We start from the raw sequence: 57671 nt of genomic DNA on the forward strand, positions 1-57671 counted from the left end.
GGAGGCCCTCGACAAGGCCGCCGCCGCGGCCGGGCTCGCCCGCACCGCGCTGAACCGGGCCGTCATCGGCATCCAGGGCGCGATCGACCCGTCCACCGGACGGCTCGGCTACGCCGCGCACATCCCCGGCTGGCACATCCCCGACCTCGTCGACACCCTCGCCGGCGGCCTCGGCGTCCGGATCGCCATCGAGAACGACGTCAACCTCGCCGCGCTCGCCGAGCGCGCCGGCGGGCAGGCCGCCGGGACCCGCGACTTCGTGCTGCTGTGGGTCGCCGACGGCGTCGGCATGGCCGTCGTGCTGGACGGCGCGCTCCACCGCGGCGCGACCGGCGGCGCCGGCGAGATCGGCTACGCGCCCGCGGTCGGCGCCCCGCTGATGCGCGACGTGCGCCGCACCCACACCGGCGGCGTGCACAGCCTCACCGGCGGCGCGGCCGTGCTGAAGCTGATGCGCGAGCACGGGTTCCGCGGCCGGGACGCGGCCACCGCGCTCGGCCGCGCCGCCGCCGAGGTCGGCGACGGCCGCGCGGGAACGCGCACCGCAGCCGACGCCGGGGCCCGCGCCGAACGCGCGCTGACCGAGCTGGCGACCCGGCTCGGCGCCACCCTCGCCACCGTCGTCGCCGTCCTCGACCCGGCCCTGGTCGTGCTCACCGGCGACGTCCTGCGCGCCGGCGGCGAGCCGCTGCGCGCCCGCGTCCGGCAGCACCTGCACAGCCTGACGATCCCGCGCCCCGAGGTCCGGCTCAGCTCCCTGCGGGGCAACCCGGTCGTCGCCGGCGCGCTGCAACTGGCCCTCCAGGAGACCCGCGACGAGGTGTTCTCCACCACCGTCCCCGACACGCCCCGTCCCTGAACCGCCCCGTTCCTCAAACCCCCTCTCCGAACCGCCCCGTCCCCCGGACCGACCGCACCCATCCCACCCCACTCCCCCACAGCGGACGGCGGCACCGGCCGTCCCTCCCCCGAAGGAGAACCGGAGTGCGCACATCGACAACGCGCCGGCTCGCCGCGGCTTTGGCCGCCGCCGGGCTCGGCCTCACGGCCTGTACGGCCGGCGGCAACGGCGGCCAGTCCGGCGGCCCGAAGATCGGGGACAAGCAGACCATCGAGGTCTGGCACGGCTGGAGCGCCCCGCACGAGGTAAAGGCGTTCCAGGACGCCGTCGCGGGCTTCCACAAGCTGCACCCGAACGTCACCGTCAAGCTCGTCAAGGACCAGACCGACGACCGCATCACCAACGCCATCCGCGGCGGCAACCCGCCCGACGTCGTGTCGTCGTTCACCACCGACAGCGTCGGGCAGTGGTGCCAGAGCGGCGCCTGGCAGGACCTGTCCGGCGACATCGCCGGGTCCAGGCTCGACATGAACCAGTTCCCCAAGCCGGTCCAGCAGTACACGCAGTACAAGGGCCGCCGGTGCGCGATGCCGCTGCTCGCCGACGCCTACGGGCTCTACTACAACAAGGCCCTGATGAAGGGCGAGCAGCCGCCGCGCACGTTCTCCGAGCTGACCGCGCTGGCCAAGAAGCTCACCGTCCGCAACCCCGACGGGAGCATCAAGGTCGCCGGGTTCATGCCGTCGGCGCAGTACTACGAGCACCAGGTGCAGCACCTCGCCACCCAGTTCGGCGCGAAGTGGCTCACCCCCGACGGGCGCGCCGCCTTCGCCGCCGACCCCGCCGTCAAGGCGTACCTGCAGTGGGACAAGAGCCTCATCGACTGGTACGGCTACGACGACGTCAAGAAGTTCCTGCACTCGATGGGCCAGGAGTTCGAGTCGTCCAACCCCTTCGAGAAGGGCAAGGTCGCCATGGCCGTCGACGGCGAGTGGCGCACCAAGTTCATGCAGGAGGAGGCGCCGAAGGTCGACTACGGGACGGCGCCCGCGCCCGTCCCCGACGGGCAGGACGCCCGCTACGGCAGCGGATTCGTCACCGGCACCGTCATCGGCATCCCGCGCGGCGCCAAGCACCGCGCCGCCGCGTGGGAGTTCATCCGGTACCTGACGACCGACACCGGCGCGCTCGTCACCTTCGCCAACGCGCTCGGCAACGTCCCCACCACGATCGCCTCGCTGTCCTCGCCGGACCTGAGCCTGCCGCCGCAGTTCAGGACGTTCCTCGACATCTTCAAGAACCCCGCGAGCGCCACGACGCCGCCCACCCCGAACGGCAACGACTACGTCGTGAAGTTCCAGCAGTTCGTCCAGGACCAGTGGGAGCCCGGCAAGGCCGGCGACCTCGGCAGGGCGCTCACCGGCCTCGACGGGAAGGTCGACGCGTCGCTGAAGCTGGCCGGGGGCTGACGCCGTGGCCTCCGGCTCGCTGCGCCTGCCCCTGCGGCGCGGCCGGCTCGGGACGGCGTCCCGGGCCGGCCGCCGGCGGCGGCTGCGGGTGCTGGCGTTCCTGTCGCCGTGGCTGGCCGGGTTCGGGCTGTTCTTCGCCTACCCGCTCGCCGCGACCGTCTACTTCTCCTTCACCCGCTACAACCTGTTCACCCTGAAGTACGTCGGGCTGGACAACTACCGCTACCTGCTGCACGACGGCGACGCCTGGGCGGCGATGCGCAACACGCTGTGGCTGGTGGCGGTACTCGTCCCGCTCCGGGTGCTGTTCGGGCTCGGCGTCGCGCAGCTCCTCACCCGGATCAAGCGGGGCGGCAACCTGCTGCGGGCGGTGTTCTACGTCCCGTACCTGATCCCGCCGGTGTCGGCGACCGTGGCGTTCGTGTTCGTGCTGAACCCCGGCACCGGCCCGTTCCCGGTGATCGCCCGCCATCTCGGGTTCTCGCTGCCGGACTTCTTCAACGACTCCGCGTGGGCCAAGCCCGGCCTGTCGCTGCTCGGGCTGTGGGCGGTCGGCGACGTCATGATCATCCTGCTGGCGGCGCTGCTGAACGTGCCCCGGTCGCTGTACGAGGCGGCCGCCATCGACGGCGCCGGCGCCTGGGCGCGGTTCCGGCACATCACGCTGCCGACGGTCTCGCCCGTCCTGGCGTTCGCCGCCGTCACCGGCGTGATCGAGACGCTGCAGTACTTCACGCAGGCCATGGTCGCCGGGAAGGTCGCGGCCGGGCAGGCCGACCTGCCCGGCACCCAGTTCGCGCCCGGCTACCCCGGCGGGTCGACGCTGACGTTCCCGCAGTGGCTCTACGACGAGGGGTTCCGGCAGTTCAACATGGGCTACGCGTGCGTGCTCGCACTGGTCATGTTCGTCATCGCGATGGCGTTCACGCTCCTCCTGCTGCGGCAGTTCCGCGCGTTCGCCGGAGAGGAGGCGCAGTGACCGCCACGACGGGAGCCGTCCCGGCCCACGGGGGGCGGGGCCGCCGCACGCTGATGTGGATCGCCACGCACGCCGCCGCGATCGTCCTCGCGGTGATGTTCCTGGCGCCGCTGGCGTTCATGTTCCTCACCGCCGTGATGAGCGACTCGCAGGCGCTCAGCACCTCGCTGTGGCCGAGGGAATGGCACTTCGAGAACTTCCGCCGCGCCTTCAGCGGCGACATGGTGCGGTGGACGGTCAACAGCACCGTGTACGCGGCGCTGTCGACCGCGCTGATGCTGGTGTCCAGCGTCCCGGTCGCCTACGCGCTGGCGCGCTTCCGGTTCCGCGGCCGCAACCTCGCGCTCGTCGTGGTCATCTCGGCGATGATGCTGCCGCCGCAGGTGACGATGGTGCCGCTGTACATCGTCTGGTCCCGCTTCCACCTCACCGGGACGCTCTGGCCGCTGATCATCCCGCAGGCGTTCGGCGACGCGTTCTCCATCTTCCTGCTGCGCCAGTTCCTGGTGACGATCCCGCGCGAGTACGCCGACGCCGCGCGGGTCGACGGCTGCGGGGAGCTGCGCACCATGCTGCGGGTCGTGCTGCCGATGGCCAAGCCCGCGCTCGCGGCCGTCGCGCTGTTCCAGTTCTTCTACTGCTGGAACGACTACTACGGGCCGCTGGTGTACGCCAAGCCGGAGAACTGGACCCTCGCGATCGGCGTGGCGACGTTCCGCGCCGCGCACCACGTCGAGTGGAACCTCACGATGGCGGCGACGCTGCTGACCATCATGCCGGTGCTGGTGGTGTTCTTCCTCGCCCAGCGCGTGTTCATCCAGGGTGTGACGTTGACGGGAGTGAAGGGTTGAAGCTGACGGTCATCGGGGGCGGGTCCACCTACACCCCGGAGCTGGTCGACGGGATCGCCCGCGAGCGGGCGGCGCTGCCGGTGTCGGAGCTGGTCCTCGCCGACCCGGACGCGCGGCGGCTGGATCTCGTGGGCGGGCTCGCCGCGCGGATGCTGGCCCGCGCCGGCCACCCCGCGAAGGTCGTCACGACCGGCGACCTCGACGCGGCCGTGGACGGCGCCGCGGTCGTGCTGGTCCAGCTCCGGGTCGGCGGGCAGGCGGCCCGGCGGATCGACGAGACGCTGCCGCTGGAGTGCGGCTGCGTCGGGCAGGAGACCACCGGGGCGGGCGGGCTCGCCAAGGCGCTGCGCACCGTCCCGGTCGTGCTGGACATCGCCGAGCGCGTCGCCGCACGCGCCCCGGACGCGTGGATCATCGACTTCACCAACCCGGTCGGCATCGTCACCCGCGCGCTGCTGGACGCCGGGCACCGCGCCGTCGGGCTGTGCAACGTGGCCATCGGCGTGCAGCGCCGCGCCGCCGCGCTGCTCGACGCGGCGCCCGAGCGGATCGCGCTCGGCCACGCGGGCCTCAACCACCTGACCTGGGTGCGCTCGATCGCGCTGGACGGGCGCGACGTCCTGCCCGAGCTGCTCGACGGCCACGCCGAGGACCTGGCCGGAATGTCCGGGCTGCCCGCGCCGTTCGTGCGCCGGCTCGGCGCCGTCCCGTCCTACTACCTGCGCTACTTCTACGAGCACGACCGCGTCGTGCGCGAGCAGCGCGGCGCCCCGACGCGCGCGGAGGAGGTCGCCGCGCTGGAGCGCGACCTGCTCGCCATGTACGCCGACCCCGCCCTGGACACCAAGCCCGCGCGGCTGGAGGAGCGCGGCGGCGCCTACTACTCCGAAGCCGCCGTGCAGCTCGCCGTGTCGCTGCTCACCGGGCGCGGCGACGCGCAGGTCGTCAACGTCCGCAACGGCGGCACGCTCCCGTTCCTGGACGACCGGGCCGTGATCGAGGTGCCCGCGCGGATCACCGCGTCCGGGCCGGTCCCGCTGCCCGTCCCGCCGCTCGAGCCGCTGTTCTCCGGGCTGGTCGCGCACGTGTCCGGCTACGAGGAGCTGGCGCTGGACGCGGCGCTGCGCGGCGGCGTCGAGCGGGTCGCGGACGCGCTGCTGGCCCACCCGCTGGTCGGGCAGCTCGCGTTCGCCGACCGGCTCGCCCGCGACCTGGTCGCCGCGAACCGCGCCCACCTGCCGTGGGCCGCCTGATGGCCGCAGCGCCGGCGCGGCGCCGGGACGGGGTGCTCGTCGCGGTGGACGGCGGCAACAGCAAGATCGACGCGGCCGTGGCGGGGACCGGCGGGGAACTGCTGGCGACCGCGCGCGGCGCCGGGTTCCGGCCGCAGGCCACCGGGCTCGACGGCGCCGTGGACGCGCTCGCCGCGGTCATCGGCGCCGCGCTCGCCGAGGCCGGCGTACCGCCCGGCGACGTCGTCCACCTCGCCGCCTACATGGCCAACGTCGACCTGCCGGGCGAGGAGGAGCGGCTGGAGGGGCTGCTGCTGGAGCGGGGGCTCGCGCCCACCGCGGTGGTCGGCAACGACACGTTCGCGCTGCTGCGCAGCGCGGTCACCGAGGGCTGGGGCGTCGCGGTCGTCTGCGGCGCCGGCATCAACTGCGCCGGCGTCGCCCCCGACGGCCGCACCGCCCGCTTCCCCTCGCTCGGCGAGCACACCGGCGACTGGGGCGGCGGCGGCGCGCTCGGCCGCGCCGCGCTATGGCACGCCATCCGCGGCGAGGACGGCCGCGGCCCGCGCACCGCGCTGACCGGCGCGGTCGCCGCCCACTTCGGCGTGGACCGTGCCATCGACGTCGGGCTCGGCATCCACCTCGGCGAGTTCGACGAGGGGCGGCTCACCGCCCTCGCGCCGGTGCTGATCGACACCGCCGAGGCCGGCGACGCGGTGGCGCGCGGGGTCGTGCTGCGCCTGGCCGAGGAGATCGCCGTCCTCGGCTCGGTCGCGCTGAGCCGCCTCGGCCTGCTGGACTCCCCGGCCGACGTGGTGCTCGGCGGCGGCGTGCTCGCCGCCCGCCGCCCGCTGCTGATGGACGCGGTCGCCGAGCGCTACGCGGCCCTCGCGCCGCGCGCCCGGCTGATCGTCCCGGACGACCCGCCGCTGCTCGGCGCCGCGCTGCTCGCGCTGGACCATCTGGCCGCCCCGCCCGTCGCGCACGCGGCGTTGCGGGAGGCGTTCCGGCGACCGCGAGTCCGGTAGATTCGGCGCTTCGACCACGCCGCACCGGGCTCCGCCCTTGACGCTGTAAGGTGCGGCCCGACGAGGAGGAGGAGCGCCGTGCAGATCGGGTTCGCAGTACCGGTGGCGGGGGCGTGGTCCACCCCGGCCAACCAGGTGCTGATCGCACAGCGGGCCGAGGAGCTCGGCTACCACTCCCTGTGGACGCTCCAGCGCGTCGTCAACCCGGCCGGCTCGGCCGACCAGACCTACCGCAACGTGCCCGACCCGCTCGTCACGCTGGCCTACCTCGCGGGCTACACCAGCCGGGTGCGGCTGGGCGTCGCCGTGGCGAACATGCCGTTCTACTCCCCCGCCATGCTCGCCAAGCAGGCGATCACCCTGGACCACGTCACCGGCGGCCGGCTGGACCTCGGGCTCGGCAACGGCTGGATGCCGGAGGAGTTCGCCGCGGTCGGCGCGTCGATGGAGCGGCGCGGCGCCCGCGCCGAGGAGTTCCTCGCCGCGCTGCGCGCGATGTGGACGGGCAAGCCCGGCGAGGTCAGCGAGTTCCACGGCGAGTTCTACGACGTCCCGCCCGTCACCATGGACCCCCGTCCGCTGCAGGAGCCCGAGCCGCCGGTCCTGCTCGGCGGCGCCTCGGAGGGCGCGCTGCGCCGCGCCGGGCGGCTCGCCGCCGGCTGGGTCAGCTCCAGCCGCGCCGACCTGGCCGCGATCGGCCGCTCGATCGAGATCGTCCGGGACGCCGCCGACAAGGCCGGCCGCGACTCGGCGGCGCTCCGGTTCGTCTGCCGGGGCGCGGTGCGGGTCCGCACCGAGGAGGCCGCGCCGCCCGAGGGCGGCCGGCGCCCGCTCACCGGCACCTACGAGCAGATCATCGCCGACTTCGCCGCGCTGGAGGAGCAGGGCGTGACCGAGCTGTTCGTCGACCTGAACTTCGACCCGGAGCTCACCGGGCCGGACGCCGACCCGTGGGACTCGATGTACCTGGCCCGCGAGGCGCTGGAGGCGTTCGCCCCGCGTTCGTGAGCGCGCGCGCCGCACGCGCCGGGGCGGCCGCCCGCGCGCGTCCTCACAGCGACGGGCGGCGCCCCTCCCACGGGGTGCTGAGCACGACGGTGGTGCGGGTGGCGACGTTCGCCGCCGCCCGGATCTGCTGCAGCAGCTCCTCCAGCTCGTTGGGGGACGCCACCCGGACCTTCAGGATGTAGCTCTCGTCGCCCGCGACCGAGTGGCAGGCCTCGATCGCCTCCAGGTGGGTCAGCCGGTCGGGCGCGTCGTCGGGCGCCGCCGGGTCGATCGGCTTGATCGACACGAACGCGGTGAGGGGCAGCCCGATCTGCTCGTTGTCGAGCTGGGCGGTGAAGCCCCGGATGACGCCGCGCTTCTGCAGCCGCCGCACCCGCTGGTGCACCGCCGACACCGACAGGCCCGTCCGCTTGGCCAGATCGGTGAAACTCATCCGCCCGTCGTCGGCCAGCAGCGCCATGATCTGACGATCGATCTCCTCCACGCGGGAAATCTAGCGTGCCGGGGCGGCGCACGTGACCCCAGCAGATCACAGATCAGCTCTAATCGCCCGTCCACCACCGGAAGCGGGCCCTGACGGCGGGGGGGTCAGCGCCGGGAGCCGCGCAGCGCGCCGCAGCTCCCCCGCACCACCAGCTCGGTCGGCAGCAGCAGCGGGCCGCCCCGGCCGCGCCGGGCCTGGTCGCGGAGCAGCAGCTCGCACGCCCGGTGGCCGATGTCGCGGCCCGGCCGCGCCACCGCCGTCAGCGGCGGGTCGCACAGCTCCGCCCACGCCACGTCGTCGACCATCGCGATCGACACGTCGGCGGGGACGCGCAGGTCCAGCTCCCGGGCCACCAGCACGGCGGCCTCGCCGAGCAGGTGCCCGGCGGCGAGCACGGCGGTCACGTCCGCGCGGCGCTGCAGCAGCCCCGCCGCGGCGGCGTACGCGGCGTCCCGCGCGGGCCGCGCCGCGACGACCAGGTCCTCCTCCACCGGGACGCCGAGCCGGGCCAGCGCGTCGCGGAACGCGCGCTCCCGCACGCCGGGACGCTCGCCGGGCGCGGCGCCGCCGAGGAACGCGATCCGCCGGTGCCCGAGCCCGGCGAGGTACTCCACCAGGGACCGGACGCCGCCGGCGTCGTCGGCGAGCACCGCGGGGATCTCCGGCAGGCCGGGCAGCACCCGGTCGGCGAACACCACGCTGGAGCAGACCCGGACGGCGGCGCGCCAGTCGGCCTCGTCCCCGGCGGGCAGCGCGATGATCCCGTCCACCCGCTGCTCGACGAGCCGGTCGACGATCTCGGCCTCCTGCGCGGGGTCGCCCTCCGACGCCTCCACGATCACGTGCCCGCCGAGCGTGCGGGCGCTGGCCAGCACGCCGGCGACCAGCTCGGCGTGGAAGGGGTCGGTGACGCCGGGCAGCACGAGGCCGATGCCGCCGCTGCGGCGCAGCTTGAGGCCGCGGCCGAGGGCGCTCGGTCGGTAGTCCAGCTCGGCGGCCGCGGCCAGCACCCGCTCGCGGGTCGCCGCGCTGACCGAGCCGCCGGAGAACACCCGGGACACCGTGGCGATGCCGACGCCCGCCGCGGCCGCCACGTCCTTGATCGTCGCCGATCGCCCGTCCCCCACCGGCCGCCTCGCCTCCCCATATCCGCAGATCTGCGATCTTATCCTGATCAACTCTCCCATGGAAACGATTCCATGTTGTTTACTCCAGCCATTGAGAGAAAGCCCTGCTGAGCAGGGGTGGATGGGAAACGTTTCCAAAGGGGGCGGGATGGCCGAGATCAAGCTGGACCAGGTGGACAAGGTCTACTCGGGCGGCGTCAAGGCGGTGGACGGCCTGGACCTGACGATCCAGGACGGCGAGTTCATGGTGCTGGTCGGCCCGTCCGGCTGCGGCAAGTCGACCGCGCTGCGGATGATCGCCGGCCTGGAGGAGATCAGCGGCGGCAAGATCTCCATCGGCGGCCAGGTCGTCAACGACCTCGCGCCCAAGGACCGCGACATCGCGATGGTGTTCCAGAACTACGCGCTCTACCCGCACATGACCGTCGAGCAGAACCTGGCGTTCGGCCTGAAGCTGCGCGGCACGCCGAAGTCGGAGATCAAGCAGAAGGTGCACGAGGCCGCGAAGATGCTCGGCCTCGAGCAGTTCCTGTCCCGCAAGCCCGCCGCCCTGTCCGGCGGCCAGCGCCAGCGCGTCGCGATGGGCCGCGCGATCGTCCGCGAGCCGCAGGCGTTCCTGATGGACGAGCCGCTGTCCAACCTCGACGCCAAGCTCCGCGTGTCCATGCGGGCCTCGCTCAGCCAGCTGCACGAGCGGCTCGGCGTCACCACCGTGTACGTCACCCACGACCAGATCGAGGCGATGACCCTCGGCTCGCGGGTGTGCGTGCTGCGCGAGGGCAAGCTGCAGCAGGTCGACACCCCGCAGCGGCTGTTCGACAACCCGGTCAACATGTTCGTCGCCGGGTTCATCGGCTCGCCCGCGATGAACTTCGTCACCGCCCGGCTCGACCGGGGCGACGGCGGCGCGCAGGTCTCCTTCGCCGGGTTCTCGCTGCCGGTGCCGGACGCGCTCCTCAACGACCGTCCCGCGCTGCGCGACTACATCGGCAAGGAGGTGATCCTCGGCGTCCGCCCGTCCGACTTCGAGGACGCCGCGCACGCCAACCCCGACTGGGCGCCGATGTCGGTGAAGAGCAGCGTCACCGAGGAGCTCGGCAGCGAGATCAACGTCATCTTCACCATCGACGCCCCGCCGGTCGAGCACAAGGACACCGCCGACCTCGCCGAGGACGCCGCCGAGGGCGACGCCGACATGGCGATCCCGCTGGTGGACAACAAGGCGCTGTGGACCGCCCGCGTCAACTCCCGCTCGCACGTGCGGCCCGGGCAGGACATCGACCTGGCCGTGGACACCAAGCGGCTGCACTTCTTCGACCCGGCCAGCGGCCTCGCGATCGGCCACCCGGGCGCCGCGGCCGCCGCCGCGCCGGACCTGAAGAAGGCCGTCGACTGATCCCGGCGGCCCCGGCCGGAGGCCGGAGCCGCCCCCGGTGACGCGAAGGCCCGTGCGGGGCGATCCCCCGCACGGGCCTTTCCCGTCTTCGCGCCATGCCCGGCGCGCGCACCGGTACGCCCAGCGCGCCGCACGGGCGCGTCCGCTACTTGACCGAACCGGCGAGGACGCCCTGGACGAAGTAGCGCTGGAAGGCGAAGAACACGACCAGCGGCACCAGCAGCGACAGGAACGCGCCGGGCGCGAGGATGTCGATGTTGCCGGTGAACTGCCGCATCTGCGACTGCAGCCACTTGGTCATCGGCTGCGCCCCGGTGTTGGCGAACACCAGCGCGACCAGCAGGTCGTTCCACACCCACAGGAACTGGAAGATGCCGAGCGAGGCGATCGCCGGGCCGCCCAGCGGGAAGATCACCCGCCGGAAGATCGTCCACTCCGAGCCGCCGTCCATCCGGGCCGCCTCCAGCAGGTCCCGGGGGATCGCGGCGAAGAAGTTGCGCAGCAGGAAGATCGCGAACGGCAGGCCGAACGCGACGTGGAACAGCACCACGCCGGTGATCGAGCCGTACATCTTGAACCCGCCGACGTCGATGTTCCCGTAGAGCTTCGCGACCGGCAGCAGCGCGACCTGCACCGGCACCACCAGCAGCGCGACGACGATCAGGAACAGCCAGTCGCGGCCGGGGAACTCCAGCCACGCGAACGCGTACGCCGCGAGCGAGGCGATCGCGACGACCAGCACCGTCGCGGGCACCGTGATGAGCACGGTGTTCCAGAACGAGTCGACGAAGTCGGGCTTGTCCAGCAGCGAGCTGTAGGCGCTGGTCGTGATCTGGGACGGGTGGGAGAAGATCTTCCACCAGCCGCCGGCGTTGTTGTCCTCGGTGGAGCGCAGCGACTCCACGAACAGGCCGAACGTCGGCACCAGCCAGAACAGCGCGACCAGCACCAGCAGCACCTGCACGACGGTGCCGCCGGCCCGGCCCACCAGGCGGGACGCCACGCTCCGGCGCGGCGCGCCCGCCGCCCCGTTCGCGGCGGCCGCCGCGGTGGTGCCCTTCGCCTCGCGGCCCTTCTCCGGCGCGGCGCCCGCACCGGTGCCGGCGGTGGCGGCGGTGCCACCGGTGCCGCCGTCGTCGTCCGGCGCGCCGTCCGGGGTGACGTCAGTGCCGTCCGCGGTGCTCATTTCCGCTCCTGCCGCAGTCGCCGGATGTTGAACAGCATGGCGGGCAGCACCAGCAGGAACAGCAGCACCGCGATCGCGCTGCCGGAGCCGGGGTCGTTGCCGCCGCCGAACGACTTGGTCCACATCTGCAGCGCCAGCACGTTGGCGTTCGGATCGCCGCCGCCGATGATGAACACCAGGTCGAACACCTTCAGCACGTTGATGACGAGCGTGACCAGCACGACGACCAGCACCGGGGCGAGCAGCGGGATCGTCACCCGCCGGAACACCTGCCACTCGGTCGCGCCGTCCACCCGGGCCGCCTCCAGCGCGTCGCGCGGGATCGCGGCCAGGCCCGCGGCGATCAGCACCATCGCGAACCCGGACCACACCCACAGGTACGACCCGATGATCGCCGGCGTGATCAGCGTGCTGCCGAGCCATTCGGCGCCGCCGTAGGAGGCGGTGAAGTTGCTCTTCGGCAGCCGCAGCGTGACCGGGCCCGACGGCACCTTCTTCAAGGTGAACGCGCCGTCCTTGCCGGTGGTCGCCGTGGCGACGACCTTCCCGCCGCGCACCGCCTCCACCTTGACGCCGGGCAGCCCGGACTCGCCGGCGTTCGGCTTGTTCAGCTCGCCGCCGCCGCCCTTGGTGAAGTCGAACCAGACGGTCCCGGTCACCTGCCCGGCCTTCGCCGCCGGCGGCTGCGCGGCCGGCCTCGCGTCCTTCGGCAGGTACTCGGGCTTGACCTTCACCAGGGGCAGCAGCGCGGTCTGCCCCGCCGACACCGGGCTGGACCCGACCACCGCACCGCCCTGCATGTGGACGAGCTGGTCGCCGCCGGTGCGCGGGCCCGCGCCCGGATAGGCGGTGCCCGACTTGAAGGTGTCGTGGATCGCGACCAGCGCCGCGTTCGCCACGCCCTGGTCGGGGTCCTGCTGGTACACCAGCCGGAAGATGACGCCGGAGGCGAGGAACGAGATCGCCATCGGCATGAACACGACGAGCTTGAACGCCGTCGCCCACCGGATCCGCTCGGTGAGGACGGCGAAGAACAGCCCGATGATCGTGACGAGCGTGGGCGCGACCACCACCCACACCACGGTGTTGCGCACCGCGACGAGGTCGTCGTGCCCCTGGAACACCCCGGTGTAGTTGTCGAAGCCGACGAACGAGCCGCCCGAGGCGTCGAAGAAGCTGCGGATCACCGAGTACACGATCGGGTACACGACCAGGAAGCCGAGCAGCAGCAGCGCGGGCAGCAGGAACATCAGCGCCAGCCACGACGGCGGCGTCAGCCGCTCGCGCGCGCCGCGCCCGCGGCCCGGTGCGGCAGGGCCGGTGACGGCGGCGGCGCCGCCGGCCGTCGCGGCCGGCGGCACCCCCTCATTCGTAGGCTTCATCCGGGGTCGTCCGCTCCCCTACTTGAACGCCTTGGCGGCCGCGGCCTCCAGCTTGGCCTGCGTCCCCTTGACGTCGGTCGGCTTGCTCACGAACTGGCGCAGCGCCTCCCACTCGCCGGCGCCCGGCGTCGCGCCGAACGCGGCGGGCGCGAGGTCGGACATGTCGTAGCGGGCGGCGTCGCCGGCCTGCTGCATCTGCTGGATCAGCTGCTTGGCGATCGGGTCGGAGTAGGCGTCCGGCGGGACGGACTTGTTCGGCGTCAGGTAGCCACCGAGCCCGGCCCAGACCTTGCCGGCGTCCGGGGAGGCGAGGAACTTCATCAGCGCCTGCGCGCCCTTGCCGTCCTTCATCGCGACCGCGACGTCACCGCCGATGACCGCCGGGGCGGTGTCGCCGGCCTTCGGGAAGGCGAACACCTTCGCGTCGGTGCCGACCTTGGCCTTGGTGGTGCCGATGTTGGCCGCGGCGAAGTCGCCGCCGTAGGCCATCGCGGCCTTGTTCTGGCCGAAGACCTGCGTGATCGACTCGTCGAACTTGGTCTTGGTCGCGGTGGCGACGCCGCCGTTGAGGAACTGCGGCTTGCCCCAGATCTCGGCGAGCGTCTGCAGCGCCTTGGCGACCGTCGGGTCCGTCCACTTGATCTCGTGCTTGGCCAGCTTGTCGTAGTTGTCCGGGCCGGCCTGCGAGAGGTAGACGTTCTCGAACCAGTCGGTCAGCGTCCAGGAGTCCTGCGGGCCGGCGGCCAGCGTGAACGGGGTGGTGCCCGAGTCCTGCAGCGTGCCGGCGTCCTTCACCAGGTCGGCCCAGGCCGCCGGGGGCTGGACGCCCGCGTCGGAGAACGCCTGCGGCCGGTACCAGATGATCGACTTGTAGGCCGCCTTGGCGATCACGCCGTAGGTCTTGCCCTGGTAGGAGCCGAGGTCCTTCCAGTACGGCGAGAAGTTCTGCGACACCTCCGACACCACGTCGTCGGCCAGCGGCTTCAGCTGGCCCTTGGCGGCGTACTGCTGCATCAGGCCCGGCTGCGGCAGGATCGCCACGTCCGGCGGGTTGTGCGCGGCCAGCTTCGGCCCGAGGTAGGCGTCGGTGTTCTCACCGGTCGAGGCGTACTGGACGGTCGCGCCCGTCTGCTTCTCGAACGCCTGCAGGACCTTGCGGAAGTTGGTCTCCTCCGTCCCGGTCCACTTGGCGGCCACCGAGACGGTGACGCCCTTCAGCTCCGTCCCCCCGGAGGTCTTCGAGCCGCCGCCCTTGTCGTCGTCGCCACCGCCGCACGCGGCCGCGGCCGACAGCAGCAGCCCCGCCGCGACGGCGGCGCCCACCGTCCGGTGGCCCATCCCTCTGCTGACCCTCATCCCTCATCCTTCCTGAGCGAACCGGCCGCGTCCGATCCCCAGATCGACGCGCCGGACTCGATATCGAAGAAGTGCAGGCGACCGGTGTCGACGCGGATCGTCACCGGGTCGCCGACCTTCACGCGGGTGCGGGGGCTGAACCGCGCGACCAGGTCCGTGCGGGGCCGCTCCATGTGCCCCAGCACGTCGGTCCCCGCGTCCCGGGCGAGCTCCTTGGTGTCCTCGGTGACGACCTGGGCGGCCTCGACCGCGAAATGGACCAGCACGTCCGAGCCCATCGCCTCCACGAGGTCGGCGGTGGAGGTCAGCCCGGACCCCTCGGGCGTCTCCACGAGCTCGGAGTCCTCCATGTCCTCGGGACGGATCCCGACGACGACGTCGCGCCCGAGGTAGGACGCGAGGCCGGGGCGCTCGTGCAGCACCGCGGCCGGCAGCGTCAGGGTCTGGCCGCCGATCTCCAGGCGCGGGTTCGCCGCGTCCCCGGACAGCGCGCCGTGCAGCAGGTTCATGGCGGGTGAGCCGATGAAGCCGGCGACGAACAGGTTCGCCGGCCGGTCGTAGAGCTCCTGCGGCGGTGCCACCTGCTGGAGCTCGCCCTTCTTCATCACCGCGACCCGGTCGCCGAGCGTCATCGCCTCGGTCTGGTCGTGCGTGACGTAGATCGTGGTGACGCCGAGGTCGCGCTGGATGCGGGCGATCTCCGCGCGCATCTGGACGCGCAGCTTGGCGTCGAGGTTGGACAGCGGCTCGTCCATCAGGAACGCCTGCGGCTCGCGGACGATCGCGCGGCCCATCGCCACCCGCTGGCGCTGGCCGCCCGACAGGTTGCGCGGCTTGCGGTCCAGGTGGTCGGTCAGGCCGAGGATCTCCGCGGCGCGGTCGACCTTCTCGCGGATCTCGGCCTTGGGCAGCTTGCGCAGCGACAGCCCGAACCCGATGTTGTCCCGCACCGACAGGTGCGGGTAGAGCGCGTAGCTCTGGAAGACCATGGCGACGTCGCGGTCGCGGGCGGGGACCCGGTTGACGACGCGACCGCCGATCGTGACGGTGCCCTCGGAGATGTCCTCCAGCCCGGCGACCATCCGCAGGGCGGTGGTCTTGCCGCAGCCGGACGGTCCGACCAGCACCAAGAACTCCCCGTCGGCGATGCTGAGGTTCAGGTCGGTCACGGCCCGCGTCCCGTCGGGATAGACCTTCCCGACGCTGGTCAGGTCGACCTCTGCCACGGCGTCTCCTCTGCTCGACAAGCGCTACCCCGGCGTAACTCGAAACAAGGTGGTACATGGCGGGACGGCCGGACCGCAATACGCGCGGCACCGGCTGGCGCATTTAGTACAGAGATCGTTACCGGCCTGTTTCCGGGTCATTTTTCGCCGACCGAAAACAAGCAGAAGGCGCGGACGAAAACGTCCGCGCCTTCGCGCCCTCACGCCCCGGAGGCCCCGGGAGGCCGGAGGTTCAGCTGACGACCACCAGGCCCCGCTCCGTCACGTTCATCGGCTCGTGGCCGTCCTCGGTGCACACGACGATGTCCTCGATGCGCGCGCCGTGCGGGCCCGGGTAGATGCCCGGCTCGATCGAGAACGCCATTCCCGGTTCCAGCGGCTCGCGGTTGCCCGCCACGATGTACGGGTCCTCGTGCGACTCCAGGCCGATGCCGTGCCCGGTGCGGTGGAAGAAGTGCTCGCCGTGCCCCGCCGCCGCGATGACGTCGCGGGCCGCCGCGTCCACCGCCTCCGGTGTCACGCCCGGCCGGACCGCCTCGCGGGACAGCCGCTGCGCCTCCTCCAGCACCGCGAAGTAGGCGGCGTAGTCGGCGGGCGGCTCGCCCACGCAGTAGTTGCGGGTGGAGTCCGAGCAGTAGCCGCTCGGCATCGTCCCGCCGATGTCGACCACCACCGGCTCGCCCGCGCGGATCACCCGGTCCGACAGCTCCGCGTGCGGGTTCGCGCCGTTCGGGCCCGACCCGACGATGACGAAGTCGACGGCCTCGTGGCCCTCCGCGATGATCGCGTCGGCGATGTCCCGGCCGACCTCCCGCTCCGTCCGGCCGGCCCGCAGGAACTCCGGCACGCGCCGGTGCACCCGGTCGATCGCCGCGCCGGCCTCGCGCAGCGCGGCGACCTCGGCCGCGCTCTTGCGCATCCGCAGCTCCCGCAGCACGCCGCCCGCCGCGACCTGCTCGGCGCCCGGCATCGCGGCGCGGAACCGCAGCGCCATCACCGCCCACATCCGGTCGGCCACGCCCACCGACGCCAGGCCGCCCGGCAGGCGGCGGGCGACCAGCGCGTACGGGTCGTCGGTCTCGTCCCACGGGACCAGTTCCACGCCGAGCGAGCCGGCGGGCGACTCCTGCGCCGCCGGCAGCTCCAGCCGCGGCACGACCAGGAACGCCTCGCCGGCCGCCGGCACCACCAGGCAGGTGAGCCGCTCGAGCTGCTTGGCGTCGTAGCCGGTGACGTAGCGCAGGTCCGGGCCGGGCGTCAGCAGGACCGCGCCGAGGCCCGCCTTCGCGGTCGCCTCGCGCACCCGCCCCAGCCGCTCGCGCGGATACAACTCCGTTGTCACATCCGTCTCCATACCGGTCGCGGTGCCGGGCCGCCCCGCCGCCGGGCGTGGGCCGCGCCGCGGATCACCGCTTCCTCCTCCCCTGTGACCTGCTCCTGTTACATTCTGTCCGTGCTCCGACACAGTTCGCACCGCCTCGGATACCGCACCAGGATCCCAACAACGCCGCCGGGCCGCCGCCCCGGCCCGCCCGCGCCGCCGCGCCGCGGCTGAGCCGATGCGGCGCACCCGAGACACCGCCGGACGCGAGGATACGTCGGCGGCAAGCGGTCCCACCCTCGCCGAGCGGCCCGCCGTCGAGCCGCCCACCGCCGGGCAGGCCACCGTCGAGCAGGCGAAGGGCGTGCTGGCGGAGCGGTTCGGCTGCGACGTGGAGACCGCCTACGACCGGCTGCTGGAACTCGCCGCCGGGGCCGGCGTGGAGCCCGAGACGGCCGCGGCGCTGCTGCTCGGCGCCGCCCCGAACGCAGCGGCCCAGGCCCGCCTCCCGGCCGCGCCGGCGTCCGGCCGGGCTCCGGACCGCGGCGACGTGCCGCTTCCGCGCGCCGCTTCCGCCGGCGACCCCGCCGGCCCGGAGGACGACGCCGATCCCGCCGCGCGGCTCGCGCTCGTCGAGCGGCTCGGCGGCCTCGGCTGGGGCCGCTGGGACCTGGCCACCGGCGCGGCCCGCTGGTCCGCCGGGCTGTACGAGCTGTTCGGGCGGGACCCCGCCGCCGGGCCGGTGCCCCTGGACCGGCTCGCCGAGCACGTCGTCCCCGCCGACCGGCGGCACGCCGAGCACTTCACGCGCGCCCTGCTCGGCCGCCGCGAGCCCGCCGACGCGGAGTTCCGCGTCCGCGCCGGGGGCGCCGTCCGGCACCTGCGCGCGATGGCCGAGCCGGTCCTGGACACCCGCGGCGAACCCGCCGCGCTGCGCGCCGTCTTCCAGGACGCCTCGCGCGGCCGCTGCGACGAGCTGCTGGCGGCCACCCGGCTCCAGCTGGTGCGGCAGCGCCGCCGCGTCGCCGAGGAGCGGCGCACCGCCGTGGAACTGCAGCGCGCGCTGCTGCCCCTCCCCCGCGGCCCGCGCGACCTGCCGGGGCTGCGCGCCGCCGTCCGCTACCTGCCCGCCTGCGGCGCGACGCGGGTCGGCGGCGACTGGTACGAGGCGACCCCGCTGTCCGGCGGCGAGGTCTTCCTCGCGATCGGCGACGTGGCCGGGCACGGGCCGCCCGCCGCGGCCGGGATGGCGCGCGTCCGCAACGCGCTCAGCGGCCTGGCCTGCACCGGCGCACCGCCCGACCGGCTGCTGGCGGCGCTGAACCGGATGCTGCTGAACCGGACGCCGCTCGACGAGCCCGCGCGCGGGCGGGACCGGCCGCTGACCGCGAGCGCCGTCGCCGCCCGCTACGAGCCCGGGTCCCGCGTCCTGACCTGGGCGCGGGCCGGGCACCCGCCGCCGCTGCTGGTCCGCGACGGCGCCGCCGCGCTGCTGGAGGCCCCCGAGGGCGTGCTGCTCGGCGCGCACGAGGCCCCCGACCTGGAGGCGGTCATCACCCGGCTGCACCGCGGCGACCTGCTGCTCTTCTACACCGACGGGCTCGTCGAGCGCCGCGACCGCGACCTCGCCGACGGGTTCCGGATGCTGCTCGCCGCGGCGGCGGAGCGTCCGGGCGCCGGGCCCGACGCCGTCATCGACCACGTGCTGCGCTCGCTCGGCGCCGCCAATCCCGACGACGACACGTGCGTGCTCGCCGTCCGGGTCGCCTGAACCGAGCCGACCGGCCCGCACGTCCGGGCGGCGCGTCCGGGCGGCCTGCCGTGGCGCCGCCGGGATGTCGGGGGCGCGTGGGAGCATGAGGCCATGAGCGGGCTGATGCTGCTGGACACGCCGTCGTTGTACTTCCGCGCCTTCTACGGGGTGCCCGAGTCGGTGACGGCGCCGGACGGCACGCCGGTGAACGCCGTCCGCGGGCTGATCGACATGATCGCCCGGCTCGTCCAGGACCGCTCCCCCGACCGCCTCGTCTGCTGCATGGACGCCGACTGGCGGCCGGCGTTCCGGGTCGAGGCGCTGCCGTCCTACAAGGCGCACCGGGTCGCCGAGGACGGCGGCGACCAGACCCCCGACGCGCTGGAGGCGCAGCTGCCCGTCATCGACGCGGTGCTGGACGCGTTCGGGCTGGCCCGCATCGGCGTCCCCGGCTACGAGGCCGACGACGTCATCGGCACCCTCGCCGTGCGGGGCGCGGCGGACGGCCCGGTCGACATCGTCACCGGCGACCGCGACCTGTTCCAGCTCGTCGACGACGCCGGCCCGGTGTCGGTGCTGTACACCGCGCGCGGCATCAGGAACCTGCAGGTCATGGGCGAGGCGGAGGTCGCGGCCAAGTACGGCATCCCCGGCCGCGGGTACGGCGACTACGCGACGCTGCGCGGCGACCCGAGCGACGGCCTGCCGGGCGTGCCGGGCGTCGGCGACAAGACCGCCGCCGCGCTGATCACCCGGTTCGGGTCGGTCGACGGCATCCTGGCGGCGCTGGACGCGGGGATCACCGACGGGTTCCCGGCGGGCGCCCGCAAGCGGATGGAGGCGGCGCGGGAGTACCTGGCGTCCGCCGAGACCGTGGTCCGGGTCGTCACCGACATAAACGCGCCGGAGCTGGCGAAGCTGGACGACCGGCTGCCCTCCGAACCGCGGGACGCCGAGGCCCTGGTGGAGCTCGCCGACTCCTGGAACCTTTCCAGCCCCGTGAACCGCCTGCTGAACGCCCTTTCCCGCTAGCCCGCCGGTCCCGCCGCGCCGCGGGACGCGCACGGATTCCCGTGGCGCGGGAATTCCCGGCTGCAATTTTCCGCGAAAGTGTCAGATGACGCAGACGCGGTGCGCCCGCGCGCGCAGCATGTGGATCAATGAGGGGTTCTCCTAGGGACATGCGGAGAGCACGCACGCCGCCGCGGGACGGGCGATGACGGCCGTCGACCGGGCACCGGGTCCGGCCGCGGCGGCCGCACGAGCGGACCGGTATCCGCGGCACTGGGCCTCACCGCCCCACTCCCCCCATCTGCCGCGGGTACCGGTTCACCAGGCGGCGCGCACCGGCGCGCGCCCGTCCGTCCCGACCCGTGAGCCCCGCGGGGCTCGGAAAGCCGGCACCCCGTGAACACCAGGACACCGCCCCTCGGCGGCCTCGCCGCCCCCGCCGCGCCCGGCGGCGACGGCTTCTGGACCGAGCTCGACCACGGCCAGCGCGCCGCGCTGGCGGCGGCGGCCCGGCAGCGCAACTACCCGGCGCGGGCGCCCCTGTGCTACCAGGGCGAGGACTCCGACCACATCATCGTCATCCGGTCGGGCTGGGCGAAGGTGACGTCCACGACGCCGGACGGCCACGAGGTGGTGCTGGCCGTGCGCGGCCCCGGCGACCTGGTCTGCGAGAGCGCGGTGCTCGGCAGCCGGCACCGGTCGGCGACCGTCACCGCGCTCACCCCGGTCCGCGGGCTGGTCGTCCCGGCCGGCCGCTTCACCGCGTTCCTGGACGCCCATCCGGGCGTCTGGCGGCTGGTGAGCGGCACGTTCGTGCGGCGGCTGGACGACGCGGACCGGCGGGTGCGGGCGAACGTGTCGGCGCAGGGCGCGCGGCGGCTGGCGATGCTGCTGGCGCATCTCGCCGAGCTGTCGGCGGCGTACGCGCCGCCGTCCGCGGACGGTTCGGTGGACATCGGCCCGCCGCTGTCGCAGGAGGAGCTGGGCAGCTGGATGGACGCCTCGCGCGAGACCGTCGCCCGCGCGCTCGCGGTGCTGCGCCGCGCGGGCCTCGTCCGGACGGGGCGCCGGCGGATCACCGTGGTGGAGCCCGGCGCGCTCCGCGCGTTCGCGCACGACCCCGCCGACTGACCGGCCCGGTGCCTTTACGCTGTAGATCACGAACGCGCGGGCGGTGGCGGTGAACACGGCGGCGCCTGTGCGGACCTGCGCTGTCGCGGAGTTGTGCTGGTGCGGAGTTGTGCTGGTGCGGAGTTGTGCTGGTGCGGAGTTGTGCTGGTGCGGACCTGCGCTGTCGCGGGCCTCCGGCGGTGCGGGTGCCGAGCGCGGTCAGCGCCGGCGGCGGCGCGTGTAGTGGCGCCAGTCCCGGCCGGCGCCGACGCCCGCGAAGTGCAGCGACAAAAGCAGCAGCCCGAGGACGGTCAGCGTCCCGTTGTTGATGGCGTCCGACGACACGTCGGCGAGGTCGGCGAGCAGGGCGAGGGCGAAGACGAACGCGGCGACGATCGCGAGCATGGTGTCCTCCGTCGGGGGGTTCGGGACGCGCCGGGCGCCCCGCGGGTACCGTCCCGATCACCGTTCGCGCGCCCGCGAAAACGGTGCCCCGGTTTCGGACGCCCGAATCAGCCGCCGACGCCTTGTCCCGAGCTCTGCCCCGAACCCTGCCCCGATCCGGTGCCCTGGTCCGAGCCGAGGTCGTCCGCGATGCCGGGGTAGACCCGCATCGCGTTGCCGCCGAGGACGAGCGAGACGGTCTCCTCGTCCAGGCCGAGGCCGGCGACGGCACGGGCGTTGCGGGCGATGCCCGGGACGCCCGGCCAGTCCGTCCCGAACACGAACTTGCGGGCCAGCCGCTTCAGGTCGTACCGGGCGTAGTACTCGGGGAGGCGGCGCGGCGGCAGCCCCGACAGCTCGATCCACACCTCCTCGCGGGACAGCGCGAGGAACGCCGCCGCGTCGTACCACCAGCCGCGCCCGCCGTGCGCCAGCACGAACGTCAGCCCGGGGAACAGCCGGAGGACGTCGTCGATCGGCGTCGGGTCGGCGTACCGGTTGGCCGAGCCGGGGAAGGAGCTGGTGCCGCAGTGCACGACGACCGGCACGCCCGCGTCCCGGCACAGCGCGTAGGCCGGGTACAGCTCGGGGTCGGCGACGGAGAACCCGCCGTGCACCGGGTGCAGCTTGAGCGCGACGGCGCCGAACCCGAGCTGGCGCTCCAGCTCGGCGTCGATCGGGTAGTGCAGGTGCGGGTTGACGTTGGCGACCGGCTTGAAGCGGCGCGGGTTGTGCTTGACGAGCGGCACCAGGTCCTCGATGGGCTGGTAGCCGGTGGTCTTGGGGCTGTACTCGCACAGCAGCAGCGCGACGTCCACGCCCTCGGACGCGAAGTAGGCGTCGACGCGGTCGGGGACGAGGGTGCCGGAGTCGTCGTAGAGGTCCTGCCAGGGATGCGCGGAGCCGAACTCCTCGGCCCACTGCCGCCAGGCCGGGGGCAGGGTCGGCAGCCGCGCGGTGTGGACGTGGGCGTCGATGAGGGGACGTCCGTCGAGCATGTGCGCCTCCCCGCGTCAGTCCTCGATCAGCTCGAGCTCGGCGGCATAGCGGCGCCCGTTGGCGACGTACATCGCGACCGCCTCGGCGTGCCACTTCTCGTCGATGCCGCCGGGCCGGGGCTTGGCGGGGACGCCGAGGGCGGTGTGCCCGGACGGGACGACGGCGCCCTCGGTGACGACGGCCCCCGCGCCCACGACGGCGCCGGTCTCCACGCGGGCACGGTTGAGCACGACGGAGCCGGACCCGACGAGGCAGCGGTCCTCCACGACGCAGCCTTCGAGGTGGGCGTTGTGGCCGACGACGCAGTCGGCGCCGATGACGGTCGGCCATGCCTCGGTGGTGTGCACGACGGTGCCGTCCTGGACGGACGTGCGGGCGCCGACGGTGATCGCGCCGTAGTCGCCGCGCAGCACGGCGCCCGGCCAGACGGTGGCGCCCTCGGCGAGGGTCACGGACCCGATGACGGTCGCGCCCGGATGGACGTACGCGGTCGGATGGATGTCGGGGACCTGGTCTCCCAGCGCGTAGACGGCCATGCGGCGGAGCCTACCGGCCGCCCCCGGCCGCGCCGCCGCCGAGGGCGCCCAAGATCGTCGAGACCAGCGTCTCCGCGGCCTCCGCGGCGTCCAGCCGCCCTTCGTCCACCTCCTGCGTGGCCGCGTGCATCAGCGTGTAGACGGCGGTGACCTGCCAGCCGGGCGGCGCGGCGGCCGTGAAGACGCCCTCGTCGCGGCCGCGCCGCAGCAGTCGCTCGAGGCGGGCGAGGACGGGGGCGTGCCGGTCGCGGACCCGCTCGGGTCCGAGCACCCGCAGCGCCACCGTCAGCACGGTGCGCTGCCGGTCCAGGACGCGCCAGGACGAGCGGACGAGGCGCGCGAGGGCCTCGTCCGCGCGCCCGGCGTCGACGTCGACGGCGCCGAGGACGGCGTCGGCGTCGGCCAGCGACCGGTCGAACAGGGTGTCCACGAGCGCCTCGCGGGACGGGAAGTGCCCGTAGAGGGTGACCCGCCCGACCCCCGCGGCCTTGGCGATCTCGGTCATGCTGGCCGAGGGGTCGCGGCCGAGGCGGGCGAGGGCGGCGTCGAGGATGGCCTCGATGTTGCGCTCGGCGTCGGCGCGGCGGCGCGTGGTCGCGGGGGTCATGGGATCAGCGTACGGGGCGTCAGTGCGCGAACACCGGGCCGTCGCCGAGGTCGGGGCGGCCCGGCGGCACGAGGACGAGGGCGAGCAGCGCGACGACGGCGGCCGCCACCCCGAAGGTCGTGAACGCGCTGTGGAAGCCGCCGGCGGTGCGCCCGCCTATGCTCGCGCCCGCGATGGCGGTCGCCAGCGCGATGCCGAGGGCCCCGCCGATCTCGTGGCCGGTGTTGACGACGCCGGGGGCGAGCCCGGCCTCCTCGTGCCCGATCCCGCTCATCGCGGTCATGGTGGCGCTGACGAAGCCGGCGCCCGCGCCGACGGCCAGCAGCACGAATCCGGGGAGGACGTCGGGCAGGAGGTGGCCCGCCGCGGGCGCGCGCGCCAGCAGGAGCACCCCGGCCGCCGCGACGAGGAAGCCGGCGGCCGCGACGGGCCGGGTGCCGGTCCGGCCCGCCAGGTGCGAGGCGAGGTGGGCGCCGGCGATGGTCGCGACGGCGGCCGGGAGGAACGCCAGGCCGGTCTTCACCGCGGAGAACCCCAGCAGGTTCTGCAGGTACTGCGAGCAGAGGAAGAACCCCGACAGCAGCAGCGCGGACGCGGCCACCATGAGCACGTTGCCGGACGCGATCGTCCGGCGCCGCAGCAGGGCGGGCGGGACGAGCGGCGTGCGGACGGCCCGCTCGATCAGCAGGAAGGCGGCGGCGAGCACGGCGGCGGCGCCGATCGGGGTCAGCGCCCGGGCGGCGCCCCATCCGTGCTCTCCCGCCTGGACCAGGCCGTAGATGAGGGCGGCGGCGGCGAGCGTGGCGGTGACGGCGCCGCCGGGGTCCAGCGGGCGGCGCACCGGCGGGATGTGCGCCACGGCCGACGGCAGGAGCGCCAGCACCGCCAGCCCGACCGGGACGTTGACGAAGAACACCCACTTCCAGCCGGGGCCGCTGGTGAGCAGGCCGCCGGCCAGCACGCCCACGGCGGCGCCGGTGCCGCCGATGCCCGCCCACACGCCGAGGGCGCGGTTGCGCTCGGGGCCGTGGAAGGTGGTGGTGACGATCGACAGGGCGGCCGGGGACAGCAGCGCGGCGCCGACGCCCTGGGCCGCGCGCCCGGCGATGAGCATCCCGCCGGTGGCGGCGAGGCCGGAGGCCAGGGACGCGGCGGTGAACAGCGCGAGGCCGAGCAGGAAGGCGCGCCTGCGGCCGATCGTGTCGGCGAGCCGGCCGCCGAGCAGCAGCAGGCCGCCGAAGCACAGCGAGTAGGCGGTGACGACCCAGGTCTGGCCGCCGCGGCCGAGGTGCAGGTCGGCGGCGACGGACGGCAGGGCGACGTTCACCACGGTGATGTCGATGATCAGCATGGACTGGGCGACGCACAGCAGGACGAGGGCCCGCCACCGGTGGGGGCGGGGGGCCGGCGCGTCCGGGTGCGCGTGCGGCGGCGCGGTCGCGTGGTCGTGCACGGAGGCTCCTAACTCGAACACCATTGTTCGGGTTAGCGTAGCCCGGAAGGCCGAGAAGTTGAACAGGTTTGTTCGACTTATCTCCCTAGGCGTCCACCGACTCCTGCTCGTCGAGCCAGGACACGATCCCCTCCAGCGCGTCGCGGCAGCTCCCGCAGCCGGTCGCCGCGCGGGTCCGCCGGGAGACCTCGTCGGCGGTGCGGGCGCCGTCCTGCCAGCAGGCGCGGATCTGCCCCTTGCTGACGTTGTTGCAGTCGCAGACCGTCGCCGCGTCCGGCATCCGCACCGGCGAGGCCGCCTCGGGCGCGCCGCCGAGCCCCGGGAACAGCAGGTCGAGGCGCTCGGACGGCAGCGGCGACGCCCGGTCGTAGAGCTGGGTGAGCGTCCCGGCGGCGGACGTCTCGCCGAGCAGGATCGCGCCGATCAGCCGGCCGTCCCTGATCACCGCCTTCTTGTAGGTGCCGCGCGCCATGTCGCTGAACCGGACGACCTCCACGCCGTCGTCGTCGTCGCCGAAGTGCGTCTCACCCATCGACGCCAGCTCGATGCCCGCCGCCTTCAGCCGGGTGATCTGCCGTGCGCCGGTGAAGCGCGCGGCCGGGTCGGTGCCCGCGAGCAGCCGGGCCAGCACCGTCGCCTGCTCCCAGGCGGGCGCGACCAGCCCGTAGACCTCGTCGCGGTGCTCCGAGCACTCGCCGATCGCGCGGACGGACGGGTCGCTGACCGAGCGCAGCTCGTCGTCCACGACCACCGCCCGGCCGATCGCCAGGCCCGCGTCGCGGGCCAGCGACACCTCGGGCCGGACCCCGCACGACAGGATGACCAGGTCGGTGTCCAGGACCTCCCGCCCGCCGTCCGGCAGCGCCAGCTCGACGCCGGTGACCGCGCGGTCGGCGCCGGTGCCGGCGGTGCGCAGCCCGGCGACGTTCGCCTGGACGCGGGTGCCGATGCCCAGGCGCGCGAGCGTCCGCGCCAGCACCTTGCCCGCGGCGGGGTCGAGCTGGCGCTCCATCAGGTGGCCGGCCAGGTGCAGGACCGTCACGTCCAGCCCCCGGCCCATCAGCCCGCGCGCCGCCTCGATGCCGAGCAGCCCGCCGCCGACCACCACCGCCCGCTTCGCCGACTCGGCCAGCTCGGAGATCCGGCGGCAGTCGTCGAGCGTCCGGAACACCAGCGCGCCGCCGGGCAGCCCGTCCTCCAGGCCCGGCATCGGCGGGACGAACGCGGTGCTGCCGGTCGCCAGCACGAGCGTGCCGTACCGGGTGACGGTGCCGTCGGAGGCGTGCACGGCGCGCGCCTCCCGGTCGACGCGGACGACCTCCACGCCGAGCCGGGCGTCCACGCCGTGCGAGGCGTACCAGGCCGCGTCGACCAGGCTGATGTGGTCCGGCCTGGTCTTTCCGGCGAGGACGTTCGACAGCAGCACCCGGTTGTAGGGCCGCTGCGTCTCCGCGCCGAACACCGTGACGGGCACGCCCGGATCGCGGGAGCGCAGCTCGCTGACGAACCGCGCCCCGGCCATCCCGTTCCCGACGACCACGATCCGTTCGCGGTTCACTTGACCTCCAGCGGCAGGAGCACGGGCTTGATCTGCTCGCGCTCGACCTCGAACTCGATGCTCGGATCGGGGGTCTGCGGCGCGTTGACGAACGAGACGAACCGGCGGAGCCGGTCGGGGTCGGCGAGGGTGTCGCGCCATTCGTCGGAGTAGGCGGCCACGTGCCGCTCCATGGCGGCGTCCAGCTCGGCGCAGATGCCGAGCCGGTCGTCCACGATCACCTCGCGCAGGTACTCGACGCCGCCGTCGAGGGCCTCCAGCCAGCTCGCGGTGCGCTGCAGCCGGTCGGCGGTGCGGATGTAGAACATCAGGAACCGGTCGATGGTGCGGATCAGCTCCTCGTCCGACAGGTCGGAGGCGAACAGGTCGGCGTGCCGGGGCCGCATCCCGCCGTTGCCGGCGAGGTAGAGGTTCCAGCCGTTCTCGGTGGCGATGACGCCGAAGTCCTTGCTCTGCGCCTCCGCGCACTCCCGGGCGCAGCCCGACACCGCCGACTTCAGCTTGTGCGGGGCCCGCAGCCCCCGGTACCGCAGCTCCAGGCGGATCGCCATCGCCACCGAGTCCTGCACGCCGTACCGGCACCAGGTGGAGCCGACGCACGACTTCACCGTCCGCAGCGCCTTGCCGTAGGCGTGCCCGGACTCGAACCCGGCGTCGACGAGCCGCCTCCAGATCTCCGGGAGCTGCTCGACGCGTGCGCCGAACAGGTCGATCCGCTGACCACCGGTGATCTTGGTGTAGAGGCCGAAGTCGCGGGCCACCTCCCCGATCACGATCAGCCTCTCCGGGGTGATCTCCCCGCCGGGGACCCGCGGGACCACCGAGTACGTGCCGTTCTTCTGCAGGTTGGCCAGGAAGTGGTCGTTGGTGTCCTGGAGCGCGGCCTGCTCGCCCTCCAGGATGTGCCCGTTGCCGAGGCTGGCCAGGATGGACGCGACGGCGGGCTTGCAGATGTCGCAGCCCCGCCCGCGGCCGTGCTCCTGGACGAGCTGGGTGAAGCTCGTGACCCGCCCGCCGCGGACGATGTCGAACAGCTCGGCGCGGCTGTAGTCGAAGTGCTCGCAGATCGCCCTGCTGACCTCGATGCCGGCGGCGGTCAGCTCGGCGTCCAGGATCCGCTTCACCAGCGGGACGCAGCTGCCGCAGCTCGTCCCGGCCTTCGTGCAGCCCTTCACCGCGCCGACGTCGGTGAGGGACTCCGCCGCGATCGCGCCGCGGATCGTCTCGGCGGTCACGTTGTTGCAGGAGCAGATGACGGTCGCGCCGGGCAGGTCGCCGCCCGCCGCCTCCGTCCCGCCGAACAGCATCTGCTCGGGGGCGCCGGGCAGGTTCCCGCCGACGTAGGCACGCAGCGTCCCGTAGGACTCGGCGTCGCCGACCAGGACGCCGCCGAGCAGGGTCTTCGCGTCGTCGCTGACCACGAGCTTCTTGTAGACGCCGGCGACCGGGTCGGTGTAGGTGACGCCGAGCGCGCCCTGGTCGGGGCCCGCGAACGGGTCGCCGAAGCTGGCGACGTCGACGCCCATCAGCTTCAGCTTCGTCGACATGTCGGCGCCCTCGAACGCCGCGGTGCCGCCGGGGTTGAGCAGCCGGTCGGCGACGACCTCCGCCATCGAGAAACACGGCCCGACCAGCCCGTACACCGTCCCGCCGACCAGCGCGCACTCGCCGATCGCCCAGATCGCCGGGTCCTCGGTGCGGCAGGCGGCGTCGACGACGATCCCGCCGCGCTCCCCCACCGGCAGCCCGCAGCCGCGGGCCAGCTCGTCGCGCGGCCGGATGCCCGCGGAGAACACCACGACCTCGGCGTCGATCCGCCGCCCGCCGGCGAGCGCGATGCCCGCGACGGCGCCGTCCGCGCCCGCCTCCAGCCGCTCCATCGGCTCCCCGGCGTGCACGGCCATGCCGAGGGCCTCGATGTGGCGGCGCAGCATCGCGCCACCGCCTTCGTCGAGCTGGCGCGGCATCAGCCACGGCGCGACCTCGACGACGCCGCTGCGCAGCCCGAGTCCCTGGATCGCGCGGGCCGCCTCCAGGCCGAGCAGGCCGCCGCCGACCACGGCGCCGGTCGCGCGGTCCCGGGCGTAGTCGCGGATGGCGTCCAGGTCGTCGATGGTGCGGTAGACGAACACGCCGGGCAGGTCCCGGCCCTCCACCGGCGGAACGAACGGCGCCGACCCGGTGGCCAGCACCAGCGCGTCGTAGCCGACGGTGCGTCCGGCCGAGGTCGTGACGGTGCGGGCGGCGCGGTCGATCGCGGTGACCCGCTCGCCGGTGACGACGGAGACCTCCGCGCCGTGCGCGGGGTAGGCGAGGTCGGCGCCCTCCAGGTGGGTGGTCAGCGCCACCCGGTCGTAGGCGGTGCGCGGCTCCTCGCCGATGACGGTGACCGTCCACGTCCCGGCGGCGTCGCGCTCGCGCAGGGCCTCCACCAGCCGATGCGAGGCCGGTCCGTGGCCGACCACGACCAGGTGCATGTCCGGTTCGTTGCGGGCTTCCATGGCTTGATCCTCGATAAGCCGTATTTCCCGTATGGGTCCCGAACGTCACCCGCGCGTTAACTGGCACTCACATCGGCAGGCCCGGCGGGGTGGGCGGATCCGGCCCGCCGGACCGGGCCCCGTCGCGGGCACAGGCGCGGGCGGGCGCGGCTGGACGCCCGCACAAAATTTCGATTTCCCGACCATATCCATTCATTTCGGCGCCTTCTTGGCGGACGATGTGCGGACCGGGCGCGGCGCCCGGCCATCGGGGCGAGGGAGCAGCGAAGGACGAGGAGGCGGCATTGCGCAACGTCATCGGCATGGTGCTCACAGGGCTGGGCGCGTTCCTCCTGATCACCGCCGTGCTGGTCCGGTTCTACGTCGCTCCCCGGCTGATCGCCGCACCGACGGACGTCTACCAGGTCACCCGCCTGCGCGCCGACAACGCCACCTACTTCGACGCCACGTCCGCCAAGCAGGTCACCGGCGCGACCGTCGTCGCCACCAACACCGTCCGCGGCGACGTGACGTCGTCGCACGGCGACATCGCCGTCTGGGACTCGGCGACGATGATCCAGGACGTCGGGCGCCGCACGACCATCGAGATCCAGAACCAGCGGGTCGCGTTCGACCGCCGCACGGGCATGCTGAGCGGGTGCTGCGGCGCCTCGGTGAACGGCGACGTCTCGGCGCGCCAGTCGGGGCTCGGGCTGTTCTGGCCCGTGGACGCCACCAAGAAGACCAAGCCGGTCTACGATCCGGCGACGCGCCGGGCCTGGCCCGCCGTCTACGCCGGCGAGGAGCGCGTGCACGGCATCCGCGCCTGGCGGTTCGTCCAGCACATCCCGAACACCAGGCTGCAGGGCCAGGATCTGCCGGACGTGCCCGGCGAGCTGCTCGGGCGCGCCAAGGGCGCCCCCGCGGTCCCGGTCGACCGCTACTACCAGGCCGACGGCACGTACTGGGTGGACCCGCGCACCGGCAACCCGATCGACCAGGAGCAGAAGGTGCTGTCCACTCTGCAGCCGAGGAGCGGCCCGGGGCGCCTCGTCGTGGGGCAGATGGACCTGCGGATGACGCCGGAGTCGCAGAAGTCGCTGCAGGACACGTCGGCGGACGGCGCGTCCAAGATCAACCTGCTGCGGATCGCCGTCCCGGTCGGCTCGGCGGCGGTCGGCGCCGTCCTGCTGGCGGCCGGGGCCGTCGTCGGCCGGGCGGGGCGCCGGCGCGCGCCGCGCAGCCGGCAGCCCGGGGAGCCCCTCGCCACCACGCGCTGACCTGCCCGTTAAGTCCGTGATGTGGGGGTACGTCCCCTAGGACGCCCGGGCCGGCCCGGTCCGCCGCGCCGGCCGCACATCCATGAGGGAAGGGGGACCCGATGGGCGGGCAGAACCATCCGATCCGCGGCGAGCACAAGTACGACCGCCGGATCACCGCGCCGGACCAGCACGAGGAGCGGCCCGGCCAGAGCCTGGTCACCACGGACCACGACGTGATCCGCCAGTGGGCCGACGAGCGCGGCGCCGAGCCGTGCAGCGTGCCCGGCAGCGACTACGGGGGCAGGCCCGGCCGGCTGCTGTTCGACTTCCCCGGCTACGGCGGGGAGAACCTGGAGCACATCTCCTGGGACGACTGGTTCCGCACCTTCGACGAGCGCGAGCTCGACTTCATCTACCAGGAGCATAAGAAGAACGGGGCGCAGAGCAACTTCTTCCAGCTGGAGAACCCCGGCCGCTGACCCGCCGCTCCGCCCGCACCGGGCGCGCCCCGGTGCGGGCGCGCCCCGCCGCGTCCGGGACGGGGACGATCGCGAATCGCGAGATTTGTGGATCTTGAGGGCGCGTTCCGGCGTCCGAGTACCCGTGACGACAGAGAAGAAGAGCCGTGCGGCCGTCCTGGTCCTGACGGGCGTCGCGCTCGGCGCGGCCCTCACCGGATGCAAGGTGGGCGACACGGGCGCCGATCCGGGCGGCACCAGGACGAACGCCGGGACCGGCACCGCACCCGCGGGCGGCCGCACCGCCGAAGGAGCGGGCGGCGACGCCGGATCGGGTCCGGGCTCGCTCGCCCGCTGCCACACGCGCGACCTCGCGGCGCGGGTCGGCCGCCTCGACGGGGCCGCCGGATCGCGGTCGACCAAGATCGTCCTGACCAACGCCTCCGGCCGCGCGTGCCGGGTCTACGGATGGCCGGGCGTCGGCATCGCCGTCGCGGACGGGTCGGCGCTGCCGAGCAGCGACCGGCGGGTGGGCGGCCCGCCTCCGCACCTGGTGCTCCAGCCGGACGGGCACGCCTACACCGAGATCGACTGGGCGGCGCCGGGCGCCGCCGACCCGCAGTCCCGGTCGGAGGCCGCGCTGCCGGGCCTGCTGACGGTCATCCCGCCGGACGAGACCCTGGCGCTGCGCGTCCCGTGGTCCTTCGGGCCGGTGGCGGAGCAGGGGAACTTCCGGGTGACCCCGCTCAAGCCGGGCAGCGGACCGGCCTGACCCGCCGGCGCCTCACCCCGGCGCGTCCTCAGGCCGGGGTGAGGACGAGCGCGGCGTCGTGCCCGCCGAACCCGAACGAGTTCGACAGGACCGGCGCCGACGCGGGGATCGCGCGCGCCTCGCCGTGGACCACGTCGATCAGCCCGGTCTCCGCGTCCGGCCCGGCGAAGTTCGCGGTCGGCGGGACGAGTCCGGCGGCGCCGCAGCGCAGCGCGACGATGGCCTCCACCGCGCCGCCCGCGCCCAGGATGTGGCCGGTCACGCCCTTGGTCGCGGTGACGGGCGGGGCGTCGCCGCGGAAGCAGCGGTCGATCGCGAGGGCCTCGGCGCCGTCGTTGCCGCGGGTCCCGGTGGCGTGCGCCGACACGTGCCCGATGTCGCGCGGGGCGAGGCGGGCGTCGGCGAGGGCCGCGGCCATGCAGCGGGCGGCGACCCGGCCGTCCTTGCGCGGCGCGACGATGTGCGCGGCGTCGCTCGCGGCGGCGTACCCGGTGACCTCGCCGTGCACGCGGGCGCCGCGCGCGGCGGCGCGGTCGGCGCGCTCCAGCACGAGGAACGCGGCGGCCTCCCCGACGACGAACCCGTCCCGGTCCGCGTCGAAAGGGCGGCTCGCGGTGTGCGGCGCGTCGTCGCGGCGGGCGAGCGTGCCGATGCGCGCGAACGCCGCCATCACGAACGGCGTCAGGATCGCGTCGACGCCGCCCGCCACGGCGGCGTCGATCCGCCCCGCGCGGATCGCGAGGGCGGCCTCCCCGATCGCGGTGGCACCGCTCGCGCAGCCCGTCGAGTACGTCGGGCACGGCCCCTCGCACCCGTGCCGGATCGAGATGTTCGCGGCGGTCGCGTTCGGCATGATCATCGGGACGGCGGGGACCGGGACGCGGTGCAGCGTCCCCGCGTGCTCGTGCCCGCCGAGCGCGACCACCGACGCGAGGTTCGCGGCGGCCGTCCCGACGTACACCCCGCGCCGCCCCGGCGCCGGGGCGTCCGGCCCGTGCAGGCCCGCGTCGGCGAGCGCGTCCTCGGCGGCGGCGACGCCGAGGCGCGTCATGCGGTCGAGGCGCCGCAGCTCGGGACGGGTGAAGTAGCGCTCCTCCTCGAACGGCTGCGCGGGGCACCCGTAGGAGACCGCCGTCCCCGCCTCCAGCAGGTCCTGGACGTGGACGGCCTGCGACTTCCCGGAGAAGACGGTGGCGACGACCTCGTCCGGGGTGCCGCCCGCCGGGCTCTTCACGCCGAACCCGGTGACCACCACCCGGGGAGTTCCGTCGGCCCGGCGCGCAGCAGTCATCCGTCACCTCGCGGTCGTCTGGGAAAACGCAAGGATTGGAAGCTAGCCGCCCTTCGCGCGCCGCCACTTGGCCCTCCGGGCACATTTCTCGCGGGCGTTTTTGTCACCGCCATGCGAGAACTCCGGAAACGCCTTCACGGCGGTACGGATCAGGGGACGCTGGTGCTTTTCCGTTTCCGGGGAGCGGGACCTCGGCGCGGTTCCGTCAGCGTTCGCGGCCCGCGGCCGACGTCATGGGCAGCCGCTCGTCGACGTTCTCGGCCGCCCAGGCGCCGCGGACCCAGGCGTGGGCCGGGTCGTCGCAGATCCGCCAGGCCCGCTCCTCCCCCGGCCCCGCCATCACGTTCAGGTAGTACAGGTCGTAGCCCGGCACCGCCATCGACGGGCCGTGCCAGCCGTGCGGGATCAGCACGACGTCGCCGGTGCGGACCTCCTCCAGCACGTCGATCGGGCGCTCCGCGGTGCCGTACACCCGCTGGTAGCCCATGCCCGGACGGCCGTCGGGGCCGTCCGCGACCTCGAAGTAGTAGATCTCCTCCAGCACCGACTCGGTCGCCGTCTCCTCGTCGTGCTTGTGCGGCGGGTAGGACGACCAGTTCCCGCCGGGCGTCAGCACCTCGCAGGCGATCAGCCGGTCGGCCTCGAACGCCTCCGGGGTGCAGAAGTTGTTCACCTGGCGGCTCGCCGCCCCGGCGCCGCGCAGCTCGACGGGCACCCCTTCGGCGGGTCCGTAGCGCGGCGGAAGGCGGCGCTCGCAGCGGGCGGACGGCAGCGCGAACCGGCCGCCGTCGCGCGACGACACGACCACCGTGGCGTCGCGCGGCGCGTAGGCGAAGTCGGTGACGCGGGAGAAGACGTCGGCGCGCCCCCGCAGGTCGAACGGCACGGCCTCCTCGCCGGGGACCGTGACGGCGGCGCGGCACGATCCGGCGAGCGGCAGGACGAGGGTCTCGGAGTCCCCCGTCTCGACGGTCACCTCCTCGCCGGGGCCGAGCGTCACGACGCGCAGGCCCGAGTACGTCCACCCGGCGTCCGCCGGCGCGATGTCCACCCCGGTCGTCCCGTCCACCCCGGTCGTCCCGTCCACCCCGATCGTTCCGTCACCCCAGGTCATTCCGTCCTCCTCGCGGGGGTTCACAGCGCCGCCACCGCGGCGTCGACCGCCGCCGCGACGTCGCCGCCCGGCGGGTACAGCAGGCTGCGGCCGATGACCAGGCCGCGGACGGTCGGCAGCTTCAGCGCCTCCCGCCAGCCGGCGAGCGCGGCGTCCGGGTCGGCGGACACCTCGCCGCCGAGCAGCAGCGCGGGCAGCGTCGAGGCCGCCATGACCCGCTCCATCTCCGGCACGACGGGCACCTTGAGCCAGGTGCGCGAGGACGTGGCGCCGAGCCCGGAGGCGATCGCGACCGCGCGGATCATCGCCTCCGCCGTGAGCTCGTTGCGGACGCGCCCGTCCTCGCCCCGCGCCGACATGAACGGCTCGACCATCGCCATCAGGCCGTGCGCGGCCAGGTCGGTCACCGCGCGCCCGCACGCCTCCAGCGTCCGCGCGGTGGCCGGGTCGGCGGGGTCGACGCGCAGCAGCATCTTGCCGCCGTCCAGCCCGGCCGCCGCGATCGCGGGCGCGCTGTAGGCGGTGAACCGGTCGTCGATCTCGAACGACGCGCCGGCGAGGCCGCCCCGGTTCATGGAGCCGACGGCGAGCTTGCCGTCCAGCGCGCCGAGCAGGAGCAGGTCCTCCAGCACGTCGGGGGTGCCGAGCACGCCGTTCACGCCGGGCCGCGCCAGCGCCGTGCACATCCGCTCCAGCAGGTCGCGGCGGTCGGCCATGGCCAGCGGGTCGGATCCGGCGCGCAGCGCGCCGCGCGCCGGATGGTCCGCCGCGATGATCATCAGGGGGCCGGACGCGCCGGGCGGGCCGGCCGGCCGCACCCGCCGGGCGGCGGCGCGCGCCACCGCCTCCGGATGCGCCGCCCGGACCTCGGCGAGGGCGGCGTAGCGTTCCGCGAACGTTCCCGCGCTCACGCGGTCACCTCACTTCCAGGGCCCGGCGTCCGCCGGGCGGCGAGCAGCCGCTCGACCTCGTCGGCGGCGGGCATGGCGTCGGCGCAGGCCAGCCGGGACGCGACGATCGCCCCGGCGGCGCCGGCGAACCGCACGATCCGTTCCAGGTCCCAGCCGCTGAGCAGGCCGTGGCAGAGGGCGCCGCCGAACGCGTCCCCAGCGCCGAGCCCGTTGACCACCTCCACCGGCGTCGGCGGGACCTCGACGACGCCGTCCGCGGACGCGGCGAGGACGCCGCGCGGGCCCTGCTTGACGACGGCGACCGACACGCCCCGGTCCAGCAGCGCGCGGGCGGCGGCGCGCGGTTCGCGCTCGCCGACGGCGACCTCGCACTCGTCGAGGTTGCCGACCGCGACGGTCGCGTGCCGCAGCGCTTCGCGCACGCGCGCGCGGGCCGCGTCCGGCGACTCCCAGAACATCGGCCGGTAGTCCAGGTCGAGGACGGTGGTGCCGGGGTGCGCCGCGAGCGCGGCGACCGTCGCCTCCCGGCTCGGCTCCTGCGACAGCCCGGTCACCGTCGCCCAGAAGATCCGGGCGGCGGCGATCGCGTCCAGGTCCAGCTCCCCCGCGCGGATCTCCATGTCCGGCGCCTTCGGGTACCGGTAGAAGTACAGCGGGAAGTCGTCCGGCGGGAAGATCTCGCAGAACGCCAGGGGCGTCGGCAGGCCGGGCACCTCGGTGACGAACCGGTCGTCCACGCCGTAGCCCTTCAGCGCCGCGTGGACGAACCGCCCGAACGGGTCGGCACCGGTGCGGGTGATGACCGCGCTGCGGCGGCCGTAGCGGGCCGCGGCGACCGCCACGTTGGTGGCGCTGCCGCCCAGGTACTTGCCGAACGTCTCGACGTCCTCGAGCGGAACCCCGACCTGCCGCGGGTAGACGTCGACGCTGACACGGCCCATCGTGATGAGGTCGTGCGGCACCCCGCCCTCCGGCGCGGCCGTCATCGGCGCACCTCCTCGATCGTGACGGTGCGCCGCTCGCGGCGGGAGATCCCGCACGCCTCCGCCACGTAGAGCGCCTCCAGGCTCTCCTCGGGCGGGCACGGGCTGGCCGTGCCGTCCGCCACCATCAGGGCGAACGCCGCCAGCTCGGCCGCGTAGGCGTCGGCGAACCTCTCCAGGAAACCGGTGTGCGCGGGACCGGCCGGGCGGATGCCCGCGGCCGCCGGGGACAGCGGCGTCCCGTCGTCCAGCCCGGCGACGACGCCGCCCTGCGAGCCGAGGACCTCCAGCCGCACGTCGTAGCCGGCCGCGTTGTAGCGGGTCGCGGACACGAGCGCGAGCGTCCCGTCGTCCAGGGTCAGCACGGCCGCGCCCGTGTCGACGTCGCCGGCCTCGGCGAAGACTGGCGACCCGCGGTTGGCGCCGGTCGCGGTCACCTCGGTCACCTGCCGTCCGGTGACGAACCGGACGGCGTCGAAGTCGTGCACCGAGCAGTCGCGGAACAGCCCGCCGGAGCCGGGGATGTAGTCGTCCGGCGGCGGCACCGGGTCCAGCGTGCAGGAGCGGACGGTGTGCACCCAGCCGAGCCGGCCCGAGGCCACCGCGTCCCGCGCCGCGACGTGGCCGGGGTCGAAGCGGCGCTGGAAGCCCACCTGCACGGGCACGCCCGCGCCGCGGACCGCCTTCAGCACCTCGATCGTCCCGGCCAGGTCGGGCGCGACGGGCTTCTCCACGAACACCGGCATCCCGGCCTCGACGGCGCGCACCACCAGGCCGGCGTGCGCGTCCGTCGGCGCGGCGACGACGAGCGCGTCCAGCCCCGCGGCGAACAGCGCGCCGACGTCCTCGGCGGCGCGGACGCCGAGCCTGCCGGCCGCCTCCCGCGCCCGGCGCGGGTCGGCGTCGGCGACGACGACCTCCGCGACCCCGGGCAGCGCGCGCAGCGTCTCCGCGTGCGCGCTCCCGATCCGTCCCGCTCCAGCGAGCCCGATCCTCATCGCACCCCTTCCGGCCGTGAATCGCGACCGAGTCTCATGGAACGATCCAACATCTGTCAACACTATGTCCTGACATAAGGACTTAAATATCTCCGGACGGCGGTGGACTAAGCTGCGTCACACCCCCGAGAAAGGAGCCCCGCGTGCACGGACCGACGGTCACGCTGGACCGCGGCAGCCCGGTGCCGCTGTACTTCCAGGTCGCCCAGCAGCTCGAGGCGGCCATCCGGTCCGGCGAGCTGCCGCCCGGCGCCCGGCTGGACAACGAGCTCGACCTCGCCGCCCGGTACCGGCTGTCCCGGCCGACCGTCCGGCAGGCGATCCAGCACCTGGTCGACAAGGGGCTCCTCGTCCGCAAGCGCGGCGTCGGCACCCAGGTCGTCCAGTCGCAGGTCCGCCGCCCCATCGAGCTGACCAGCCTGCACGACGACCTCGCCGCGGCCGGCGCCGAACCGCGCACCCGGGTGCTGGAGTTCGGGCCCGCCCCGGCCGGCGACGAGGCCGCCGAGCGGCTCGGCGTCCCGGCCGGGACCGAGGTGCTGCGGCTGCGCCGGCTGCGGCTCACCGGCGGCGAGCCGCTGGCGCTGCTCACCAACGTGCTGCCCGCCGGGCTGATCGACGTCACCGCCGAGCACCTCGCCGAGCACGGCCTGTACGAGACGCTGCGCGCCGCCGGGGTCAACCTGCGGATCGCGCACCAGACGATCGGGGCGCGGGGCGCGACGGCCGCGGAGGCGCGGCTGCTGGACGAGCGGAGCGGCACGCCGCTGCTCACCATGACCCGCACCGCCTTCGACGACAACGGCACCGCGGTCGAGTACGGCGACCACGTCTACCGGGCCGACCGGTACTCCTTCTCCCACACGCTCGTCGGCCGCTGACCGGGCCGGCGTGCCCCCGCGCGCCGGCCCGGCCCTCGGCCGGATGCCGCCGCGCCGGGCGCGAGCCCGGCGCGGCGGCGCCGTTCACCGGCTCAGCCGGGCGATGCTGCTCGCCGTGCCCCCCTTCTTCGCCTCGAACGCGACGGCGAGCAGGCCGCTCGCGCCCGTGACGGTCACGGACTGGGAGCCCGCGCGCTTCACCTCGACGGTCTTGGTGCCGAGGACCTTGCCGTCCCAGACCGTCACGTGCGCCGTGCCGGGACCGGTGGCCTGCAGGCTGAAGGTCGCGGACCCGCCGGACACCGTCGGCCGGCCGGCGATGCGCGCGCTGTCGGAGCGCGGCGCCGCCGGGCCGCCCGCGAGCGGGATCCCGGTGCGGACGGCCTGCTCGATCGACTCGGGCGAGTTCACCGAGGCCGCCGCGTCGGTCGGCATCACCGGCGCCGGCGGGGTGGTCGGCAGGCTCGGGTCCGGGGTGTAGCCGGGCAGGGTCGTCTGGCCCCACCGGTACGGGTCGCCCTGCACGCCGCCCCAGGTCGACCAGCCGATCCGGGTCTGGCCGGTCTTGTCCTGGGTGTCGGAGTCGTAGACGAAGACGTTCAGGCCCATCCGCGCCGGGTCCACGGCGGTCGGCAGGTCCTTGAACGGGATCTTCGCCTCGATGGTGTAGCCGTCGTAGGGCTGGTTCACCGTCGCGGCCACCTGCATGCCGGGCGCCGCGTCCGCGCCGCCCTGGTGGGCGTCCGCGTCGCGCTCGAAGCACGGCTTGCCGTCCGACATCTGCGGGAAGATGCCGGTCTTGAAGGTGGTCGAGGTGTTCTCCGAGTCACCGCGCGGGTCGATCCCGATCTCCACCGAGTCGGTGCGCCAGTGCCGCTTGCAGTCGTCGGCGCCGAGCACCGTGCCCTGCTTGTCGTCGCGGACCTTGACCAGCACGTTCAGCGCGTCGTCGGTCCAGGTCACCTTGCCGGTGGCCGAGCAGTCGTCGGCCGACGCGCAGGCGTCGCCCTCCCACACCCGCGACAGGTTCAGCTCGGCGCCGGCGTACTCGCCCGGCTCCTCCTTGCCGTCGATCTTCGGGGCGGCGGACGCCTTGGGGATCTCGGCGACCGGGACCAGTTCCAGCGCCGCCGCCTCCACGTCGGCCGGGCCGGACGACGGGGTGGTGGTGATGGTGTAGTCGAAGTCGCCGCCGGAGCCGCCCTGGTTGGAGGTCGGCAGCGAGGCGTCGGTGTTGGTCACCTTGAAGGTGGCCGTGCCCTTCGCGCCGGCCGCGAGGGTGTACGGCTTGGACGCGGCGTCGGCCGAGAAGCCCTTCGGCAGGTCCAGCTTCACCGTGCCCGACTGCGCGGACGAGGTGGTGTTCACCAGGTCCACCCGCACGTCGCGCGACTTGCCCGACCCGACGGTCAGCACCCGCTTCATCTGGCCGATGAGGGCGGGCACGCCGGTCTTGGTGGCCCAGGTGTCGAAGTCGTCGACGCGGGGCAGCGGCTGCTGCTGGCCCGTGACCGGCGGCTGGACGTTCACCATCGTCGCGGTCTGGCCCGCGGCGCGGCCGGACGTGAGCTTCGCGGAGATCTGGGCGCGGCCGACGGAGGCGCCGGCGGGCGGCGTCACCTTGAACGTCGCCGTGCGCTCGCTCGACCCGACCTTGCCCAGGTCACCGTTTCCTGTCACGTTCCAACCGGACGGCACCGAGAGCGCGGCCCGCGCGTTCTTCAGCTGCTCCGGCGCGCTCGCGTGCGCCGTCACCGTGAACGCCGCGCCGGGCGTCACCCCGTACGTCTGCGTCGTCAGGAAGAACCGCGTCCCGAGCGGCAGGCCGCCCTTGCCCGGCGTGACCGCGCCCTCCAGCGGAGCCGACGGGTCGGTGTTGCCGAGCGTGAACGGCACGCGGCTCGCGATCTGCGTGAGGTAGTCGCAGCCGATCTTGGACGGGTCCGACGGCGCGTCCGGGAACCCGGCCCAGCCCTGGCTCACGTACAGCCGCTGCGCCTCCCGCTCCACCTGCGCCCACGTCTTGCCGCCGTTGCGGGCCGACGCGCGGCCGCCCCACACCCCGTACGCCACCGACGCCGGCGTGCTGGGGGTGACCTTGGCGGCGCACTCCTGCCCGGTCGGGCCGGACGCCCCGCCGCCCTGGAACAGCCGTCCCGGCGCCCAGGTCTTCAGGCCCTCCTTGCTGAGCTGCGTCGGGAAGGCGTTGGGGTCCGCGGCGGCGTAGTACGCCTCGGTCGCCAGCCGCGCGGCCTCCTGGTGGTTGCCGTGCTGGCCGGGCAGCGGCGCCGGGTTCATCGTCACGATCACCTTGGGCCGGGTCTCGCGGACGATCCGCACGACCTTCGCGAGCGTGTCGTCGTGGCCCCAGGTGTCCTCGGTGAGCGGCGCGCTCACCGTGTAGTAGAAGTCGACCTTGTCGAGGTTGTGGACGTCGGTGACGCCCGCCTTGCCGACCGCGCGCCGCTCCTCGTCCTCGCGGAGCAGGCCGAGCGCCGGGCCCTCCTCGGTCCCCGCGGCGTTGCCGCCGCCCTCGCCGCGGGTGACGGTCAGCACGCCCGTCCGGGCCTTGTCGAACTCGTTCCACTGGCCGAGCGTCGACAGGGTGCCGGACTCGTCGTCGGGGTGCGCCCCGACGAACAGCACGTCCAGCCGACCCTGTTCCGACGTCGCCGTGGACGGTGCCGTCCGCGCCTGCGCGGGCGGGCCGGCCAGCGCGATGGCCGAGCCCGCCAGCGCGGCGGACAGGACGGCGGGTAGGGCGAGTCTTCGCATGAACTCTCCTGTTCCGTTGCGGGGCCGCTGGGGGGCGGCCCCGGACTCCCTACTCCTTGATGGCCCCCGAGAGCATCCCTGCAATGAACCGCCGTTGCAGGAAGACATAGACGATCACGATGGGCGCGGCGATGATCAGCGCGCCCGCCATGAGCAGTGCGTAGTCGGTCTTGTGCGCGCCCTGGAAGAACGACAGCCCGAGCGGCGCGGTGCGCAGCCCCTCGTCGGAGTTCACGATCACCAGCGGCAGCAGGAACTCGTTCCAGGTCCACATGGTGATCAGCACGACCATGGTGAGGATCGCCGGCCGGCCGATCGGCACCAGCACCCGCCACAGGGTCGTCCAGCTCGACGCGCCGTCCATCCGGGCCGCCTCCATCAGCGAGGGCGGGACGCTGCGGAAGTAGGCGCGCATCCAGAACGTGCCGAACGCGACCGACATCGCGACCTGCGGCAGGATCAGCCCGGCGTAGGTGTTGTCCAGCCCGGCCGAGCGCAGGTCGAAGTAGAGCGGCACGACGACGGCCTCGGTGGGGATGGTGAGGCCCGCCAGGAACAGCAGGAACACCGCCCCCGCGCCGCGGAAACGCATGACGCCGAGCGCGTACCCGGACATGATCGAGAAGACGCTGGCCAGCACCACCGTGACGGCGGTGACGACGACGCTGTTGCGCAGGTAGGCGGCGAAGTGGCCCTCGGTCCAGGCCACCCGGAAGGTGTCGAACGACAGCTCGCCTGGCAGCTTCAGCGCCTGCGCGACGATGCCGATCATCGGGAACAGGGCGATCACCGCGAACAGCGCCAGTACGGCGTGGTTCAGGATCCGCTCGTAGCGCCTGCTCATTCGCCCCTCCCCTCGACGAGGCGGCCGATGCCCGCGGTGATCGCGAACGCCAGCACGGCCAGGGTGACGCCGATCGCGCAGCCGAGGCCGACCTCGCCGGTGTTGAACGTGCGGTTGTAGACCTCGTAGGCGGGCACCTTCGTGGAGTCGCCCGGGCCGCCGGCGGTGGCCATGTAGATGAGGTCGAAGTTGCGCACCGCCATGATCGTGGTGAGCGTCAGCGCCACCGACAGCTCGCGGCGCAGCCCCGGCAGGGTGACGGTGAAGAACTCCCGGATCGCCCCGGCGCCGTCGATCCGCGCCGCCTCGTACAGCTCCCGGGGGATCTTCTGCACGCCGGCCAGGAACAGCACCAGCGCCAGGCCGATCTCCACCCACGTGCCGACGAGCCCGATGGCGGGCAGCGCGAAGGTGAAGTCGCCGAGCCAGCCGTGCCGCCAGTCGGGCAGCCCGATGTCGTGCAGCCAGCCGAGGACGGTGTTGACGGGCCCGTGCGTGGAGTACACCCACTGCCACGCCACGGCGACCGCGACCATCGCGATGACCTGCGGCATGAACAGCACGGTGCGGAAGAACGTCAGGCCGCGGATCTTCGTCCTGGACATGATGGCGACCAGCACGAACGCGATGCAGCACGGCAGGATCGCGTAGAACACGATCAGGATCAGCAGGTGCCCGAACGCGCCTCGCAGCGTCGGGTCGGTCCAGGTGGCGGTGTAGTTGGACAGCCCGGCCCAGGTCGCCGGGCCGATGCCGTCCCAGTGGTAGAGGGAGAACTGCGCCCCCCGCACCAGCGGCCACAGCAGGAACGCCCCGTACACCACCAGGGCCGGCAGCACGTACAGCCAGCCGACGGAGCGGGGCTCCCCCGGCGGCCGGGACCGGGCCCGGCGGCCTGCGGGCCGCCCGTTGCTCGTGCCGGGCGCCTCGGGCCCCGGCTCGGGGGTCTTCTGCCGCGCGACGGTCGTCATCTGCGCGCTCCTCGCTGTCACCTCGTCGGCGCGGGCCGCCCTCGCGTTCCGCGCGGGGCGGCCGGTGCCCCGCCGCCGCGCCGGGGGTGCCGGGCGGCGGCGGGTCCGGCGGTCACGCCGGGCCGGTCGTCACTACTTCTTCTTCTGGAAGGCGGTGTAGTCGTCCTGGGCCGCCTTCATGGCCTCCTGCGCGGACTTCTTGCCGGCGACGACGCCCTGCAGCGGACCACCGAACGCGTCGGTGAACGTCGGGGTCGTGTAGTCGATGTAGGGGGTGGTGCCGTCGTTCTTGCTGAGCTCGGCCCAGGCCGTCGACACCTCCTTCATCAGCGGCTTGTCCGGCTGCGTGGTGGCGGGCAGCACGGGAAGGCTGCCGGCCTGCACCGCCACGTTCATCGCCTCCGGCGAGGTGATGAAGTTGATGTAGGCGGCGGCGACGTCGGCGTGCTTGGACTTGGAGGTGATCGACCACGGCAGGCTCTCGCCGCCCATGGTCGCCACGGGCGCGCCCGCCTGCGGCGCGGGCGGCAGCGCGAAGCCGACCTTGTCCTTCATCCGGTCGTTCAGGTCCGGCGCCCACCAGGTGCCGCCGAACATGAACACGCCCTCGCCCTTGGCGAAGTTCACCGGGGTGTCGTCCCACTTCACCGAGTTGGAGTCCTTGGTGAGGTAGCCCTTCTTCGCCCAGTCCGCGAGCTTCTGCGCGGCCTGCACGTTCGAGGCGTCCGTCCAGGAGCCGCCGGTGCCGAACACCAGCTTGCGGACGGCCTCCTTGCCGGTCGCGGCGTCCTGCAGGATGCCGTACAGCTGCATCGCGGGCAGCTTCTCCAGGTTGCCGAACGCGATCGGCACCTCGCCCTTGCCCTTGGCGGTGGCGAGCGCCTGCTCGAACTCGTCCCAGGTCTTCGGCGGCTGGATGCCGAGCTTGGCGAGCTTCTCCTTGTTGTAGTAGAGCCCGACGATCTCGCCGTTCAGCGAGACGCCGTACAGGTCGCCCGACCCGATGAGCTTGCCGTCCTTGGTGACGCTGTTCAGGTCCAGCAGGCCCTTCGGGTACCGCTTGGACCACCCGTACGCCTGGTCGTAGGCGCCGAGCGGCAGCAGCATGCCGTCCTTGACGTACTGGGCCATGGCCGCGTAGCCCTGGTTGGCCTCGACGACGTCGGGCGGGGTGCTGCCCGACAGCGCGAGCCGCAGCGTCTTCTGCAGGTCGCTGAAGGAGCGCGAGACCCGCTTGATCTTCACGTTCGGGTACTTGGCCTCGAACTGGGCGTTGAGCTTCTCGATCTGCTCCTTCAGGCCGCCCTGGACCTCCTGGTCCCAGACGGTGAGGGTCACGTTGCCGGCCTTGGCGACGTCGGTGCTGACCGCCGCGGGCGCCTTGCTCGCCGGCTTGTCGTCCGACGAGCCCGGCGCGCAGGCGGCGGCGAGCGCGGTCACCAGGGCCGCCGCCGCGGCGACCGTGCTCCGTCTCATGAGCGTCGGCATTCCTGCGGCTCCTTTCTGTGCTGCTGTCCCGTGCCGGCTCGGGGGCCGGGCCGGCACGGATCCTGGGGTGGGGCGGGGGGCTGGGACGATCCGTCAGGACGAGTGCTGCAGGTCGTCGCGGAGCGTCGGCTCGGCGCGCACGACGGTGTCGGTCGCCGAGTCGGGAATGTAGTCGACGACGAACGCGTACGGTTCCAGCACCTCCTCGGGGACCTCGCCGGACTCGCCGAACGCGGCGATCTCCCCCCAGCAGGGGGCGCCGAGCGAGCCGCTGCGGTGCCGGACCGACAGGCCCGCGCACAGGTTGGCGAACTTCAGCCGCTCGTCCAGGGGGAGCCCGGCGAGGGTGCCGAACAGGAACCCGGCGCCGAACACGTCGCCCGCTCCGGTGGCGTCCAGCGCCCGGACCGGCAGCGCGTCGGTCTCGGCGACCTCGCCGCTGCGCGAGTCGATCGCGATCGCGCCGGCGCCGCCGCGCTTGACCACGACCACCGGGACGCGCTCCGACAGGGCGCGGGCGGCGGCCTCGGGCGAGGCGGTGCGGGTGTAGGCCATCGCCTCGACCGCGTTGGGCAGGAACACGTCGACGTGCTCCAGCCGGTCCAGCACCTCGCTGGACCAGGTCTCGGTGGCGTCCCAGCCCAGGTCGGCGAAGACCGTGGTGCCGGCGGCGCGCATGTCCCGCGCCCACGCGGGCACCGGCCGCTCGATGTCGATGAAGCAGGCCCGCGCCGACGGCGGCGCCGACCCGAGCACCTCCTCGTAGGGGCCGTCGGCGGAGCCGATGTCCGGGACGGGCTTGGCGTAGGTGACCATGCTGCGGTCGGAGTCGTAGGCCAGCGACACCGTGACCGGCGTGGGCCAGGTGGGGACGCGGCGGGAGTGGCCGAGGTCCACGCCCTCCTGCTCGGCGAGGGTCCGCCACAGGTAGGCGCCGAACAGGTCGTCGCCGAACGGGGCGGCGAGCCCGACGCGCAGCCCGAGCCGGCTCATCGCCACCGCGATGTTGGCGATGCCGCCGGGCGCCGAGCCGAGCCCGTCGGTGAACAGCTCGGTGCCGGGCGGCGGCAGGCCGGGCAGCCCGGTGAAGATCATGTCCATGAAGACCTGGCCGGACAGGAACACGTCCAGGTCGGGCGCCGGCCCCTCGGCGCCGTCCGCGCGCTCCGCCAGCAGCCGCTCGGTCACCGCGCCGCGCTCGGCGCACGGGTCGGCCAGCGAGGGCTCGGGCGGGCGGCCGGGGGCCCCGGTCTCGCCGCCGGACGGGGCGGCGGCCGCGCCGCGCTCGCCGGCGGCCGGGGCCCCGCGCAGGGTTCCTGCTGTCATTGCGCCTCCTCACGAGGGCCGTCAGAGATGGGACCAGGATGACCGGTTGTCAGGACAAAACAGGGTGGGGTACGGGCCGGGTCGGGCGGCGGTGCCGCGGCCGGCCTGCGGCCCGTCACGTCCCGCCCGCGAACACGGCCGCGACCTCCGGGATGCGGGCGGCGTAGCCGTCCAGCAGCCGCCGCCCCACCGACACCGAGTCGACCAGCGGGTGCAGCCCGAACGCCTTGGCGGCCTCGGCCCGCGAGCCGGTCCGCGCGGCGCTGATCGTCAGCCGCTCGACGGCCTTGACCTGCTGCATCAGGCCGGCCTGGTGCAGGTCGGGCTGCGCGAGCGTCAGCGGGTGCACGCCGCCCGCGTCCACCAGCACCGGCACCTCCACCACGGCGTCCTCGGGCAGGGCGCGCACCGTCGTCCCGTTGCGGACGTTCAGGATCATCGTGGCGGGCTCGTTGCGGCTGATCGCGGCCATCACGCTCAGCGCGACGCCGGCGTAGCCCTCGTCGACCGGGTCGACGCCGGCGTGCCCCGCCAGCTCGGTCCCGGTGTCAGCGCCCTTCATCTCCGCCATGTAGCTCGCGCTGCGCGACGCGACCGTCTCCCGCCACAGCTCCATCGCCGCGCCGCCGGACGCCGCGGCGATCCGCTCGTAGAACGCCGCCTGCTGCTTGGCGAGGAACTCGCCGCGCGTCTGGGGGGCGTCGAGGGTGGCGCGGACCGCCTCGCGGTTGAAGTAGTAGTAGTACAGGTACTCGTTCGGGATCACCCCGAGGTCGCGGAGCCAGTCGCGGCCGAACACCACGCCCTCCTCCAGCGAGCCGAGCAGGTCGTCGTCGGCGAGCAGCCGCGGCAGCACGTCCACGCCGTCGTGCAGGATGCGGCGCATCCAGCCGAGGTGGTTGAGGCCGACGTAGTCGAGCTGCACGCGGGACGGGTCGAGGCCGAGCGCCGCGGCGACCCGGGTGCCGAGCCCCGACGGGGTGTCGCAGATCCCGAGGACCCGGTCGCCGAGCACCGACTGCATCGCCTCGGTGATCATGCCCGCGGGGTTGGTGAAGTTGATGACGTAGGCGTCCGGCGCGAGCGCCTTCACCCGGCGCGCGATGTCGAGCATCACCGGGATGGTGCGCAGCCCGTAGGCCAGGCCGCCGGGGCCGGTGGTCTCCTGCCCGAGCACGTCCAGGTCGAGCGCCACGCGCTCGTCGCAGACCCGCCCGGCGAGCCCGCCGACGCGGATCGCGGCGAAGACGAAGTCGGCGCCTTCGAGCGCCTTGTCCAGCTCGGTGGAGGTGAACACCTTCGGCGCCGCGCCGGCCCCGCCCGCGTCCTCGTCCGCGAGCGCGGCCAGCACCGCCGCCATGCCGTCGAGGCGCCCGGCGTCGGAGTCCTGCAGCCAGACCTCCTCGATGCGCGGGGAGCCGTGGTCGCGCAGCAGGGCCTGGTACACGTAGGGCACCCGGAACCCGCCGCCGCCGAGAATGGCCAGCTTCATGCGATGAACACCTTCCCGCCCGCCTGCCGGCAGAGCTCGAGAGTCTTGGGATCGGCCCCGGCCGTGGTGACGAGCGCGTCGACCTGCGCGAGGGAGCACACGCGCAGCGAGCCGGTGCCGGGGAACTTGGCCTCGGAGGCGACGAGCACGACCCGGTCCGCGGACTCGATCATCGCCTGCTTGATCGGGGTCTCGACCTCCATGTCGTCGACCACGAGCCCGTTCGGCCGCACCCCGGTGCAGCTGAGGAACACGAGGTCGGCGCGGACCTGGCGGAGCGCGGTCTCGGTCAGCGACCCGACCAGCGTCAGGTAGTTGCGCCGGACCACGCCGCCGAGCAGGCACAGCCGCACGGCCTCGTCGTCGCGCAGCTCGTCCAGCACGGCCAGGTTCGCGGTGATCACGGTGACCGGGCGGCCGCGCAGGTGCCGGGCGATCAGCCGGGTGCTGGTGCCGATGTCCAGCACGACGACCATGTCGTCCTCGACCAGGGCGGCGGCCCGCGCCGCCACCGCCTCCTTCTCGGCGCTGTCGTGCTCGGCCGACACCGCGAAGGAGACCTCCGGCACCGCCGCCCGCGGGGTCAGCGCCGCACCGCCGTAGGTGCGGACGAGCTCACCGTTGCGGTCCAGCAGGTCCAGGTCCCGGCGGATCGTCGACTCGCTCACCTGAAGGCTCTCGGCCAGCTCCTTGACGGACGCCGCCCCCTTCGTGCGCAGCGAGGACACGATCTGCGCGCGTCGCTTGCTCGAGGTCACGCAGGGGAACGTAGCACTCATGACCGACTTCGGTCATCACCTGGTGGAAAGTTGCTCGAACTCCGTCATACGCGCACCTGACCTGCACATATCCCGGTCAGCGCATGGAAAGAGTCAGTCAACGCGGTCAAGATCGGCTCCGTTCACCACGGGCGGACGGTCACCGTCTGTCAGGACGGGCGGTCAACCGCCCCGTCGTGCACCATGGAGAGGTGACGCAGGTTGTAGAAGATCGGTCGGAAACGGCCCCCGGACTGGCGGTGCTCGCGGACCTGGTCGCCGACGGCGACGTGGTGGTGCTCAGCGGCGCGGGACTCTCCACCGAGTCAGGCATTCCGGACTACCGGGGCGAGACCGGCCGGCGGCGGCGCGCCGAGCCGATGACCTACCAGCGCTTCACCGGGGACGCGGAGGCGCGGCGCCGGTACTGGGCGCGCAGCCATCTCGGCTGGCGGCACATCGCCGGCGCCCGCCCCAACGCGGGCCACCGCGCGGTCGCCGAGCTGCAGCGGCGCGGCCTGCTCGCGGGGATCATCACCCAGAACGTCGACGGGCTGCACCAGGCGGCGGGCGCGGACGGCGTCGTCGAGCTGCACGGCGGCCTCGACCGGGTGGTGTGCCTGGGCTGCGGCGAGCGCACCCCGCGCACGCGGCTGGAGGAGCGGCTGCGCGCCGCGAACCCCGGCTGGGACGCCCGCCCCGACATGATCAACCCGGACGGCGACGCGGTGCTGTCGGACGCCGACGTCGCCTCCTTCCGGACGGTGGACTGCTTGCGCTGCGGCGGGCTGCTGAAGCCCGACGTGATCTTCTTCGGCGAGAACGTGCCGCCCGCGCGGGTCCGCGACTGCTACGCGCTGACCGAGTCCGCCGGGACGCTGCTGGTGCTCGGGTCGTCGCTGACGGTGCTGTCGGGGTACCGGTTCGTCCGGCACGCGGCGCGGCACTCCGTCCCCGTGGCGATCGTCAACCGGGGCGCGACGCGCGGCGACCCGCACGCGCTGGTGACGCTGGACGCGCCGCTCGGCGCGACCCTGGAGGAGCTCGTCGCCCTGACCTCCTGACGGCCGTCCCCCGACGACCGCTCTCCCAACGACGGCGCGGCCGCCGGCGCGGTTCGGGGAAACGGCGGGTACCTCCATCTCCGCCCCGCTACGGTGATCATCATGGACATGGGGGCGGAGGACATCGCGGGCCTGCTCGCGCGGCTGCTGGCGGAGGGGCACGGGCTGCCCGCGGCGGCGGACGGCGCGGAGGTCGACGTGGCGGGGACGGGCGTGCGGATCGCGATCGCCGCGCCGCAGCCGCAGGACAACGGGCTCGTCCAGCTGCCGATCGGGGTGTCGCATCCGAGCTTCGGCGGGATGTTCGCCTGGGACCAGGCGGTGGGCGTGCCGGGCACCGACCGGCATCCGGCCGCCGACGCGCTCGACGGCTGGACGCACACGGTGTTCCCGGTGTTCGCCGCCGCCCTGCTGCCCGGTAGCGACCTCGCCGCGCACGCCACCGCGGAGCCGCTGGAGGGCGGCGACCGCAAGGCGGAGGTGTTCTACGGGCCGGTCGCGACGCGCGACTTCGGCGGCCTGACCGACGCCGACCGGTCGGCGATGGCGGACCGCCCGCCGACGCGGGTGGTGATCGAGGAGCTGTTCACCGGATACGCGCTGCCGGACCGCCCGGTCTGGGTCTTCACGTTCTGCGCGCGGCTGCCGTCCGGGCCGGTCACGGAGGTGACGCTGCTGAACGGCGAGGCGGGCCCGTCGTTCGGGCACATCGCCGACCATCTGCCCTGGCAGGGGCACGGCTCCGTCAAGTCGTGGGCGCTGGTCGTGCCGCGCGGCTGTGCGGCGGGCGGGCCGCCCGGGCGGGCCGCCCGGGCGGTCGGTCAGGTCCAGCCGAGGCGGGCCAGGTTCCTGACGGGCGGCTCGCCGCCCGCGTCGTTGAAGGCGCGCAGCGCGGCGACCAGCGCGCGACGCTGCTCGGGCGGCATCCGGGAGACGACCGCGGCGATGTCGGCGCGGCGCCGGGCGGTGACGTCGCCGACGATGGCGCGGCCCGCGGCGGTGAGCTGGATGCGCACCTCCCGGCCGCTCGCGGGGCTGGCCCGCCGGTCGACCAGGCCGGCGGCGGCCAGCCGGTCGACCATCCGCAGCGCGGTGGAGGGGTTGACCTCCAGCAGACCGGCGAGCGTGACCAACTTCGCCGGCCCCTGCGCCGACAGCACGACCAGCAGGCGGAACTGCGGCGGCGTGACGGCGTCCTCGACGGCGGCGAGGGACCGCGCGGAGATCGCCACGAGCAGCCGCGACGCGGTCAGCAGCGCCGAGGTGACCTCGTCGGCGCCCCCGTCCGCTTCCACGGTCATGACGACTTTCTACCGCCCCGGTGCCCGGCGCCGCCAGCGCCGCCCCCGCCCGGCGCGCGGAGGGCGGGGGCGGCGGGTCCTCAGTCCCGGCCGGCGCCGTCCGGGAGCAGGTCGGCGAGCAGTTCGGCGAGGTGGCGGGGCCGGGCGCCGGTGCCCGCCTCGATCTGCGTCCGGCAGGAGAACCCGTCGGCCAGCACGGTGGTGCCGGGCCCGGCGTCCTTGACGGCGGGCCACACACCCTGCTCGGCGATCTTGGTGGAGACCTCGTAGTGGCCGTTCTCGAAGCCGAAGTTCCCGGCGAGGCCGCAGCAGCCGACGTCGAGCGTGTCGACCTGCACGCCGGCGCGGGCGAGGACGCGCTCGTCGGTGCCGAACCCCATGACGGCGTGCTGGTGGCAGTGCGGCTGGGCGATCGCGCGGACCTTCGGCCGGTCCAGCCCGGCGAGCACGTCGTGGGACGCGCCGGGCGAGGGGCCGCCGGACTCCTCCTGGTGCTCGTCGAGGAGCTCGGCGAGGGTGCGGGTCTGGTCCCGCAGCCGCTTCACGTCGTCCTCGACGCGGTCGCCCTCCATCAGCTCGGGCGCGTCGGCGCGGAAGACGGCGGTGCAGCTCGGCTCCAGGCCGACGACGGGGATCCCCTCGCGCAGCCGCGGCGCCAGCGCGTCGGCGGTGCGGCGCAGCACGCGCGCCGCGACGCCGAGCTGGCCGGTGGAGATCCAGGTCAGGCCGCAGCACATCGGGACCGGCGGCACCTCCACCTGGTACCCGGACGCCTCCAGCACGCGGACGGCGGCCTTGGCGATGTGCGGGTGGAAGTTGTTGGTGAACGTGTCGGGCCACAGCACGACCCGGCGGCCGCCGGTGCGCGCCGGGCGGCGCTTGAACCAGTCGGTGAAGCGCTCGGAGGCGAAGCGCGGCATCCGCCGCTCCGGGGCGATGCCGCCGAGCCGCTTGACCACCCGGTCGAGGCCGGGGACGTTCAAGGCGGTGTTGGCCGCGCCGGGCGCCACCGAGGCCATCTTCGCCCACAGCGGCAGCCAGCCCATCGTGTAGTGCGCCGCCGGGCGGATCCGCCCGGCGTAGTGGTGGGACAGGAACTCGGCCTTGTAGGTCGCCATGTCGACGTTGACCGGGCAGTCGCTGCGGCAGCCCTTGCAGGCCAGGCACAGGTCCAGGGCGTCGCGGACGTCCTCGGACCGCCACCCGTCGGTGATGACGGCGGCGCCGCCGGGCCCGGGCACCGCCGGATCGGGCGTGCCGTCCTGCGGCATGCCGCGCATCATCTCCATCAGGATGCGGGCGCGGCCGCGGGTCGAGTGCTCCTCCTCCCCCGTCGCCCGGTAGCTCGGGCACATGACGCCGCCCGAGGAGGCGCGGCATTTGCCGATGCCGACGCAGCGGGCCGCCGCGTGGGTGAAGCGGTGCTTGTCGTCGGGGAAGGAGAAATGGGTCTCCGGCTCGGCCGGGTCGTAGCCGAGGTGGTCGAGGTTGTCGTCGAGGCGGTAGGGGTGGACGACCTTGCCCGGGTTCATCTTCCCGCGCAGGTCGAAGATCGCCTTGAGCATCCCGAACAACCGGACGACCTCGTCGCCGAACATCAGCGGCAGCAGCTCGCCACGGGACTGGCCGTCGCCGTGCTCGCCGGACAGCGACCCCCCGTAGTCGACGACGAGGCGGGCGGCGCGCTCGATGAACCTGCGGTAGTTGCCGGTGCCCTTCTCGTCCTCCAGGTCGAACGGGATGCGGGTGTGCACGCAGCCCTGCCCGAAGTGGCCGTAGAGCGCGACGGGGCCGTAGCCGAACTCGTCGATGAGCCTCTGGAAGTCGCGCAGGTAGTCGCCGAGCCGTTCGGGCGGGACGGCCGAGTCCTCCCAGCCCTCGTGGGTGTCGGGCTGCCCGGGCGGGTAGGCGGTGGCGCCGAGCCCGGCCTCGCGGACCTTCCAGAGCCGCTCCTCGAGCGAGGGGTCGTGCACGAAGGTGCAGTGCGGCGGGTCCGGCTCGTTCTCCAGCCGCTCGATGAGGTCGTGGGCGCGCCGGTCGGCCTCGTCCTTGGTGTCGCCGCCGAACCGGACCATGAGCCAGCCGGCGCCCTCGGGCATGTCCTTCAGGACGGCGGGCCCGGCGAGCTTGTCCCGCCTGGCGAGGTCGAGGAGCGTGTCGTCCATGCCCTCGAGCGCGAGCGGCTCGGCGGGCAGGACGCGCTTCACGGCGTCGCCGGCCGCGAAGATGTCGTCGTAGCCGAGCACCGCCAGCGACTGGTACGGCGGGACCGGCACCAGGCGGATCTCCGCGCGCAGCACGGTGACCAGCGTCGACTCCGACCCGACCAGGGCGCGCCCGACGTCGAAGCCCTTCTCGGGCAGCAGCGAGTCGAGGTTGTAGCCGGACACGCGGCGCGGGATGTCGGGGTAGCGGGTGCGGATCAGCTCCATGCCGTCGTCGCGGAGCGCGCGCAGCGCCCGGTAGATCTCGGCGCGGCGGCCGCCCTCGGCCTGGATCCGCTCGTACTCCTCGTCGGAGGTCGGCCCGGCCCACATCCGCACGCCGTCGTAGGTCAGCACCTCCAGCCGGACCACCGAGTCGACCATCTTCCCGTACGCCTGCGCCGACGCGCCGCACGAGTTGTTGCCGATCATCCCGCCGATCGTGCAGGTGTCGTGGGTGGACGGCTTCGGCCCGACCATCAGCCCGTGCTCCGACAGCGCCTCGTTGAGGTCGTCCAGGCACGCGCCGGGCTCGACGATCGCGGTCCGCCGCTTCGGGTCGACGGAGATCAGGTTCCGGCAGTACTTCGACCAGTCGATGACGACGGCGGTGTTGCAGCACTGCCCGGCCAGGCTCGTCCCGCCGCCGCGCGACAGCACCGGGACGTCGTGCTCGGCGCAGACGGCGACCGCCTCGGCGCCGGCCTCGACGGTGCGGGGCACCACCACGCCGATCGGCGGCTGCTGGTAGTTCGAGGAGTCGTGCGCGTAGGCGGCCCGCGATCCGGGGTCGAAGCGGACCTCGCCGTCCACCCGGTCGGCCAGGTCGCGGCGCAGCGCCGCCGTCCTCCACTCCCCCTCGCCGCCGGGGCCCTCCCCGTTCCCGTCCCGCCTCGCGTGCCTACCCGCTCCCAGCTTGCCCACCTGACGCAGTCGCTCCGCCGATACAGACATGCAGGAGCGCATACCCGGGTCGCGCGATTCAATCCGAGGGCGCAGCGGCGCGCCCGACGCGGCGGCGCCGCTTCCGGCCTCCGCGATCGCGCCTGCCGGGCGCCCGCTTTGGGATAAGGTGTCGGCCGATTCATTTGATCTTGTCGCGGGGGACGTCGTTGCAGGGTGCCCGACCAGCTGGTGATCTCACGCCCGAGCTGCTCCGATCGCCGGTCTGGCACGACCGGCAGGTCCAGTCCGCGGGCATCCCGCTGTACGACGTGCCGCTGGTCACGGTCGGCGGCGGGCTCGGCTCGTTCACGCTGGTGGACGTCCTGCGGATCCAGGGGGTCGCGGCGGGCGCCATCCGGGTGCTGTCCAGCCGGGACGCGCCCTGGCAGTCGTGGGAGTACCTGACCCGGGTGTCGCAGCTTCCGGCGGGCGAGCGGATCCGCTCCGACGCCGGGGCCCGGCCCGACAACATCTGGGGCTTCCCGTCCTACGCGCTGCACGAGGCGTGGCGGGACAAGTCGGTCAAGCTGCTGTGGCAGGTGCTGACCGAGCCGATCCTCAGCGACTTCTTCAGCCCCCGCGCCGCCACGGTGTTCGAGACCGTCCGCCGTGAGGCCGAGCGAATCTCCTACTGGCAGATGCTCTCCAAGGGGCAGGTGCGGATGGTGCGGCGCCGCGCGGGCGGCGGCTACTTCACCGTCCTGACGCCGCCGCCGGGCACGTCCGCGACCAAGCGTGTCGTGATGCGGTCGCAGTACGTGCACCTGGCGGTCGGCTACCCCGGCCTGAAGTTCCTGCCCGACCTGCAGCAGTTCCGCGAGACCCACAACGACTACCACCGCGTCGTCAACGCCTACGAGCCGCACGAGCACGTGTACGAGACGCTGAAATCGCGTCCGGGCGTGGTCGTGGTGCGCGGCGCCGGGATCGTCGCGTCCCGCGTGCTGCAGCGGCTGATGGACGACCGGGAGCGGTACGGGCTGCAGACGCAGATCGTCCACATGTTCCGCACGTTCGTCACCGGCGCGCACGGCTCGGGGCCGTGGATGCGGCGCAAGGGCGGCGACGGCTGGGCATACCAGGCGTTCACGCTGCCGAAGTCGGCGTTCGGGGGGCAGCTGAAGGCGCAGTTCCGGCGCGCCGGGCCGGAGCGGCGCGCCGAGTTGTCCAAGGCCGTCGGCGGGACGACCACGCCGCGGCTGCGCCGCTGGCAGGAGCAGATGCGGCAGGGCCGCGCCGGCGGCTGGTACCACCCGTTCCAGGCCGTGGTGGACCGGGTCGAGCCGACCCCGGACGGGCGGCTGGTGTCGCTCACCCGCAGCGACGACGGGCGCCTCGGCCGCTACACCTCCGACTTCATCATCGACTGCACCGGGCTGGAGGCCGACATGCCCGAGCACCGGGTGCTGGCCGACCTGCTGCAGTACGGCGGCGCGCGGCGCAACGGCGCGGGCCGTCTCGCGGTCGGCGAGCACTTCGAGGTGCTCGGCGCCGAGAGCGAGGGCGGGGTGCTGTACGCCTCCGGCGCCGCCGCCGCGGGCAACCACTTCCCCGCCGTGGACAGCTTCCTCGGCATGCAGACCGCGGCGCTGGACATCGCCGAGGACCTGGCCCGGCGCGGGTTCTGCTCGCGGCTCGGCCCGGTGCGGTCGACCGGCCAGTGGATCAGGTGGATGAGGGGCCGTCCCCTCTGACCCGCCGCCCGTCCCGCTCCCCTCCCCCGGTCCCGCCTCCCTCCACGCCCTCCCCCACGCAGGAGCTCCCACCGTGATCCCCACCCTCGCCGGACGCCTGCAGACGCGGATCTTCGTGCTGGCCACGGTCGGCGCGCTGCTGACCGCGCTGGTCGTCCCGGTGCTGCCGGGCAGGCCGGGCTCGCTCGGCACGGCGTACCGGACGGCGTTCCTGATGCTCCTCGCCGTGATGGCGGTGGGCCTGGTGTGGGAGCTGCTGTACCACCTGCTGATGCAGTTCCGCTGGGACAAGGACTGGCCGACGCTGTTCGGGCTGGTCACCATGGTCCCGGAGGGCGCCGTGATGTGGCTGCTGCTGAACACCGGGCTCGTTCCCGGCATCGGAGACCATGTGTCGGCGTCGATGTTCGTGACGATGTTCGTGGTCGTGTGGCTCGGCCAGTGGCTGTTCCTCAACGGGCCCATGCGGGTGCTCTCCGTGCGGTGGAGGCTGCGCGGCGGACGGCTGCTGTGACCGGCGGGGCGCGGGCGTTCGCGCGGCCGCTGCCCGGCGACGGTCTCGTCGCGCAGGAGGGCGAGCTGTCGCTGGTGTGCGCGGCGCCCGACGCGGTGACGGCGCCGCTGGTGGACGCGCTGCTGAATGCGCTGCAGGAGGTCGCGGAGGCGGGCGGCGACGGGGCCGAGCTCGTGCGCCGCGCCGCGCGGGCGCTGGCCGGCCGCGCCGGGGCCCGGCCGCCGGCGTGCGCGGTCGCCGGGCCGTCCGGGCGGTCGGGGCTCGCGGTGCTGGTCAGCGGCGAGGCCGCGGCGCGGGTGATGCTCGCGGACGGCGACGAGGTCCGGGTCGGCGGCGGCCCGCACGAACCGTCCGAGCGGACCGTCGAGGGGCCGGTGGCGAGCCTGGAGCTGACGCTGGGCGGCGCCGGCCGGGCCGAGCCGCGGCTGCGGCTGGCCTCGGGCGTGGTCCGCGGCGGCGGCCTGCGCCGCGCGGTGCGCCGCCCGGCCGCCGCGCCCGCGCCGTCCGCGCCGCCCGCGCCGTCCGCGCCACCTGCGCCGTCCGTGCCGCGGCCGGTCGCGCCCGCCCGGCCGACGACGGCCGAGCCGGCGCCGCCGCTGCCGCCGACGCCGGTCGACGGCGTGTCGGCCGCGGGCACCGAGGAGCCGCCGCGCGAGAGGGTCAGCCTGATCCGCCGGCATCCGAAGCGGCGCCCCGGCGGGCCGCAGGTGCTCGGGGTCAACTGCAAGAACGAGCACTTCAACGACCCGCGCGCGCACTACTGCGCGGTCTGCGGGATCTCGATGCTCCAGCTCACGCTGTCGCCGTTCCACGGGCCGCGGCCGCCGCTCGGCGTGCTGCTGCTGGACGACGGGCAGGCGGTCCCGCTCGAGGACGACCACCTCATCGGGCGGCGCCCCGACCGGGCGCCCGAGGTCGCCGAGGGCCGCGCGCACCCGCTCCGGATGACCGACGCCGAGGAGTCGATCTCCCGCCGGCACGTCCTCGTCCGGCTGGAGGAATGGCAGGTCAACGTGGTCGATCTCGGATCGGCCAACGGGACGGCGGTGCGCGCGCCCGGTGCCGCGGACTTCGTCCGGCTGCCGCCCGACACCCCGGTCGAGCTGGCGCCGGGCGCGACCGTCCGGGTCGGCCTGACCCGCACGTTCCGGTTCGAGTCCAACCGGAAGGTCTGATTCGGCTTGGCCGGAACCGGACGCGCACCGGGCGGGCGCCCGCCGCGTCACATCCACCGTGCCTGACGGCGCTCCCACCGCGGCCGGGTCCCCGGCCGCCCCCTCCGAAAGGACACCGATGCGAACACGGCCCATGGGCGGTATCACCTTCGCCCATCCGCCCGCCTTCTGGACCGGGTTCATCGCCTGCGTCGCGGGCGTCGCCCTGCACCTGCCGATGTACATCGACTCGGCGGACATGCACTACACCATGCGCGGGATGTCGATGGACGCCCCGATGCTGACCGGGATGGCGCTCATCGTGGTCGGCCTGGCGCTCACCGCGTACGGGCTCATCCCGCGCGGTCTCGCCGCGTCCCGCCGCGACGGCGAGGTGCGCGTCCGCGCGGCGCACGACGCGCCGTTCCGGCGGGCGCACATCGGGCTCGTCATCGTCATGACGACGGCGGTGACGATCGACGCGATGAAGCCGATCACGCTGTCGTTCGTGGCGCCGGGGATGGGCAAGGAGTACGGGCTGAAGTCGGCCCTCAACCCCGGCGGGCACTGGCCGGTCGCGCTGCTGCCGCTGTTCGGCCTGACCGGGACGGTCGCCGGCTCGTTCCTGTGGGGCTGGCTCGGCGACCGCATCGGGCGGCGCTCCTCCATCCTGCTGGCCGGGGTGATGTTCGTGACCACCGCGGTCTGCGGGGCGATGCCGTCCTTCTCCTGGAACCTGGCGATGTGCCTGCTGATGGGCCTGGCGGCGGGCGGCATGCTGCCGATCACGTTCTCGCTGCTGGCGGAGATGATCCCGGGCCGGCACCGCGGCTGGGTGATGGTGCTGATCGGCGGGAACCTCGCACTGGCCTACGCGATCACCAGTTCGCTGTCATCGGCGCTGGTCCCGCACTACTCGTGGCGGATCCTGTGGCTGCTCGGCATGCCGACCGGGGTGCTGCTGATCGCGCTGAACCACTGGATCCCCGAGTCGCCGCGGTTCCTGCTGGCGCACGGCCGGGAGGACGAGGCCCGCACGATCATGTCCCGGTACGGCGCCATCGAGGACGTGGCGGAGACCGAGGCAGAAGCGTCGGGGCCCGCCGGGGAGGCGCCCGCCGAGGAGCGTCAGGAGGCCGCGCACGGCGGCGGCTTCACGCCGCTGTTCCGGCCCCCGTTCGCCGGGCTCAGCATCGCGGTGGTGGTGCTGGGGCTGGGCATCGGCCTGGTCACCTACGGGTTCCAGCTGTGGATCCCGTCGAACCTGCAGAGGCTCGGCCTGGCCCAGAAGTCGGCCGACGCGGCGCTGCGCGACTCCTCCTTGCTGGGGCTGCCGCTGGTGTTCGTCGCGGCCGCGATGTACGGGCTGTGGAGCGCCAAGAAGACGATCATCGTGCTGACCGCGCTGACCGCGGCGGCGCTGGTGGCCTTCTCCTTCTCCGGCGAGTCCCTCGCGCACGACCGGACGTGGCTGTACGTGCTGCTGGCCGGCCCGATCGTCGGGACCGCCACGATCGCCGCGGTGCTGGCCGCCTACAGCTCGGAGATCTACCCGACGCGGATCCGCTCGCGCGGCTCGGGCCTGTCGGCGGGGGTCGGCAAGCTCGGCGGGGTGGTCGTCACGATCGTGCTGG

48 protein-coding genes and 1 pseudogene (2 of these 49 cut by a window edge) are annotated in these 57671 nt (G+C 74.1%); 21 read left to right on the forward strand and 28 right to left on the reverse strand.

Annotated elements, in window-relative coordinates; all coding sequences use genetic code 11:
• From ABT299_RS19735 to ABT299_RS19765, 7 genes are all read left to right on the forward strand, one after another.
• Positions 1-859, forward strand: partial view of an ROK family transcriptional regulator gene (locus tag ABT299_RS19735; RefSeq protein WP_500251625.1) — the 3' portion only. It extends 380 nt beyond the left edge of the window; only the last 859 of its 1239 coding nucleotides appear in the window; its start codon lies beyond the left edge, outside the window; it ends in the stop codon at positions 857-859.
• 125 nt (positions 860-984) lie between these two features.
• Positions 985-2310: an ABC transporter substrate-binding protein gene (locus ABT299_RS19740; protein WP_500251626.1), complete on the forward strand. Its 1326-nt coding sequence runs from the start codon at positions 985-987 to the stop codon at positions 2308-2310.
• 4 nt (positions 2311-2314) lie between these two features.
• Positions 2315-3289, forward strand: coding sequence for a carbohydrate ABC transporter permease (locus tag ABT299_RS19745; protein ID WP_500251627.1), 975 nt, complete (start codon positions 2315-2317; stop codon positions 3287-3289).
• Complete coding sequence (locus ABT299_RS19750) at positions 3286-4140, forward strand: carbohydrate ABC transporter permease (protein WP_387018557.1); 855 nt, start codon at positions 3286-3288, stop codon at positions 4138-4140. Before ABT299_RS19745 ends, ABT299_RS19750 begins: the two co-directional genes overlap by 4 nt.
• A complete protein-coding gene (locus ABT299_RS19755; RefSeq protein ID WP_500251628.1) occupies positions 4137-5393 on the forward strand; it encodes a 6-phospho-beta-glucosidase in 1257 nt (418 codons plus the stop codon). The genes ABT299_RS19750 and ABT299_RS19755 overlap by 4 nt, the downstream gene beginning before the upstream one ends.
• On the forward strand, positions 5393-6400 hold the full coding sequence (locus tag ABT299_RS19760; protein WP_500251629.1) for an N-acetylglucosamine kinase: 1008 nt from the start codon (positions 5393-5395) through the stop codon (positions 6398-6400). The genes ABT299_RS19755 and ABT299_RS19760 overlap by 1 nt, the downstream gene beginning before the upstream one ends.
• A 78-nt stretch (positions 6401-6478) precedes the next feature.
• A complete protein-coding gene (locus tag ABT299_RS19765; protein ID WP_500251630.1) occupies positions 6479-7408 on the forward strand; it encodes a TIGR03619 family F420-dependent LLM class oxidoreductase in 930 nt (309 codons plus the stop codon).
• Between the two features lie 43 nt (positions 7409-7451).
• Here the strand turns inward: ABT299_RS19765 and ABT299_RS19770 are convergent, their stop codons facing one another.
• The gene (locus ABT299_RS19770; protein ID WP_190864425.1) at positions 7452-7892 is read right to left on the reverse strand and encodes a winged helix-turn-helix transcriptional regulator; all 441 of its coding nucleotides are present in this window, start codon (positions 7890-7892) and stop codon (positions 7452-7454) included.
• Between the two features lie 104 nt (positions 7893-7996).
• The gene (locus ABT299_RS19775; protein WP_347256980.1) at positions 7997-9019 is read right to left on the reverse strand and encodes a LacI family DNA-binding transcriptional regulator; all 1023 of its coding nucleotides are present in this window, start codon (positions 9017-9019) and stop codon (positions 7997-7999) included.
• Positions 9020-9167: 148 nt separating this feature from the next.
• On the opposite strand from ABT299_RS19775, the gene ABT299_RS19780 reads away from it, so the two are divergent.
• Positions 9168-10415 carry an ABC transporter ATP-binding protein gene (locus tag ABT299_RS19780; RefSeq protein WP_190864430.1) on the forward strand — a complete coding sequence of 416 codons (1248 nt, stop codon included), beginning with the start codon at positions 9168-9170 and terminating at the stop codon, positions 10413-10415.
• A 145-nt stretch (positions 10416-10560) separates the two neighbouring features.
• Here the strand turns inward: ABT299_RS19780 and ABT299_RS19785 are convergent, their stop codons facing one another.
• The 5 genes from ABT299_RS19785 to ABT299_RS19805 all read right to left on the reverse strand — a co-directional run bounded on the left by ABT299_RS19785 (position 10561) and on the right by ABT299_RS19805 (position 16907).
• Entirely contained in the window at positions 10561-11601 is a 1041-nt protein-coding gene (locus ABT299_RS19785) for a carbohydrate ABC transporter permease (protein ID WP_500251631.1), read from the reverse strand.
• Positions 11598-12983, reverse strand: coding sequence for an ABC transporter permease (locus ABT299_RS19790; RefSeq protein ID WP_500251632.1), 1386 nt, complete (start codon positions 12981-12983; stop codon positions 11598-11600). Before ABT299_RS19790 ends, ABT299_RS19785 begins: the two co-directional genes overlap by 4 nt.
• 18 nt (positions 12984-13001) lie before the next feature.
• On the reverse strand, positions 13002-14339 hold the full coding sequence (locus ABT299_RS19795) for an ABC transporter substrate-binding protein (RefSeq protein WP_190864436.1): 1338 nt from the start codon (positions 14337-14339) through the stop codon (positions 13002-13004).
• A complete protein-coding gene (locus tag ABT299_RS19800) occupies positions 14336-15565 on the reverse strand; it encodes a sn-glycerol-3-phosphate ABC transporter ATP-binding protein UgpC (protein ID WP_190864438.1) in 1230 nt (409 codons plus the stop codon). The genes ABT299_RS19795 and ABT299_RS19800 overlap by 4 nt, the downstream gene beginning before the upstream one ends.
• 232 nt (positions 15566-15797) lie before the next feature.
• On the reverse strand, positions 15798-16907 hold the full coding sequence (locus tag ABT299_RS19805; protein WP_500251633.1) for a M24 family metallopeptidase: 1110 nt from the start codon (positions 16905-16907) through the stop codon (positions 15798-15800).
• A 217-nt stretch (positions 16908-17124) separates the two neighbouring features.
• On the opposite strand from ABT299_RS19805, the gene ABT299_RS19810 reads away from it, so the two are divergent.
• The 3 genes from ABT299_RS19810 (at position 17125) to ABT299_RS19820 (ending at position 20781) form a co-directional block, all read left to right on the forward strand.
• A complete protein-coding gene (locus tag ABT299_RS19810) occupies positions 17125-18657 on the forward strand; it encodes a SpoIIE family protein phosphatase (RefSeq protein ID WP_500251634.1) in 1533 nt (510 codons plus the stop codon).
• Positions 18658-18750: 93 nt separating this feature from the next.
• Positions 18751-19671 carry a 5'-3' exonuclease gene (locus ABT299_RS19815; RefSeq protein ID WP_500251635.1) on the forward strand — a complete coding sequence of 307 codons (921 nt, stop codon included), beginning with the start codon at positions 18751-18753 and terminating at the stop codon, positions 19669-19671.
• A gap of 375 nt (positions 19672-20046) precedes the next feature.
• Positions 20047-20781 carry a cyclic nucleotide-binding domain-containing protein gene (locus tag ABT299_RS19820; RefSeq protein WP_190864446.1) on the forward strand — a complete coding sequence of 245 codons (735 nt, stop codon included), beginning with the start codon at positions 20047-20049 and terminating at the stop codon, positions 20779-20781.
• 198 nt (positions 20782-20979) lie between these two features.
• Here the strand turns inward: ABT299_RS19820 and ABT299_RS19825 are convergent, their stop codons facing one another.
• The 7 genes from ABT299_RS19825 to nirB all read right to left on the reverse strand — a co-directional run bounded on the left by ABT299_RS19825 (position 20980) and on the right by nirB (position 28858).
• Complete coding sequence (locus ABT299_RS19825; protein WP_500251636.1) at positions 20980-21165, reverse strand: hypothetical protein; 186 nt, start codon at positions 21163-21165, stop codon at positions 20980-20982.
• A 107-nt stretch (positions 21166-21272) separates the two neighbouring features.
• A complete protein-coding gene (locus ABT299_RS19830; RefSeq protein ID WP_500251637.1) occupies positions 21273-22202 on the reverse strand; it encodes an amidohydrolase family protein in 930 nt (309 codons plus the stop codon).
• 15 nt (positions 22203-22217) lie between these two features.
• A complete protein-coding gene (locus ABT299_RS19835; RefSeq protein ID WP_190864453.1) occupies positions 22218-22739 on the reverse strand; it encodes a gamma carbonic anhydrase family protein in 522 nt (173 codons plus the stop codon).
• A 10-nt stretch (positions 22740-22749) separates the two neighbouring features.
• Entirely contained in the window at positions 22750-23346 is a 597-nt protein-coding gene (locus ABT299_RS19840) for a TetR/AcrR family transcriptional regulator (protein ID WP_500251638.1), read from the reverse strand.
• A gap of 19 nt (positions 23347-23365) precedes the next feature.
• On the reverse strand, positions 23366-24799 hold the full coding sequence (locus ABT299_RS19845; RefSeq protein ID WP_500251639.1) for an MFS transporter: 1434 nt from the start codon (positions 24797-24799) through the stop codon (positions 23366-23368).
• A gap of 85 nt (positions 24800-24884) precedes the next feature.
• Positions 24885-26357, reverse strand: a complete 1473-nt coding sequence (locus ABT299_RS19850; protein ID WP_500251640.1) for an FAD-dependent oxidoreductase — start codon at positions 26355-26357, stop codon at positions 24885-24887.
• Entirely contained in the window at positions 26354-28858 is a 2505-nt protein-coding gene (gene nirB / locus ABT299_RS19855; RefSeq protein ID WP_500251641.1) for a nitrite reductase large subunit NirB, read from the reverse strand. Before nirB ends, ABT299_RS19850 begins: the two co-directional genes overlap by 4 nt.
• A 284-nt stretch (positions 28859-29142) precedes the next feature.
• Between nirB and pgfA the strand changes: the two genes are divergently transcribed.
• The 3 genes from pgfA (at position 29143) to ABT299_RS19870 (ending at position 31329) form a co-directional block, all read left to right on the forward strand.
• Positions 29143-30117: a cell envelope lipid trafficking protein PgfA gene (gene pgfA / locus ABT299_RS19860; protein WP_500251642.1), complete on the forward strand. Its 975-nt coding sequence runs from the start codon at positions 29143-29145 to the stop codon at positions 30115-30117.
• Between the two features lie 101 nt (positions 30118-30218).
• Positions 30219-30578 carry a hypothetical protein gene (locus tag ABT299_RS19865; RefSeq protein ID WP_190864462.1) on the forward strand — a complete coding sequence of 120 codons (360 nt, stop codon included), beginning with the start codon at positions 30219-30221 and terminating at the stop codon, positions 30576-30578.
• A gap of 124 nt (positions 30579-30702) precedes the next feature.
• A complete protein-coding gene (locus ABT299_RS19870; RefSeq protein ID WP_500251643.1) occupies positions 30703-31329 on the forward strand; it encodes a DUF4232 domain-containing protein in 627 nt (208 codons plus the stop codon).
• Between the two features lie 28 nt (positions 31330-31357).
• Here ABT299_RS19870 and ABT299_RS19875 read toward each other — a convergent pair whose 3' ends face one another.
• From ABT299_RS19875 to ABT299_RS19895, 5 genes are all read right to left on the reverse strand, one after another.
• Positions 31358-32620 (reverse strand): beta-ketoacyl-[acyl-carrier-protein] synthase family protein, encoded by a 1263-nt coding sequence (locus tag ABT299_RS19875; protein ID WP_387018508.1) that lies wholly within the window; start codon positions 32618-32620, stop codon positions 31358-31360.
• A 205-nt stretch (positions 32621-32825) separates the two neighbouring features.
• A complete protein-coding gene (gene iolB / locus ABT299_RS19880) occupies positions 32826-33734 on the reverse strand; it encodes a 5-deoxy-glucuronate isomerase (protein WP_500251644.1) in 909 nt (302 codons plus the stop codon).
• 20 nt (positions 33735-33754) lie between these two features.
• Positions 33755-34645 carry a Cgl0159 family (beta/alpha)8-fold protein gene (locus ABT299_RS19885; protein WP_387018503.1) on the reverse strand — a complete coding sequence of 297 codons (891 nt, stop codon included), beginning with the start codon at positions 34643-34645 and terminating at the stop codon, positions 33755-33757.
• On the reverse strand, positions 34642-35631 hold the full coding sequence (gene iolC / locus ABT299_RS19890) for a 5-dehydro-2-deoxygluconokinase (protein WP_190864472.1): 990 nt from the start codon (positions 35629-35631) through the stop codon (positions 34642-34644). Before iolC ends, ABT299_RS19885 begins: the two co-directional genes overlap by 4 nt.
• Complete coding sequence (locus ABT299_RS19895) at positions 35628-36626, reverse strand: Gfo/Idh/MocA family protein (RefSeq protein WP_387018500.1); 999 nt, start codon at positions 36624-36626, stop codon at positions 35628-35630. Before ABT299_RS19895 ends, iolC begins: the two co-directional genes overlap by 4 nt.
• Positions 36627-36769: 143 nt before the next feature.
• Here ABT299_RS19895 and ABT299_RS19900 point away from each other — a divergent pair, with 143 nt between their 5' ends.
• Positions 36770-37507, forward strand: coding sequence for a UTRA domain-containing protein (locus ABT299_RS19900; RefSeq protein WP_190864477.1), 738 nt, complete (start codon positions 36770-36772; stop codon positions 37505-37507).
• A gap of 84 nt (positions 37508-37591) precedes the next feature.
• Here the strand turns inward: ABT299_RS19900 and ABT299_RS19905 are convergent, their stop codons facing one another.
• From ABT299_RS19905 to ABT299_RS19935, 7 genes are all read right to left on the reverse strand, one after another.
• Positions 37592-40282, reverse strand: a complete 2691-nt coding sequence (locus tag ABT299_RS19905) for a sugar-binding protein (RefSeq protein ID WP_500251645.1) — start codon at positions 40280-40282, stop codon at positions 37592-37594.
• 49 nt (positions 40283-40331) lie between these two features.
• Entirely contained in the window at positions 40332-41126 is a 795-nt protein-coding gene (locus ABT299_RS19910; protein WP_190864480.1) for a carbohydrate ABC transporter permease, read from the reverse strand.
• Positions 41123-42097, reverse strand: coding sequence for a carbohydrate ABC transporter permease (locus tag ABT299_RS19915; protein WP_500251646.1), 975 nt, complete (start codon positions 42095-42097; stop codon positions 41123-41125). The genes ABT299_RS19910 and ABT299_RS19915 overlap by 4 nt, the downstream gene beginning before the upstream one ends.
• Positions 42098-42229: 132 nt before the next feature.
• A complete protein-coding gene (locus tag ABT299_RS19920; RefSeq protein WP_190864484.1) occupies positions 42230-43585 on the reverse strand; it encodes an extracellular solute-binding protein in 1356 nt (451 codons plus the stop codon).
• A gap of 93 nt (positions 43586-43678) precedes the next feature.
• Entirely contained in the window at positions 43679-44911 is a 1233-nt protein-coding gene (locus ABT299_RS19925; protein WP_190864486.1) for a carbohydrate kinase family protein, read from the reverse strand.
• A 115-nt stretch (positions 44912-45026) separates the two neighbouring features.
• Positions 45027-46403: a 6-phospho-beta-glucosidase gene (locus ABT299_RS19930; RefSeq protein ID WP_387018487.1), complete on the reverse strand. Its 1377-nt coding sequence runs from the start codon at positions 46401-46403 to the stop codon at positions 45027-45029.
• A complete protein-coding gene (locus tag ABT299_RS19935) occupies positions 46400-47161 on the reverse strand; it encodes a DeoR family transcriptional regulator (protein WP_190864490.1) in 762 nt (253 codons plus the stop codon). Before ABT299_RS19935 ends, ABT299_RS19930 begins: the two co-directional genes overlap by 4 nt.
• Positions 47162-47373: 212 nt before the next feature.
• On the opposite strand from ABT299_RS19935, the gene ABT299_RS19940 reads away from it, so the two are divergent.
• Entirely contained in the window at positions 47374-48225 is an 852-nt protein-coding gene (locus tag ABT299_RS19940; protein ID WP_347256984.1) for an NAD-dependent protein deacetylase, read from the forward strand.
• 108 nt (positions 48226-48333) lie between these two features.
• Positions 48334-48915 (forward strand): annotated as a pseudogene (locus ABT299_RS19945) (DUF6348 family protein); the annotation flags it as partial.
• 131 nt (positions 48916-49046) lie between these two features.
• Here the strand turns inward: ABT299_RS19945 and ABT299_RS19950 are convergent.
• Together ABT299_RS19950 and ABT299_RS19955 are read right to left on the reverse strand one after the other, a co-directional pair.
• Entirely contained in the window at positions 49047-49526 is a 480-nt protein-coding gene (locus ABT299_RS19950; RefSeq protein WP_190864496.1) for a MarR family winged helix-turn-helix transcriptional regulator, read from the reverse strand.
• Positions 49527-49606: 80 nt separating this feature from the next.
• Positions 49607-52654, reverse strand: a complete 3048-nt coding sequence (locus tag ABT299_RS19955; RefSeq protein ID WP_500251647.1) for an FAD-binding and (Fe-S)-binding domain-containing protein — start codon at positions 52652-52654, stop codon at positions 49607-49609.
• Positions 52655-52818: 164 nt separating this feature from the next.
• Here ABT299_RS19955 and ABT299_RS19960 point away from each other — a divergent pair, with 164 nt between their 5' ends.
• The 4 genes from ABT299_RS19960 to ABT299_RS19975 form a co-directional block, all read left to right on the forward strand.
• Positions 52819-54369, forward strand: a complete 1551-nt coding sequence (locus ABT299_RS19960; protein ID WP_500251648.1) for a hypothetical protein — start codon at positions 52819-52821, stop codon at positions 54367-54369.
• Between the two features lie 73 nt (positions 54370-54442).
• Complete coding sequence (locus ABT299_RS19965) at positions 54443-54883, forward strand: hypothetical protein (RefSeq protein WP_387018472.1); 441 nt, start codon at positions 54443-54445, stop codon at positions 54881-54883.
• Positions 54880-56058 carry an FHA domain-containing protein gene (locus ABT299_RS19970; protein WP_500251649.1) on the forward strand — a complete coding sequence of 393 codons (1179 nt, stop codon included), beginning with the start codon at positions 54880-54882 and terminating at the stop codon, positions 56056-56058. Before ABT299_RS19965 ends, ABT299_RS19970 begins: the two co-directional genes overlap by 4 nt.
• A gap of 118 nt (positions 56059-56176) precedes the next feature.
• Positions 56177-57671, forward strand: partial view of an MFS transporter gene (locus tag ABT299_RS19975; RefSeq protein WP_190868884.1) — the 5' portion only. It continues 155 nt past the right edge of the window; the window shows 1495 of its 1650 coding nt (coding positions 1-1495); its start codon is at positions 56177-56179; the stop codon falls past the right edge of the window.

It is taken from the genome of Spirillospora sp. NPDC000708 (genome assembly GCF_040299565.1).
Taxonomy (GTDB): Bacteria; Actinomycetota; Actinomycetes; order Streptosporangiales; family Streptosporangiaceae; genus Spirillospora.

Coding starts and splice junctions, on each gene's coding strand:
- ABT299_RS19760 (WP_500251629.1), top strand. CDS start 5,393: ATGGCCGCAGCGCCGGCGCGGCGCCGGGACGGGGTGCTCGTCGCGGTG.
- ABT299_RS19780 (WP_190864430.1), top strand. CDS start 9,168: ATGGCCGAGATCAAGCTGGACCAGGTGGACAAGGTCTACTCGGGCGGC.
- ABT299_RS19785 (WP_500251631.1), bottom strand. CDS start 11,601: ATGAGCACCGCGGACGGCACTGACGTCACCCCGGACGGCGCGCCGGAC.
- ABT299_RS19790 (WP_500251632.1), bottom strand. CDS start 12,983: ATGAAGCCTACGAATGAGGGGGTGCCGCCGGCCGCGACGGCCGGCGGC.
- ABT299_RS19795 (WP_190864436.1), bottom strand. CDS start 14,339: ATGAGGGTCAGCAGAGGGATGGGCCACCGGACGGTGGGCGCCGCCGTC.
- ABT299_RS19810 (WP_500251634.1), top strand. CDS start 17,125: ATGCGGCGCACCCGAGACACCGCCGGACGCGAGGATACGTCGGCGGCA.
- ABT299_RS19815 (WP_500251635.1), top strand. CDS start 18,751: ATGAGCGGGCTGATGCTGCTGGACACGCCGTCGTTGTACTTCCGCGCC.
- ABT299_RS19825 (WP_500251636.1), bottom strand. CDS start 21,165: ATGCTCGCGATCGTCGCCGCGTTCGTCTTCGCCCTCGCCCTGCTCGCC.
- ABT299_RS19830 (WP_500251637.1), bottom strand. CDS start 22,202: ATGCTCGACGGACGTCCCCTCATCGACGCCCACGTCCACACCGCGCGG.
- ABT299_RS19835 (WP_190864453.1), bottom strand. CDS start 22,739: ATGGCCGTCTACGCGCTGGGAGACCAGGTCCCCGACATCCATCCGACC.
- ABT299_RS19840 (WP_500251638.1), bottom strand. CDS start 23,346: ATGACCCCCGCGACCACGCGCCGCCGCGCCGACGCCGAGCGCAACATC.
- nirB (WP_500251641.1), bottom strand. CDS start 28,858: ATGGAAGCCCGCAACGAACCGGACATGCACCTGGTCGTGGTCGGCCAC.
- ABT299_RS19865 (WP_190864462.1), top strand. CDS start 30,219: ATGGGCGGGCAGAACCATCCGATCCGCGGCGAGCACAAGTACGACCGC.
- ABT299_RS19875 (WP_387018508.1), bottom strand. CDS start 32,620: ATGACTGCTGCGCGCCGGGCCGACGGAACTCCCCGGGTGGTGGTCACC.
- iolB (WP_500251644.1), bottom strand. CDS start 33,734: ATGACCTGGGGTGACGGAACGATCGGGGTGGACGGGACGACCGGGGTG.
- iolC (WP_190864472.1), bottom strand. CDS start 35,631: ATGACGGCCGCGCCGGAGGGCGGGGTGCCGCACGACCTCATCACGATG.
- ABT299_RS19895 (WP_387018500.1), bottom strand. CDS start 36,626: ATGAGGATCGGGCTCGCTGGAGCGGGACGGATCGGGAGCGCGCACGCG.
- ABT299_RS19905 (WP_500251645.1), bottom strand. CDS start 40,282: ATGCGAAGACTCGCCCTACCCGCCGTCCTGTCCGCCGCGCTGGCGGGC.
- ABT299_RS19910 (WP_190864480.1), bottom strand. CDS start 41,126: ATGAGCAGGCGCTACGAGCGGATCCTGAACCACGCCGTACTGGCGCTG.
- ABT299_RS19915 (WP_500251646.1), bottom strand. CDS start 42,097: ATGACGACCGTCGCGCGGCAGAAGACCCCCGAGCCGGGGCCCGAGGCG.
- ABT299_RS19920 (WP_190864484.1), bottom strand. CDS start 43,585: ATGCCGACGCTCATGAGACGGAGCACGGTCGCCGCGGCGGCGGCCCTG.
- ABT299_RS19925 (WP_190864486.1), bottom strand. CDS start 44,911: ATGACAGCAGGAACCCTGCGCGGGGCCCCGGCCGCCGGCGAGCGCGGC.
- ABT299_RS19930 (WP_387018487.1), bottom strand. CDS start 46,403: ATGAAGCTGGCCATTCTCGGCGGCGGCGGGTTCCGGGTGCCCTACGTG.
- ABT299_RS19950 (WP_190864496.1), bottom strand. CDS start 49,526: ATGACCGTGGAAGCGGACGGGGGCGCCGACGAGGTCACCTCGGCGCTG.